Source organism: Gynurincola endophyticus, assembly GCF_003991195.1.
Lineage (GTDB): Bacteria > Bacteroidota > Bacteroidia > Chitinophagales > Chitinophagaceae > Gynurincola > Gynurincola endophyticus.
Genome location: NZ_RCWL01000009.1, coordinates 1 through 57671 on the forward strand (window position 1 = coordinate 1; position 57671 = coordinate 57671).

A 57671-nucleotide genomic window follows, 5' to 3' on the forward strand; every position below is an offset into this window, starting at 1 on the left:
AATTATGCATTCGATAATCCTATTCGCTTCATAGATCCGGACGGAATGATGCCATGGACAGACTATTATAATTTAAATGGACAAATGGTAAAGCATGTTGATGATGGTAGAGATGATAAGAAGATAGTATTAACCTTTAGTAAGAAACTTAAGCATGTTGATAAAGCTATTATTGAAGGATATGTTATAAATCATATTAGTAACGATGATCTTAATAAAATGGATGATATCTATGATTTTGCTTTAAAAGATAAAACATATACCGAGCAAGGATTCTTATTAGGGCAAAACGGAAAGAGTTCAAAAATAGTTACAGGTAAATCAGGTGGCGAAATGGACGAACACACTTGGCGTGAAGCCAGGGCTGATTTAAGATCAAAGGGAGATAAAGTTGCTTCTGATGTTCATTTGCATCCACTTTTATACAATAATAAGGGCGAAATAATTGAATCAGGATCTGCTGTACCTTCACCCACAGATCTTGATCCAAATTATAGCAGAGGTTATACTCAGCCATCTATTATATTAGGGTTTAATGAGTATCAAGAACAATTGTATCCAGGGCAAATAATAGGAGTGTCTAAGAAAAGATATGATAAAGTAATCGGTTTTTATAATACGCAAAAAACTATTCAACAGATTAATTACTTAGATTTTATAAAAGCGATCAAAAAAATTAATCAGTAATGAAAACTGTTCTAAAAATATTGTTTATAATATTTTTCTCATTAAATTTTACTTATTGTAGAATTTATTACGATCATCAAGGAAATATAGATGTTTATGATAACTTGAAGTTTAATTATAAAGTTGATTATAATGAATTTGAATATTTTGATAAGAATAGTATAGGTTTAACAGATAGGAAAATGTACAATACTTATTTTATTATCAAACTGCCTAAAAAAATAGTTAATTGGATTCGATATGGAAATAATTTTTGGTTTGAGTATGAATCTAAACAAATTATATATATATACAATGAATATAAACACATAGCAGAAAATTCTTATCATTGGAGGTTAATAGATGTAGAGGATGAGGATGAGATTGACTTGTATATGTTTTACTATTGGGTAAATAAAAGAAAATATGATCAAAAATATTTATATAAGAAAAATAACTTCAGAGTTACAAAACTATATACTAATGGCAAATATAAAATATTGTTATTTAATATAAAGAAGAAAAACTACCAATCTTTTTTAGACTATGCAAAAACTTTTGAAATTAAAGATTAAGTAAAAGGTTAGGTTTTTTTTAATAATATTTCTAAGGATCGTTGTTGTTCTTTTGGATTACTCATCCACAGTATCAGCAGCCGTGTGATGGGTAAAATAGCAAATGCATATTTATACAACGGTAAAGAATTACAACACAAAGAGTTTAGTAATGGTAGTGGATTAGAGTGGTATGATTATGGGGCAAGAATGTACGACCCGCAGATCGGTAGGTGGAATCAGGTGGATCCATTGGGAGATGATAAGAAGCAAATATATTCATCTCCTTATTCTTATGTGATAAATAATCCTGTAAAGTATACAGATCCTACAGGTAAAATATGGCAGGATCCGGAAGAAGCCAGACGGCTTATTCGATTGATTGAAAATAGAATTACTGATTTAAACAATGAGATTAGTAAAATAGATAGAAAAATAGCAGCAGGTAAATTGAGCACAAGAAGATTAGATAGATTAACCAATAGAAGAGAGGAAGCGAACGAGAAAAAAGATTTAATGAGCCTGTCTGTGAAGGATATCAATATCTTGAGTGAATCAAAAGAAACTTTTAAGTTGTTTAACTCACCCGATAGCGAAGGGTATAAAGGTGTCCGAAAAAACGAAAAAGGAGTGATTTTAATTGAAGGATCTACTGTGGCTGTTCAGTTACATGAAATCAGACATATTGGTCAGTCGATTGAAAGTGAAGGGATGATCTTTAATAAAGATAATAGACTTATACTTTCTGGAATATATAAGGAACAAGGTACGAAGAATGAAATAGAAGGATACAAAATTCAATTTGCCTATGATGGATCCTACCCAAATGGAGCCTCTACAATAAAACATATTAATCCAAATACATTATATGCTATCAGGGATCAGCATGGAAATCTGGTTTATAAGCATCTAATGCCAAAATAATCCTCCATGAAAACTATGTATTCAATAATCCTTTTCTCATTACTATTACCAGCCTGTTTGGTTAATAAAAATAATTTAGAAATAGCTGATATTTCCGGAACCTATTTTTTAAAAACGAATAATGTGTTTCAAGCCTTCAGTGAAAATAATTACAGTTATATTGACCTTAAAGAAGATGGACGTTATGAACTATATAGAGGAGAGCATAGATTATTACCAATAGAATATTGTGAATTAGCTTCTCAAGGTAAATGGAAAAGAAAAATGAATAATATTATAGAAATAGATAGTAAAGATAGTTTTTTGGAAAAAAAAGGATATCAATATGATGTAGTGCAAGTAAATAAGGAGTCTCCAGATAGTGTTTATTTTGAGATTAACTTACAAGATAATATAGATGATGTGACATTTAGACTGTATATTAATAGTAAGATGAATAGTCCAATTTTTTTTAATGGCGGTAGAGTTGTAATAGATAAACATGATATTTTAAACAAGTACTTTACTGAATTTAAACATAGAAATAATATTATTGATATTAGTATTAATGCTGACACAAGAGGGGCAAGAGTTTATAGAAGTAGAACATCTTTTTATATAACAGTCAAAGATTTGTATTTCTCGGAGTATAATTATTTTACAATTAATTTTCCACATTTTGACAGTTGCTTTTTCATGTTTGAACCATTTGAAAATGATTTTCTTCTTATAAACAAAAAAGGAGAACTGAATTGGTTAGGGGAAGTTTGGGTTAAGCAATAATCTAATTACCTGAATATTTATATACTTGATAAAAAACGGAAAGAGTTCAAAAATAGTTACAGGTAAATCAGGTGGAGAAATGGACGAACACCCCTCACTCGCGCCGGATTGTATCCGGTGTGAATAGAATAATACTTTTCAACTGAAAAAATCTGATCAGTTAATATTAACTGATCAGATTTTACCACTGATCATTTATTGGAAGCTTTAAATCTTCATCAGCGCAGATCTGCGCGATGAAGTTACTGAATTAAAGAACTTATCTGCATCTGCGTTATCTGCGTGATCAGTTGATTCGTTAATGGCTAAAAAGTGAACTCAGAATAGTTTAATACTGCTCAGACTCACTCGGAAAACTTCTCGCTTTTACATCACTCACATATTTTCCTACCGCACCTACTACCTGATCATGCAGGTCTAAATACTGACGTAAAAAACGAGGTTTAAAAGTATTGTTCAATCCTAACATGTCGTGCATTACCAATACCTGGCCGTCGCATTGATTACCCGCACCGATACCTATGGTCGGAATCAACAGGCTCTTCGATACCTCAGCAGCTAAAGTAGCCGGAATCTTTTCCAGTACCACAGCAAAACAACCGATTTCTTCTAATAGTTTAGCGTCAGACTTCAGCTTGTTCGCTTCAGCTTCTTCTTTAGCGCGTACACTGTAAGTACCGAATTTATAAATAGACTGAGGTGTTAACCCGAGGTGGCCCATTACAGGAATACCTGCATCAACAATTCTCTTAATAGATTCTGCTATTTCTGCACCACCTTCAATTTTTACGGCGTGGGCACCGGTTTCTTTCATAATCCGAATGGCACTGGCCAAGGCTTCTTTAGTATTACCCTGGTATGATCCGAACGGAAGGTCTACTACTACTAAAGCTTTTGAAACCCCTCTGATTACGGAAGCGGCGTGATAAATCATCTGGTCTAATGTAATGGGTAAAGTCGTTTCATGACCGGCCATTACGTTCGAGGCAGAATCACCTACCAGAATAGCATCAATTCCGGCCTCGTCAATTAACCGTGCAAATGAATAATCATAGGCTGTTAACATAGAGATCGGCGTACCCTCCTGCTTTAATTTTAGTAAAGTATGAGTAGTGACTCTTTTGATTTCTTTATTTACCGACATTGTAAGTAATTAAAATGAATAAACTATAGTGAAGCAAAATTAAGCTTTTGAATGTATCTGAGCATATAAATGTTGAATCAGCCCGTCTGCCAGACCGATCTTAGGTACATAAATTTCTTCTATATCAGCCCATTTCATCACTTGTGTATAAATTTGAAGAGCGGGAACAATCACGTCTGCACGGTCTTCCCTTAACTTGTACAAGCGGATCCGATCTTTCATAGATACTGCAGAAAGCTCTTTGTAGTAGTCGTTTAATAACTGACGGGGGAGTGGTTTTCCTTCTTTTCTTTTAGATAAAGAGAAGATTTTATTGATATTACCACCGGAGCCGATCGCAATCGTTCCTTTGGTTTTGTAGAATTTTGTAATCCGGTTCACATACGATTCCATCTCATTCCACAAGGAGTCTTCCACCTGATTTTTTAATAACCGGATTGTACCGATATTAAAGGAACGCTGAAACTTCAGTTCGCCCTGCGCAAAATAAGTTAACTCGGTACTACCTCCGCCTACATCAATATACAAATAACCCAACTCATTATTCATGTATTCCGCAATATGGTTTTCATAAATAAGTGTGGCTTCCGTATCACCCGAAATAATCTCAATCTGTATATTGGCTTCGCGGTGAATCGCTTCTATGATTTCTGGTGAATTTTTAGCATCGCGCATAGCCGAAGTTGCAGCTGCAGTAACATGCTCCACCTGATATGCATCGAGTAGATTTCTGTAGGCCTTCATGGTCGATAAGATCATTGACCTTCTGATCTCACTGATTTCCCCCTTTTCAAATACATCAAATCCTAAACGTAAAGGAACCCTTACCAGATTTAATTTTTGAAACTGAGGCATACCCATTTCTTCCTGAACTTCCACAATCAATAATCTGGCCGCATTACTCCCAATGTCTATTGCTGCTAAACGCATAGTTATAACGATCGAATCACTTTATCTGCTGGTAATGGAATTGTTTTCTTCTGTTGAAGGTACTGATAAATTTCGACTTGCGAACGGATCGCATTGCTTTTGTCGGCAGCTACATATTCATTACTAAGCTCATTATCCAGTATTCTCGCCTTAACATTGTCTTGCAACTGAATATTCAGGATGTTTTTGAGTACCTTTTTGATATCAGGGTCGTTGACCGGACAAGTAATTTCTACCCTATGGTCAAGGTTTCTGACCATCCAGTCGGCCGAAGAAATATAGATCTGATGTTTACCGCCATGATGGAAGTAAAATACTCTGGCATGCTCCAGGTATTCATCAACTATACTAATAGCCTGAATCGGATATTTAAATTTCGGGTTTTCAGAATACATACAGAAAATACCGCGCACAATCAACTTCAGGTGTACGCCAGCTTTTGCCGCTTCCTCCAGTTTGGTAATCAGTTGCTCGTCTGATAAAGAGTTTACCTTGATAATAATCGATGCGGCTTTACCGGCTTTTGCCGCCTTGATTTCCTGGTTAATATGTTTTACCAGTACCGTACGAAGTTTAGTAGGGCAAGGTACCAGTGTAGAACAAGACTGCAGATGTTTTAATCCTGTTTTCGGATTTTCAAGATATTTAAAAACAGCATCCACATCAGTCATTATTTTTTTATTCGCTGTTAATAAACAATGGTCGCCGTAAATATTAGAAGTTTTTTCATTGAAGTTACCGGTACTTACAAAACCATAACTCACAAACTGACGATTGTGCTTACGCTTGATGATACATAATTTGGCATGTACTTTTTGATTCGGAATAATCGGTATCACCGTGATGCCTTCTTCTTCGAGTCTTTCTTTCCATTCTAAATTTGCTTCCTCATCAAAACGTGCGCGCAACTCTAACATCACACTCACTGATTTACCATTACGGGCTGCATTGATCAGTGCATTGATCACCTTTGAGCTGGATGCTAACCGGTAGGCCGTCATTTTAATCGACGTTACATTCGGGTCAAAAGCAGCTTCGCGTAATAAATCAATCACTGAGTTGAAAGAGTTATAAGGAAAATTCAACAGAATGTCGCGTTGAAAGATCACATCGGTAACCCGCAACGAACTTTTCAGATAGGGGTGAACAAAAGGTTTTTTACGTTCCCCTTTTTTGGGAAACACATCCGGAAAATCCATAAAATGTCTGAAGTTGTGAATCCTTCCTCCCGGAATGACACTCTCGTTACGGTTGATCTTTAATTTTCTTAAAAGAAAATCAAGCAAACCGTCGTCGATGTCTTTATCATAGGCAAACCGAACAGGCTTCCCTTTACGGCGATTCTTTAATCCCTTTTCGATTTTTTGAACAATGGTCGTAGACAGGTCATTGTCCATATCAATTTCTGCATCTTTCGTTACTTTAAATACCCACGACTGATATTTATCGTATCCGAAATACGAGAAAATACTTTTTAAATTATAACGGATAATATCTTCCAGAAGAATAATGTTATGGTGGCCGGGTGTATTCGGTAATTTTACAAAACGGCCAACAATTTTCGAAGGAACTTCAATCACTGCATACTTCCTTTTTTGAGTGGCATTTCTGCTCGTCATCAATACGCCCAGGTATAAAGACTTGTCTCGGATATAAGGAAGTTCTTCAAGATCTTCAATCATCAGCGGAATAATATTCGAACGTACTTCCTCCTCAAAAAAGTTTATCACAAACTTTTGCTGATCCCTGTTGAGTTGCTTTTCAGTTAATAAGTGAATATGATTGCGGTTCAATTCGTTTTTTAATTGTTCCCAAACTTTGTTAAATTGAATTTGTTGCTGAATTGAAACCTGTTGAATCTGATCAAGAATAGATTTAGGATCATATTCAAGGTGCATGTTTTTAATCTTACTGCCCATCTCCACCATTCTGTTTAAAGTGGCCACACGCACTCTGAAAAATTCATCCAGATTGTTAGAGAAAATACCCAGAAATCGAATTCTTTCTTTTAGCGGTACAGAGGTGTCTTTTGCTTCCTGTAAAACCCTTTCATTAAACGAAAGCCAGCTCAGGTCTCTCGGAATAATCGATTTCTTCATATGTTCTTCATGTTAAGTCTTGAAATTAAGTAATTTATATATAGGTAAATAGTATTGAGTTGTTAAATTCCAATGAATTTCTGAGAAACGGAAGAAGCAGAAAAAAATTGAAAAAAAAGTTTGAATTTTAAAAAAATAAAGTAGCTTTAACCTGAAATCTATTATTAAACAGTATTTGTTTAATCGTTTAAATAAGATTGCTACGATTGATTATGAAATTGTTATGAATTGAATTAATATTGAATATATACTTTTATTGATTCAACTTTGTAACCCGAACCAAAACAATTCGCTATATGAAAAAGCTCTGCTCCTTCATCCTGATCCTGAGTTTGCTGGCCTGTTCTAAAGGTGGAGATTCTCCCGAACCTCCCGTTGTAGGCCCTCCGGAACCAACTCCGCAAACACCCAACAACAGGGTAGTTGCACATCGTGGTGCCTGGAAGGAATTCGGCTTTCCCTATAACTCAATGGCTGCGTTTAAAAAAGCTATTGAAATCGGAGTATTTGCTTCTGAATGCGACGTACAACTTACAAAAGATAAAAAAGTGATTGTTTATCACGACGAAACCATCGGTGGTAAATATTTTAAAGATGTGAACTATTCCGAGATTCAAAACCTCACCCTTGCCAATGGCGAAAAACTACCCACACTCGAATCTTTCTTAGACGAATTACTGAAACATAAAACCACTTTATTGTGGATTGACATCAAATCTCTAACCGATAATGCCGGCGGTAATAGCTGGGGAGTAGAATGCGCAAAAGCCGTAGCAGCTACTGTTGCTCAAAAAAATGCAGCATCTTTTGTACGTGCTATAGTAGGGCGTAAAGAAGTGTTGGATGCAAGTATTGCCGCTTCTAAAGGTACTTACGAGCATGGATACATGAATATCGACTGGACGCCCACTCAATTCACCAACGCAGGATATAACTGGGCAAACTTTACTTATACCAAATACTATACAAACGCAAATACACATAATGCCGCGTTGATACAGCAATATAAAAATGCAGGACTCAAATTAAGTGTGTACACGGTAGATGATGCAGTAGCAATGGATTGGTTTATTGCACAAACGGATATATTTGCGATCACTTCTAATAACCCGTTTGCACTTTTACAAAAGCTTAAATAATACAGGGTTAATCGTTTGGTAATAGTATGATCATATTGCCGTCGTAATCTTGCAACGATTTTATTATTCAGATTATTTGATTAAGTTATTTTTTACGGATATTTGTTTAAACGATTAAACAAACCTATTTTATGAGAAAGAAAACATCAATGAAAGATATTGCAGCTCAGCTCGGTGTTTCCACCGCATTGGTGTCGTACGTTCTGAACGACAAATATCCTGATCGCATTAATGCCCATACGGCGCAGAAAATTCGTGACCTGGCTGCTGAGCTGCAATACCAGCCGAACCAGATCGCGAAAAGCTTAAAAAACGCAAAAACATTTACCATCGGGTTGATTATAGCCGATATCTCGAACTTATTCTACTCAAGCATCGCACGTGTGATTGAAGATGAAGCTAAACTGCATCAATACAATGTGATTTTCGGTAGCGCTGATGAAAATCTTACCAAGTTCGAAGAGTTGCTGAAAGTTTTTGTAAGCCGGCAGGTTGATGGAATTATCCTCGCCTCCCCGGAAGGTTCTGAGTCTTGTTTTCAGTTTCTCACCGAAAGAAATATTCCTTTTGTGGTGATTGACCGTTTTTATCCGAATCATAAAGACGTGAATGCTGTTTTCATTGACAACTATAAAGCTTCCTTTGAAGCCATTGAACACCTTTCACAACAAGGATTTAAAAATACCGCACTTGTTACACTCGCTTCCAAACTCCACCACTTACAACTCCGTACAAAAGGTTTTGAAGATGGAGCGAAGCAATTTCAAAATAATATTTGTCCTACCATCCTGGAAATACCCGAAGATATTTTAAGTGAAGAAGTAGAAAAACGGATACTTCAATTGCTGAAGAACCGGAATGATATAGACTCTGTTTATTTCACCACGAACAAAATTGCCATTGAAGGATTAGCGGTTTTAGCTAAATATAAAATTGCCGTACCGCACGACGTGGGCGTGATTTGTTTCGATGAAGCGGATGCTTATAAAATCTTCAATACATCCATTACCTATATAAAACAACCCCTGAGGCAGATCGGACATGAAGTTGTTGAGCTATTGATGTCATTAATGAATGGCAATAAGTTGAACAAACATATAATGTTAGATACGACACTCGTGGAAGGCAACTCCTCCAAAATGTTTTGCTGATACGGTACGTAGCTAGCCCCAAACTTTTATTCATCAACATGAAAGCGAAAAAGTTAAAAACTCGGACGGCAGCTCCACTAAGTGGAATGTTATTAATGTTATTGCTGAATGGAGAGGCTTCAGCCAATAACGACTACCGGTACAAAATGAACCCGGCAGCCAACCTAACCACACACGGTTTTGCAAATTGGTTGCAAGACAAAAAACTATCAGGAAAAGTAAAAGATGCAGCAGGTGAACCTATATCAGGGGCTACTGTATTCTTTAAAAGCGACCCCAAAAAAGTGTATCAGACCGATACAAACGGGGTGTTCTCTGTTCCGTTTACCAAAGACGGTGATGTACTGGTCATTACCAGTGTAGGAACAAAATCACAAGAGCTCGTAATCAGCGGTGAGCAGCTTTTCATGGATATTTTCATGGAAGCTAAGGCTGCCGACCTGGATGAAGTAGTGGTGGTTGGATATGGTACGCAGCTAAAAAGAAAAGTAACCGCTGCCGTTGGAAAAGTAGAAGGAAAATCATTAGAAAGCTTGCCAATTAACTCTTTGGGCGACGGGTTAAAAGGAAAGGTAGCCGGTATGAATGTATACACTACCGATCAGCAACCCGGTGAAAACCCCAGCTTCCGTATTCGTGGTGGTTCTTCTATTAACCAGACCAATGCGCCCATTGTTGTAGTTGACGGTGTGGTGCGTGATTTAAGCGGTATCAACCCGAATGATATCGAATCAATTGAAGTATTGAAAGATGCGGCTTCTGCTGCTATTTACGGAGCCCGCGCCTCCAATGGTATCGTAATGGTGACTACAAAACGGGGCGTTTCTAAAAAACCTCAGATTTTGTTTGAATCATCTGCAGCACATCAGTCTCCTGCACAATTGTTCGACCTGATGAATGCAGAAGATTATTTAAGATATATGCGCCCGGCTATTGCTGAAGGTAAATATCCCCAACGCAACTTCCAGAACGGATTCTCTACCAGCTCTGCTAATACAGACGCTTCTATGTGGAGTACCAGATACCTTCAACCCGGTGAAACCGTACCGGCAGGATGGAAGTCTATGCCGGATCCTCTCGACCCTGCAAAAATTTTAGTATTCGAAGACAATGATTTCCAAAAACGTTTTTTTGATAACTCTACCTGGACAAACCATTATGTTGGTATCAACGGTGCCAGCGATGTGGTAAAATATAACGCTTCTGCCGGTTATACCAATGACGGCGGTATCGGTATCGGAACCAGCTATGAAAGATTCACCATGAGAGGTAATATGGATATTAAAATTACCGATCGGCTGAATTTTATGACCAGTTACGATTATGCACACACTGAATTGGAAGATTACCCGGGAAATAAAAGAAACTCTGTACAAAGAGGACTTTCAACACCTTTTACTCACCGGCTTTATAACGTGGCTACCGGCTTACCGGAAAAAGGATACAACGGATCTACTCCGACACCTGACTGGTATGAGTATTATTATGACAGAAGTCAGACGACCAAACGAAATACGATTTCAGCGAGACTGAATTATCAGCTGAATAAAAAATTGTCGTTTACCGGTATGTTGACGAATTTCAACCGCCATACCCGCGGATACAATTTCCAGAAGGCCAATGAATATGTAGGACTACGCGAAACCAATGAGTCGTTTTCAGAGTTGAATCGATTAAACCTGCAGGCATTTGCCAATTATAAAAATAAATGGGGCAACCACAATTTCGAAGCCGTGATCGGTACCGAATATATGAAAGACAGAAACAATGCTTTTGCGGCTTCTGTTACCGGTGCTGCATCTGACAAAGTACCTACCTTAACAGCCGGCGCTATCCCGGGTATGCCGACGTCAGGAAGAACCAGCGAAGTACTGATTTCTTATTTCACACGTCTGAACTATGACTACAAAGACCGTTATCTGCTCAGCTTTACCATGCGTGCAGACGGGTCTTCAAAGTTCCTGGGTGATAATGTATGGGGCTATTTCCCCGCCGCATCGGCAGGATATATCATTTCTGAAGAAGACTGGTGGAAGAATGCTGACTTCAGTAATGTTGTTAACAGCTTCAAGCTGAGAACTTCTTATGGTTTAACCGGTAATAATTCTATCGCACTTTTTGATGCCCAGGGTAATTATTCTACTTCAGGACGGTATAACGGTGCATCGGCAATTATTACCTCCACCATGCCAAATCCAACCCTGAGATGGGAAACCACCCAACAGTTAGATATTGGTTTTGACGCAGGGTTATTCAATAACAGAATCAACTTCGGGGTAGATTATTTTAATAAAATCACCAATGATTTATTATTCAATCAACCTTTACCAAATACGTCAGGGTATTCTACTGTAATGATGAATATCGGTAAAGTAAAATACTACGGGTTAGAATTCCATATTTCATCAACCAATATTGCTACTAAAAACTTTACCTGGACGACCAACTTCAATTATGGTTATGTAATGAACCAGGTATTGAAACTTCCTGAAAACGGAAGAGATAAAAACCGTATCGGTGGTGTGGCACTGGCAGATGGAACTGCTTTTGGCGGTATTGCCGAAGGAGAAAGATTATTCCGTATTTACGGTTATGTAGTGGATAGAATTTTAGAAACACCTGCACAGGCAGCAGGAGCTATGTATGATGCACAATCGAATGGATTCAGCAATACAGACGGATTGTCAATTACCGGCCGTAAAAACGTAGGTGATTACGAATGGGTGAACAGACCGGGTTCTTCTTTGAGAAACGGCGAAGACCAGATCAATGCAGAAGACCAGTTTTTGTTGGGCTATACTATGCCGCATACAACCGGGGGTATTACCAACAACTTCCAGTATAAAAACTGGACACTGAACGTAGCAATGGATTTTGCACTCGGACATACCGTGCAAAATTACCTGCAGGAACGTTACTTTATGGGAACCTTCAATTACAATTATAACCTCACCAATGAGGTAAAAAAAGCCTGGACCCAACCCGGCGATAATACACCTTATGCTAAATTCACTGCTAACGATGCTGATGACGGTAGCAGAAACTATTCAAGAGTGTCGAATGTTTTCAGTGAAAAAGGTGATTACCTGTGTTTAAGAGATGTTACACTGGCTTATCAGTTACCACAAGCGTTCTTAGCTAAATACAAGATTAAGAACGTAGTGGCTTATGTATCCGGCCAGAACCTTCATTACTTCACAAAAGTAACAGGAGTTGCTCCTGAAATGGGTACCGGTTCTACTTATGATACCGACTATAACCCATATCCTGCTTCAAGAAGAGTAGCATTAGGTTTAAAAGTGACTTTATAATTTATTAATTGAAAGTATTATGAAACTGAAATATATAATTCCGGTAATAGTTGGCTTATCACTGGTTGCTTGTCATAAAGATTTAGACATTCCGCAAAATAGCCAGCTGGTTTCAAAAGATATGTGGAAAGATGAAGCGGATGCTGTGGCTGCTGTAAGGGGGGCACATAGTTTAATGCGTACTGCTTTTAGTCAGGGGCTGGTATACTGGGGCGAATACAGAACCGGTTTATGGGGGCCTGGTAACCACGGTGGTTTAACTCAGGCAGAAAGAGATCAGGTGTATCAAAGCTCTATGAACTCAACCCACACACGTGCAGATTGGGAACAATTGTACAGAACCATCAATATGGCGAATCTTATTTTGAAGTATACGCCTGATATTAATTTTGTATCTGCCGCTACTCAAAACGAAATGATGGCAAATGCCTATTTCATCAGAGCAAATTGTTATTACTGGATTGCCCGTATCTGGGGAGATGCTCCTTTAGTTTTAGAAGGTACCGAATCACCCACTCAAAACCTGTTTCCTTCCCGTGCACCTGTGGCACAGGTACTGGCACAGGTAGAAAGTGATATTCAGGCAGGAATTGAAACCATGCCCGCCAATATTACCAGCAGAAAGCAGGCATCCCTGGCTTCTTTAAATATGCTGAAAGCCGATTATTCTCTTTGGATGTATAAAGTTCGCAACGCCGGCCAAAACTATCTGACCGCTGCTGAAACTGCCGTTACTGCGGTTAAATCATACGGCCACCTGGCTTTAAGTGCCAGTTATGCAAACGTTTTTAACGTGGCTACCGAAAGTGGTACTGAAATCATTTATGCCTGGAACTATCAGCAGGAAGAATATACCGGTGGTTATCCGGCCGATTACCAGTTCAACTCTGCTACTGTAACTGCTGCCTATCATTTCAATCCGGTAGTAGTAGGAACAGGACAACAATGGACTTTCTATACCAACGCTTATGGAAATATTCTGAAAGAGGTTCCGGCAGATACCAGACTGCTCACCAACTATCAGACCTTCCACGATCCTCAGATGAATCAAACCTTCAACTTTACCAATAAATACAAAGGTTCGTGGATCAATAACACACTGGTGCTGGATGCCGATATCATTCTCTACCGTCTAGCAGATGCTTATATGTTCGATGCTGAAATCAAATTGTATAATGATGATATCCCCGGAGCTATACAAGCCGTTAATCTGGTGGTAAAAAGAGCGTACGGAACAGATAATTATTACTCTTTGTCGCAAACTCCGGCAGACGCTAAAGCAATTATTGTAAAAGAAAGACTGAAAGAATTTCCTGCTGAAGGTAAGTTATGGTGGGACCTTATCCGCCTGGATGCTGTATTTGATTACAACACACATCTGGCTGCAAAACAAGGACAACCCAATATTCTTTTATGGCCTTTAAGTAATAATTCGATTAATGATAACCCGAACTTAGGTGGACAAACACCGGGCTGGAATTAATCTCTAAACTATAGATACAATGAAAAATATTCTATTATATACATGTACGTTTGCAGCATTGCTCACAGGTATGGTAGCTTGTGATAAAATTGCAGCAACTGATGATGTACCACATACTCAAAGCGCACGTTTAACCGTACAGGACACACTGGTAAAAGTACCGGCAACAGCAGGAGTGGCTTCGAATATCGTAGTCGTTTCAGGTGATAACAAAAACTGGAATGTTACCAGTAATGATTCATGGATCAAAGTTTCAAAAGGACAAACGAATACCAATGGTGTAACCGAATCTACAGTAGAAATTGCTGTTGAAGCAAATACTTATTATTCACGCTATGGATCTGTAACATTAACACTGGAAGGATCATCTGCATCCAGAACTTTCAGAGTATTACAGGAATCGGCATTGGGTGACCCTTATATTACTATTGGTGATAATAATCAACTCAATATCAGAGCAGCTCAATTAGACACTGCATTGACTGTTTCAACCAATCAATCAGTATATGAGGTAAACACCGAAGCTTCATGGATTACTTTTACTAAAACAGCGAATCAGTTAACTGTTCATATTGCAGAAAATGAAGGACTGGTATCAAGAGTTGATTCTTTTACAGTGGTAGCAGGTACAACACCGCATATAGCAACTACCAAAATTGTTATTCGTCAGGCTAAACCCGACTCTGAAGATGAAATTACCATCAACGGAATTGAATTTGTGCGGGTGAAAGCAGGCAGCTTCTTTATGGGGGCACAAAATACCAATGCCGGCGGAACCAACTACTACAGCGCAGCTGCAGCTAATCAGATGCCGGTACACAAAGTAAATATTACCAAAGATTTTTATATCGGAAAATATGAACTTACCCAGGCCCAATATCAGGCTGTAATCGGGTCTAACCCTTCTTCTACCAAAGGGCTCAACAATCCGGTAGAAATGGTTGACTATAACGAGGCCGTAAACTTTACCAGTCTGTTATCGCAACAGGTGGGCGTTACTTTCCGTTTACCAACAGAAGCCGAATGGGAATATGCCGCAAGAGGTGGTAGTGCATCACATCAGTTCATCTATTCAGGTTCAAATAATCCGCTGGAAGTGGCCTATCACTTTACTACAGGCGGAACAGAACGCGCTGATGAAATTACCAAACCCGTTGGTTCTTATTTACCAAACTCTTTGGGTATTTATGATATGAGCGGAAACGTTTATGAGTGGTGTTTGGATAAACAGGTTAGTTACACTGCTGCCGAAAAAACCGATCCGGTTGGAACAACCGGTAACAACATTCTTCGCGGCGGCAGTTGGTACCACAATGCAGCTTCACAGGCAGTGAGTTACCGTGGTAGCAATTCAGCCGACTTTAAAAGAGCTTATTTAGGTTTCCGCATTATTTACGTTCCCGAACAATAGTATCATGATGAAAAAAATGATTTTTATTAGCCTCGTTTTATTGAGCGGCCTCCAACTGTCTGCTCAAATGGGTTGGAATGGAGTAGTAGCCCATCGAGGAGGTATTTATAACGATCCGGCTATTCCTGAAAATTCTATTGCGGCGCTGAAAAAATCAATCGAACTGGGATGTTATGCTGCAGAAATTGATGTACACCTCACCAAAGACCTCGTGCCTGTCGTTTTTCATGACCATGAATACAATGGTATGCACGTTGAAAAAGTTACTTATAATGATTTAAAAGGAATCAGGCTCTCCAACGGAGAGCCGATTCCTACTTTAGACCAGTATCTTAAAGTCGTAATGAACGATCCGAAAATCAGGTTATGGATAGATCTCAAACGCTCACAACTCGAACCTGAACGAAACGTTCTGCTGGCTCAATATGTAGCACAGGTAATACAACAAAACTTTGCAGAAAAAAGAGCTGAAATCATTGCACCAATGTTTGACGCTATGATAAGAATAAAACAAATTGCTCCGCAGGTAAAGTTATATTACATTGGAGTAGATAAAACACCCGGAACGCTTAGGAATCTGGGGTTCGATGGTGTTAATCTCAGCTATAAACGGTTCGATAAAGAATACAGTATCACAGAAACAATCGCTGCCGGATTATACGTCGGAGCATATGTGATAGATGACCCCGTTGAAATGGAAAAACAAATTAAAAATGGGGTTCATTTTATTACTACCAATAAACCTGAAGTGCTGATTCAGGTGATTGAAAAATTAAAGAAAAAACTTTAACTCTCTTATAAATTGAAGCTGAATGAGGAATCTGTTGTTTTATGTTTGGATAAGCCTTGGTTTCTTCGCAGGATGTATTCCGCCCGGCGAAAAAAATAAATCGGCTGCAAAAGCCAATACTGAAGTAGGTTATGCTTCTGTAAAAGATCTGTCGACTGTTAAAGTCGGCTATTGTACTCCGTCATTAGATGCTTCTTTCTATGTTGCTTTGGAAAATGCAGTTAAAAATACTGTTCTGGCTTATGGAATGCAATATCTTACTACTGACGGACAAGCTGATATTGCCAAACAGGTCATAGCTGTGGAAGATCTGCTCGCAAAAGGAATTGATGTGCTCATTCTGAACCCGATTGACCCACAGGCATTGACTCCCATCGTAAAAATGGCACGCGAACAGGGTGTGGCAGTTTTTGTGGTAGATAGTTATATTGAAGAAGAGGCGCCATATATTTCTGCTGTAGTGGCAGATAATCAGATGAATGGTGAACTGTTAGGAGCCTGGATTATTAAAAATATTAAAACCGATCTGAATATCGCTGTTATCAGCGGTAATCAGGGTAACCCGGTAGGTAGAGAAAAACGATTGGGTTTTATTCGCGGACTGGCAGATACCCAGTTACACGGTTCCGGTAAAGTCAATTTCAAAATAGTAGCACAAGGTTGGGGCGGCTGGACGAATAATGGCGGCTTAAAAGCAATGGAAGATATTCTGGTAGCACATCCATACATTAATGTGCTCTTTGCAGAAAATGATGCCATGGCAATGGGGGCACTCAAAGCCATCAGAGAAATGAATTTGCAAAGTAAGATTACCATTGTAGGATTTGACGGACAAAAAGATGCTTATGAGTTACTCAACAATGGTCAGTATGGCGCTACTGCACAAAACAGTCCTGCTATATTGGGTAAAACTGTTGTTGAAACTGTTGCCAGGTATTTAAATGGCGAGGAAAATATCAAACGCATCACTTACACACCGTCGGTTTTGGTAGAACGCAGTAACGTTGCTCAGTTCTACGATCCTAATTCATTATTCTAAACCACCTGCTATGATTGAAATTAATGGTGTTGCAAAAGCATTCGGAGGTGTAAAAGCACTCAGAAATGTGAACCTGCAAATAAAAGCCGGTGAAATTCATGCACTGCTGGGTGAAAATGGTGCCGGTAAGTCTACCCTTATGAAAATCCTTTCAGGAGCGCTCGAAAGAGATAACGGAACCATCCATATTGATGGAGAACCCGTTCATTATAAAACCACACAAGGTGCCCGTGAAAAAGGTATAGGGATGATTTATCAGGAGTTTTCACTGGTTCCTGCACTTACTGTAGCAGAAAATATATTTCTGCACCAATTAAAAAAGAAAACCCTTATTAACTATAAACAGCTTCAGCAAGATGCTGCAAAGATTATTCACGACATCGGGTTTAACCTGGATGTCAGAAAACCTGTATATCAGCTAAGCGTAGCGCAACAACAGGTAGTGGAAATTGCAAAAGCATTGACTGCTGACGTAAAAGTTTTAATCCTCGACGAACCATCAGCGGTGTTAGGGCCTGCCGAAATTGTTCATCTTTTTGCCACACTTCGAAAATTAAGAGACAGAGGTGTTGCCCTCATTTATATTTCGCATCACCTGGAAGAATTATTTGAATTGTGCGACCGTGTTACTATTCTGAAAGACGGCCGCTCCGGTGAAACCTTTAATATTGCCGGTACTTCCCGCGATCAGCTGGTGGCTGCTATGTTAGGACGCAGCCTGAATACCATGTTTCCCGATAGAAACCATATTACTCATCCCGAAAATGCATTGAATTATCAATTTGATAATATCAGCCTCTTCCAAAAAACACCGGTGAACTTTAATTTAAAAGCAGGTGAGATTTTAGGTATTGGCGGATTGGTGGGCAGTGGCCGAACCGAATTGCTCCGGACTATTTTCGGAGCTGATAGTCAGTCGAAGAAAAGCGTAATCGCCGGATCTGAAAAATTAACCTTGAAGAATCCGAAGATTTCCATTCTGGAAGGTTTCGGAATGGTACCCGAAGACCGAAAAAAACACGGTGGTTTATTGTCACTGTCGATCAGAGAAAATATCAGTCTGGCAAATCTTCACCAGATTGCCAATAAATTCGGATTCATAGATGCCGGCCGCGAACGATCAGTGGTCAATGAACTGGTAAACCGGTTACAGATTAAACTCGGTTCGGTCAACGATCCGCTTTCTTCTTTAAGCGGCGGAAATCAGCAAAAAGTAATTTTGGCAAAATGGTTAAATATTAATGCCAATGTATTGCTGATTGATGAACCAACCAGAGGGGTTGATGTAGGGGCCAGAGCAGAAATTTATCAGATTATTCATGAACTGGCTTCAGAAGGTCTGGCTATCATAATGGTTTCTTCTGATTGGGAAGAATTAATGGGATTGTCTGACCGGATTCTGGTAATGCGCGAAGGGCAGATAACCATTGATCTTCCCCGCAAAGATTTTGAAGAAGAAACCCTTATCCGTTACGCTATCGGCGCTCACCAAACAAACGCTTAGAAAATGACTACTATTAAACAAAAATTTATAGAATATAATACACTGATCATTTTTATAGGAATGATCATACTTTCAGCCTGTTTGTCAAACTCTTTCTTCACTGCTAATAATCTTTCCAACCTGCTACGGCAGGTGGCTCCGGTAGGTATCATCAGCTTTGGTATGCTGCTGGTTATATTAACCGGCGGAATTGATTTATCAGTGGGATCTATTGTTGCGGCAATGGGGGTGGGGTTTGCTTTATTGTCTTATGAAATATACTTTCCCTGGGCTTTTTTACTTACACTCGTGATCAGTGCCGGCATCGGAATGCTCTCAGGTTACCTGATCGCCTATCAGAAAATTGCCCCGTTCATCGCAACACTGGCTTTGATGACAATCGTGCGCGGACTTGGTTATCTTTTTTCTAAAGGAGCACCCGTTAATATCGGTCACCATTCAGCTGCATTACTCAATCTCGGCGCAGGAGATATCTTCGGAATTCCTTATGCAGGTATAATTCTGTTAGTGATTTTCGCACTGATGTTTGTTGTACTCAAATACAATGTATTCGGCAGAATTGTAATGGCCATCGGAAGTAATGAAGAGGCAGTACGCTTATCAGGTATCAATGTCAGCAAATACAAGTTTTTTGTTTACGTGATTATCGGCTTGCTTTCAGGCCTGGCAGCTTTACTGATGGTTTCACGTACCGGCGTCGGCTCACCGAATATCGGTATCGGAATGGAACTGGATGTGATTGCTGCTGTGGTGATTGGCGGGGCCAGTTTATCAGGAGGAAAAGGTTCGATCGTAAATACGCTGTTAGGAGTATTAATTCTCGGAATGATCGGAAATGTGATGAACCTGCTCGATATCACCTCCTACCTGCAACAGGTAATTAAAGGAGTGATTATCCTGCTGGCAGTAGTTTTTCAACGATATCAAAAATAATTTATGATGACAGTGCTGAACAGAAAAGTTGCAGAACAGAAAAAAGCTTGTATCAATAATGCTACTCAAAACGGAATTGTTCATTTTGGTGTGGGAGGATTTCACCGCTCGCACCAGGCATATGCAATTCAATTATTAATAGAACAATTTCCGGAACTGACAGGTCAATGGAGTATCTGCGGTGTCGGAATTATGCCAAATGATAAAATATTAATCGATTTTATCAGAAAACAGGATCATCTGTATGCTCTGAAAATGAGCGATCACCTCGGCAACGAGCAGGTGAAAATCATCAGCTCTGTTAATGAAGTATTGTTTGGTCCTGAAAACCCACAGGCGGTGATTGAAAAAATAGCTTCCGCTACTTCAAAAATCGTCAGCTTTACCATTACGGAAGGAGGTTACAATATTAACGAAACTACAGGTGAATTCAATTTGCTGCATCCTTCTATTCAGGCCGACCTCAATAAAAACAATGCCCCGGTCACCGTATTCGGTTATGTTGCCCGCGCTATTGCTCTGCGAAAAGAACGGAATCTGCCCCCGTTTACTTTGTTGTCGTGTGATAATGTGCAGGAGAACGGCGAAGTACTGGAAAAAGCAGTGATGAGCTTTTTAAAAGCCTATGATTCAGAATTGGTATCCTATGCAAAAGAAAAAATTTCTTTTCCGAATAGTATGGTTGATAGAATTACACCGGTTACTACACCCGCAGACAGAGATCAGTTTGAAATTACGCACGGGTATCGTGATGAAGCCCTGGTGGTCAGCGAACAGTTTTTTCAATGGGTGATTGAACGCAAAGTACCCGGCGATTTTCCTCCGTTAGAGAAAGTTGGAGTAGAAGTGGTAGATGATGTTCGTCCTTACGAAAAAATGAAACTCCGTATTTTAAACGGCGGACACAGTCTAACCGGATTAATAGGAAAAGCATTGGGATATGAATATATCCACGATGCTGTGCTGGACGAAGATATTGCCGGAATTTTTCTTCAATACGATCTGCAGGAAGTAATTCCTTCATTAGAACCAATTAAAGGTACCGACTTTCGTAAATATTACGAACTGATCAGAGAAAGGTTTAGTAATCAAATGATTAACGATAGCACAAATCGTATTATCGGCCATTCTACCGCTAAAATTCCCAAGTTTGTTTTACCGGTTATTGAATATCAATTAGAACAAAAGAAAAGTTGCCGGTTCGCTGCTTTAATAATAGCTGCCTGGTGGTGGTATCTTGATCAGCACTATTCAAATAATAGTATAGATACGATCGACGACGATTACAAGCATGTTTGGAAAGAAAAATTTGATCGTGCGTCAGGAGATACCTTTACTGCATTTATTCAGAATGAAGAAGTATTCGGAAAACTCTCTTCAAATGTTGTTTTTGCAGACACATTACAACCACTGGTACGGCTCATTCAACAAGAAGGAATGCGGGCGGCCTGCTCTTTCACCTTAAAAAACTCAGCTGGATAGGATTATGAAAAATATTGAAATTGTATGTTTTGGAGAAGTACTTTGGGATAATTTAAAAGAAGGCAGACGACTCGGCGGTGCTCCGCTAAACGTTTGTTATCATCTGAATAAAAGAGGTATTCCCAGTGCCATCGTTTCTCAGGTCGGAAATGATAGTAATGGAAGCGATATATTAAATGAAATTGACCAACTGGAAATCGACCGCACTTTTTGTACGGTATCTGAAAGTAAACCGACTTCCACAGTTGAAGTACATATCATCGACGAAAAAGTGACCTATGAAATAGTAGAAGATGTGGCCTGGGATCATATTCCTTACACTGCCGAACTCGAAAATGCAGTGGGCGGCGCAGAAGTCTTATTGTTTGGAAGTCTGGTTACTAGAAACAGTGTTTCAAGAAATACTTTATTCAGATTACTACCTGCGGCAAAGTATAAAGTATTTGATGTAAATATGCGGCCTCCGTTTTATACAAAAGATCGGATTGAAGCTTTAATTAAAGTTTCTAACCTGTTAAAAATGAATGAAGAAGAATTGTTTGTTTTGTGCGATTGGTGGCAAATTGAAGTAAAAGAAGAAGAACGAAAGTTAAATACGATTTTAAATCAATTCGAATCGTTGGAGGCCATTATATTAACCAAAGGTGCTGAAGGAGCCAGCTATTGCAGCAGGGATATCTATCTTTCCGCACCCGCACAAAAGGTTCAGATTGCTGATACGGTTGGCAGTGGCGATGCGTTTCTGGCTTCTTTCCTGGCCAGTAAACTTCAGGGAATACCCGTTGAAGAGGCACTAAAAAGCGCAATCGTGTTATCAGGCTTTGTTGCTACGCAGGCCGGCGCTTGTCCGCCATACGAACTGGCTGAAATTTATTAAATAGAGAACCCTTAAATAATTGAAACAATGAAAAAGCTATTGTTGAGTGCCGTGATTGGTCTGTTAACAATGAATGGATGGGCGCAGGATTCATTACATCGCGTACAGGTGAAAAACTTTTCCCAATTAAAAGAATACTTCCGTTATGACGATTCAAAACCGGTAATAATATCCGGGCACCGAGGTGGAATGTTACCCGGTTATCCCGAAAATAGTATCGAGGCGATGGAAAAAACATTGACTCTTCTGCCGTCGTTCTTTGAAATAGACCCGCGTCTTACAAAAGATAGTGTGCTGGTATTAATGCACGATGAAACCCTCGACCGGACCACCAATTTCAAAGGAAAAATCGGCGATTATACCTGGGCTGAACTACAGAAAGCCCGCTTGAAAGACCGGAACGGCCATCTTACCAACTATAAAATTCCGACCCTGAAAGAAGCTTTAGACTGGGGGAAAGATAAAACGATCTTTAACCTGGATAATAAAAAAATTCCCTGGAGCAGATATGTAGACCTGTTGAAAACAAATGATTATCCGAATATCGTATTAAGCGTACGGTCGATGGAAGAAGCGCTCTACTATTATGAGCGACTGGATAATGTGATGTTTTGCGTAGCAATTTTCAATCAGAAGCAATTGAACGATTTTATAAAAACAGGTATTCCTTTCGACCGTTTGATCGCTTATGTCGGCCTGACGATGCAGGAAGAGCAAATGTCACTTTATAAATACCTGAGAAGCCGCGGATCGATGGTATTTGTGTCGATACATCCTACGCAAGACAAGAAAAAAACAGATCTGGAGAAGGTAAAGGGATATTCGGAAGAATTAATGAAACGCCCGGATATTATAGAAACAGACTATCCTGCGTTATTTGTTAATGGAAAATAAGAAAAAAAGCCGATATTTGCAACCCCGAAGGAGAATTAAGAATGGCTAGTGGAGAATGAAGAGGGGAAAGTGGCGAATGAAATGTGGTAAAAAATGGTAGCCACCTAAGTATTTGTATATTAAGAAAATAGATTATATAATTTTGTGTTTGGGTTCGGCGGGAAAGGTTAAAGGTCGTGCTTGAGTCTTTTTCGAACCGGAATATGTGGATAACCCGGAATACACATAACAAAAAGGAACTTATAAACCAACTGTTTGTAATTCACAGGTGTGGATAAGTTCTGAAAAAAAGTGTGAATTTCCTTTGTTATTTAATTATATTTCCCGACCTTTGCACTCCTAAATTTTTAGAAGTCATGGCAAGAGTATGTCAGGTAACAGGTAAAGCGCCGATCACAGGTCACCATGTTTCCCACTCAAATATCAAAACCAAACGTCGTTTTCTGCCTAATTTGCAGACTAAACGTTTTTACTTAGCCGAAGAGGATAAGTGGATTACTTTGAAAGTTTCTGCTGACGGTATCCGTACCATCAACAAGCGTGGGTTGTATACTGTAGTAAAAGAGTTGAGAGCTCAAGGCGAAAAAATCTAATTAACGTCAAAAGTTTATAACAATGGCAAAGAAAGGTAACAGAGTGCAGGTTATTCTTGAGTGTACCGAACACAAAAACAGCGGTATGCCAGGTACCAGCAGGTATATTACTACCAAAAACAAAAAGAACAATCCAGAGCGCTTAGAGCTTAAGAAGTTCAATCCGATTCTTAAAAAAGTGACTGTTCACAAAGAGATCAAGTAATTGAGCTATTGGGTGCGCTAAGGCAACAGAAGTAAGGAATACTGGTGAACGAGTGTATTGCCAGTGCATTCCATAATCAAATTAACATATTTCAAATTAATTGAATCATGGCAAAACAAGCGAAAACCGCGATTAAAAAAGACCAGAAAGCTGCTGCTGAAGCAAAAAACTGGACTAAAGTAATCAAAGCGGTACGTAGTACAAAATCGGGTGCCTATACTTTCAAGGAAGCTATTGTGCACAAAGACAATGTTAAAGACTTTTTAGCCAAAAAATAATTGGATAGTAAGTACTTATTATCATAAGCTGTTCCTTCCCGGAACAGCTTTTTGTATTTGGAGTCAGTTGATACCTCATTTTATCAATCGATTGATGTGCCGCCAGCCTATTCTTCCTCCACATATAACCAATATTGTTTATCTTGCAGTTACAAACAAAGCGACATTATGGGTTTCTTCGATAAGCTTTTCGGAAAAAAAGAAAAAGAATCATTAGATCAGGGACTGGAAAAGACCAAGTCAGGCTTTCTGTCAAAGCTAACCAAAGCGATTGCCGGAAAAAGTACTGTAGATGATGAAGTGTTGGATAATCTGGAAGAAGCACTCGTTACTGCCGATGTGGGTATTGATACGACCGTTAAAATCATTGAACGTATCGAAAAACGTGTAGCCAAAGATAAATATATTAATACCAGTGAGTTAAATCAGTTGTTACAAGAAGAAATTGCTGATTTACTCGTTGCTCCGCCTCCCCACCTCAATTATACCTTTGCATCTGAAATGCCTAAAAAGCCTTATGTAATTTTGGTTGTTGGAGTGAATGGAGTAGGTAAAACCACTACGATCGGAAAACTCGCTTATAATTTTAAAAGTGCCGGTAAATCTGTTTTACTCGGTGCCGCAGATACCTTCCGCGCAGCTGCAGTTGATCAGTTAACCATCTGGAGTGAAAGAGTAGGAGTGCCGATTGTGAAACAATCAATGGGATCAGATCCGGCCTCTGTGGCTTTTGATACAGTACAAAGTGGTGTGGCCCGTGGCTCTGATGTTATTCTTATTGATACCGCAGGACGCTTACACAATAAAGCTCATTTAATGGAAGAGCTTTCTAAAATAAAGCGGGTAATTCAGAAATTTATTCCCGATGCACCACATGAAGTATTATTAGTCTTAGATGGTTCTACCGGCCAGAATGCTTTGGAACAAGCCCGTCAATTCACCGCTGCTACTGATGTTACATCGCTGGCAATTACGAAACTCGACGGAACTGCAAAAGGTGGAGTAGTATTGGCTATCGCGAATCAGTTTAAAATTCCGGTGAAGTTTATCGGGGTAGGCGAAAAAATGGAAGACCTCCTGGTTTTTGAGAAGCACGAATTTGTGGATAGTCTTTTTAGCCTGAACAAATAACCACTTGTCTGATTGAAATAATTTTATAATAAAGAGATTACTCAGCGTATTGCCGGGTAGTCTCTTTTTCTATAATAGTCTCAGACAAGATGGACGCTATTGAATAAAATAAACTTTACTGATTTTATTGTTTTCGATGTGATAGATAGCAATGGCTTCAAAAAAATTACCATTCACCCGTACCCGCTCTTTGTCAATAACAATATTACCTTGCGCAATACGTCCTGTTAATTCACAATGTAAATCAGGCGTACTCTTAAACATCTGCTCATAAATGCCGCGCATTTGTTTTTTTCCTTTTGCCAACAGTTTGTCTGGATATTGATAAATCTCTACTTCCTCTGCATATGGCTCTAAAAAAGCATCAATATTTTTTAAATTATACGCGTTCAGTTGCCGCTGCGCCAGGTCTTCAGGAGTATCTTCCAGTAATTCTGCAGGCGTATGCACTTTTCCTTTTCTGATAACACGGTTTATTCTGGTAATATTTTCTATCTTCTCAACAGGATTCGCCTCTAACAAAATTAGATCGGCTTGTTTACCCACGCTAATTGTTCCGGACACTTTATCCTTACCCAACACTTTTGCACCGTTCAGAGTGGAGGCAGTCAGTATCTGCCAGTTACTCATTCCGCTTTTAGACATTGCCTGTAATTCACTGATGTAAGAAGACGTGTGCAGGGTGCCGATATTTCCAGCATCCGTACCGGTAGCTATGATGACACCTGCATCTGATAACAGTTTTAAATTAACCGCTCTGATTGAATCTGCCGAATGAAGGTATCCGGCCATTTGTTCTGAACTTCTTTTATAATTATTTACCAGTAATGTATCTGAAAGATGTTGAAGGTCTGATAAAGATCCTAACTGATAAGGGTCTGATGAAAGTAATTGCTCGTTACTAAACCGGTGTTTTTGTGCGAAAGTGGTAATATAATTGTTGTGCACAATCAGCGTAGGAGAATAGATAATGTTATTTTTTTTCAGTAGCTGAATAAAATCCTTATCTACCACTTCATCTTCTACGCTATGTACCAGAAAATCAGCTCCGCTTTCTACCGCCAGTTGAGCTGCTATGCGTTGCGTAGTGTGAATCGCCACTTTTAAATGATGCTTATGAGCTTCATCAATGGCAGCTTTTACCATTGGGAGATTTTTACGGGCACTGGCTTCTACTCCAAGTTCATCTTCGGTGGTGATAAACCATATTTTAATAAAATCTGGTTTATAGGGGAGTTGTTTGCGTACCCCTTCAACAGCGTCTTGTGCAGATTGAATGAGTGTAAAAGGACTTTCATTGCCTGTATTTTTATAAATAGCCGGTTCGTAGGTAGTGAGAAGTGGTCCGGTAATGGAAATCTCCGGTGCAAAATCTTTTCCTCTGAAGTTATTCGCCTGTTCAAGAAAAGAATAGCTGGAGCCTACATCAATTACCTGTGTAATACCCTGGCGAAGATACCTGCGTAAAACTTTTTCCATCTGCTGATGTGCATAGCTCAATTCTTTGTGGTGTGGTATATATTTTTGAAGGTCTATTACATCCGGACGTGTATAGAGCCCGCCATTTTGAAAAAAATGAATATGTGCGTCAGTTAAACCTGGCAAAAGATACTTTCCGGATCCGTCAATCACGGTAGCTCCGGCCGGAATTTTTATTTTATTCACCGGTTGAATAGCAGTGATCAATTCTTTATCGATCACTACAGTCATACCCGGTAATATTTTTTGTAGGGCAACATCAGCCACGGCAACATTGGTGATGTAGGTTTGGCTTTGCAGTTGAGAACCGGCCAATACCAGAAAGAGTAGTAGAATATATTTCATGGAGGAGGTTTTGATTTTGAGATCAATGCTGTTTATCGGTTCTGAGACATCGAAAGAAGGGGCGTTTTTATAAGGAGGCGGTACCAGAAAGTTAAGTTTTATTTTATACAAATTCTTGTAAGAGCCGGTATTTATTCTTGTAAGATTGGGGAAGGAAAAGCTTTTAGCGGTTTTGGGTATATAAGCAGTCAAGTGTCTTGTAAGAAGCTTATATTGAGTTGTTTAAGTATATACCATTAAAATGGTATGGGGGTAATGCTTTGTTTTTTCATTTTAAAAAACGAATTTCACTTCATCATTAAGCCTCGTTTTTATGAAAATTTGAAGAACAGCAGACCGTAATAAGCGTGTCAACTTATTACAGCTGCCCGGGGTACTTGATAATGTAGAATTGTAGTTCAGTGCTTATACCTGTTACGTCACAAAAGAGAGATCGAACTTTTAGTATTATAAACCTACCAGACAAAAGAATCCCCAACAACGTTGGGGATTCTTATTATTATGATTTTTCCTCAGTAAAAGAAATTCCAAATCGTTCCAGTTCTTCCAGTACCGGTTCGTAAATTTCAGGAATCGTAGGAATGTGTAAGCCTGTAACGGCGATAGAACCTTCCAATATTTTAACGGCGGCAATTGCCAATGGCATACTAACTGTTTTGGCCATAGCTGTATGCGCTTCGTCTTCACCGGCTACTACTAATGAGGCAGTCACTTTTTCGTGTTTACCCTCCAGTAAATATTCAATTTCATGTACCATAATGATCAGGTCTTTGTCGCCGGCAGATAGTTTAAGTTTTGTCTCCAGTACAAATTCCATTACATCGGTTGCAGTTCCTTTTTCGAATGGGATAAGCGTGTTTTGGTCTTCAAAACCCAGATACAACAATTGTTTTGTCAATACTTGATCGGTGTTTTGCCGAAGGCTTGTCCATTGATTCCAGTGGCCGTTTTTTTCGAGATGAGATTGAAAAAACGTACCCAGACTGGTTTGTTGGAAGGTGTATTGGTGTGTATCGTCGGTTAATCCCCATTCGATCATTTGCTGCCATCCTGAATTATAATCAGGTTTTCGTAAAGTGGTACGAACAAAGTTTTGAACGGTAGGAATTTTATAGATATCTATGTAGGAAATAGAATCGCGGTTGGCATACCAGGCGTAATCGCCCCAGCCATTAACGGGTAAAACCGGACTGTTTTTGAAAAGTTCAGCATAGGGGAGTTGTGTTTGTTTTCCGTCTTTTAAGAAAACAGCTCCAGCCTTACCGGCATTTACCACATTACGCGGATTCCAGGTTATTTTATAATGCCATGGGTTATTGTCACTATCGGGATGAATCAATCCACCACAATGCGAGTAGAAGCTTTGGATGCTTCCACCTTTTGCTTGTATATCGTGAATCAGTTTCATTGCACTCATGTGATCAATACCGGGATCAAGTCCCATTTCACATAGGAACAGCAGTCCCTTTTCCTCGATTTCGGGAATCAGGGATTTCATCTCATTGTCAACATACGATGCTGTTAACAGGTTTTTCTTATGGGCAATACATACCTCTGCCACTCGCTGGTGTAGCGCGTGCGGCATCATGGAAATTACAATCTGGCAATCGTTAACTAAGGCGCTTAATTCGGTAGTGTTGGTAACGTCTAAAGCAACGGCTTTAGAGCGGGTAGGGTTTTTGATCTTTTGTGCGGCAAGTGCGGGTTGGCCATCTGCAACAATCAGGTTCCAACCTCTTTTGGCCACTTCTTCTGAAAGGTACTCGATCAGATAGATAGATGATTTGCCGGCACCGATAACTAAAATAGTATTCATTCCAATGTTATTTACAATCGCTAATAGGTGATATGCAAATTACGAAATGGAATTCTATTATTTTAGTAATCAACAATTAATTCATGGCAGTTTTTAATTGAACCACGCCTAGTTGAGTAATTTGTCCCTGTCGAACAATCGTGTCGAATATCAGGTCTTCATAAGGCGGCTCGGCATTGATGATAATCTTCCAGTCTCCCGGATTTACAGTAAAAGAAAAGCTTCCATCATTCGGCATGAACCTCAGGGAATCCATTCCGTGAACGGCCCATACCTGGTTGGCTTTTTCAGAGGGTTGGATAGTGCCTTCTAATTTCGAATCCTGGTAAATGCGAAATGCGTGCAACCCAGCAACCGCAATAATGACTGCGATTAACGTAGCAACGGTCTTTTTCATAGTGCTAGTTTAAATTTACCTCGTAAGTTTTGAAACTCAATTATCTACGGTGAGAAAAACGAAAGATATATACTCAAGTTATATGCCAAAGGCTGATGGGAAGGGATATTTTAGTAAAAATAGTGAATTAGTAACTTAATAACAAAAATAAATGACGAAAAAAAGTAATAGGTTGAGCGAATTCACAAAAAGTTAAAAAGGATCTCCGTTGAGGATTAAACCAAATGGTGTATTAATTGTTAAAAAACAAGTAGATAAAAGTGAATAAAGTATCTGAAATTTAAGCTATTTTTCAACTTTAAAAGTTAGATTTGCAACCCTGTATTTCCAATAAAAAGATAGGGATTTTAGAAAATGAGTATGGAAGATAATCAAACACCACAGGCAACAAACGATCAAAATCGAATTGTGCCGATTAATATTGAAGCCCAGATGAAACAGGCATACATTGACTATTCAATGTCTGTTATTGTTGGTCGTGCTTTACCGGATGTTAGAGATGGGTTTAAACCGGTGCATCGCCGTATCTTATTTGCGATGAGTGAACTGGGTATCAACTCTAATAAACCGCATAAAAAGTCAGCTCGTATCGTAGGGGAGGTGCTGGGTAAGTATCACCCGCATGGTGACAGCTCAGTGTATGATGCAATGGTGCGTATGGCGCAAGAATGGAATATGCGTTATCGACTGATTGACAGCCATGGTAACTTTGGTTCTCAGGATGGTGACGGCCCGGCGGCAATGCGTTATACAGAAGCGCGTTTGCAAAAGATGGCTGAAGCAATGCTGGAGGATATAGAAAAAGATACAGTAGATTTTCAAAATAACTTCGACGATTCATTAGAAGAGCCGACTGTATTACCTTCCCGTTTACCTAACCTGTTATTAAACGGGTCAAGTGGTATCGCAGTAGGGATGGCCACCAATATAATGCCGCACAACTTAACCGAAGTAATCGACGGTTGTATCGCTTATATTGAAAACCGTGATATTACTCCTGATGAAATGATGCAGCATATCAAAGCGCCGGACTTCCCGACGGGCGGTATCATTTACGGAATGGAAGGTATCAAAAATGCCATGCATACAGGTAGAGGCAGGGTTGTACTCAGAGGTAGAGTAACAGTAGATGTAAAACCAAGCGGCAGAGAACAACTGATCATTACGGAAGTTCCTTATCAGGTAAACAGAGATGCCCTGTGTAACAGAATCGGCCAGCTGGTAACGGATAAAACCATCGAGGGTATTGCCCACATCAATAACGAGTCTAATAATAAAGAAGGTACCCGTATTGTAGTGGACTTAAAACGCGATGCCATTGCGAACGTTGTATTAAACCAGTTATTTAAATATACCGAACTTCAAACCTCTTATGGTATTAACAACGTTGCGTTGGTAAAAGGCCGTCCGAGAACTTTGAATGTAGTGGATATGGTTCGTGAGTTTGTGGAATTCCGTCACGAAGTGGTGATTCGCAGAGCTCAATACGAACTGAAAGAAGCGCAGAAAAAAGCGCATATCTTACAAGGATACCTGATTGCTTTAGATCACTTAGATGAAGTAATCAGTTTGATCCGTAACTCTCCGAACCCGGAAGCTGCAAAAGAAGGTTTAATCAATGCAGGATGGGGATTGGATGAGATTCAGGCAAAAGCCATTTTGGAATTACGTCTTCAACGTTTAACCGGTATGGAGCGTGATAAAATCAAAATGGAATTTGATGAGCTGATGAAATTAATTGCTCATTTAACAGAATTGCTGAGCAATGAAGGCATGCGTTTCGATCTGATCAGATCCGAATTAAACGAGATTAAGGAAAAATTCGGCGATGAAAGAAAAACAGAAATTACGCTGCTGGATGATGAGTTGAATATCAAAGATTTAATTAAAGAAGAGGATGTAGTAATAACCATTTCTCACTTAGGTTATATCAAACGTACTTCTGCTACTGAGTATAAATCTCAAAGAAGAGGTGGTAGAGGTGTGATCGGAGGCAGAACCCGCGAAGAAGATTATATCGAACACCTGTTTGTAGCTTCAACACACCATACGCTTTTATTCTTTACAGAGGGCGGTAGATGTTATTGGTTAAATGTGTACCAGATTCCGGAAACAGATAAAGGTGCAAAAGGAAGACCGATTCAGAACCTGATTCAGTTAAATCCTGGTGATAAGGTAAAAGCAATTATCGACATTGCTGATTTACAGGATACCGAATATGTAAAGGCAAGAAGTATCGTGTTATGTACCAAAAAAGGTATTATTAAGAAAACTGCACTGGAAGATTTCAGCCGTCCGCGCCAATCCGGTGTAAATGCCATCACCATTGTTGATGGAGATGAATTGCTGGAAGCACGCCTGACCAATGGTAACTGTGAAGTGATTATGGCTGTAAAAAGCGGTAGGGCTATCCGTTTTCCTGAGGAGAAAGTACGCGAAACAGGCCGCGGAGCGATCGGCGTATCAGGAATTGAGGTAGATGATGACCAGGATGCAGTTATTGGTATGATATGTGTAGATAGAAGTGATAAGGATCGTACTGTATTGGTTGTGAGTGAAAAAGGTTATGGAAAACGTACTCCTGTAGATGAATATCGTATCACAAACCGTGGAGGAAAAGGAGTAAAAACTATTTCGGTAACAGAAAAAACAGGTAAATTAGTAGGAATTTTGGATGTATTGGGAAGCCAGGACCTGATGATTACCTGTAAGAGTGGTATGACGATTAGAATGCCGGTAAAAGGTATCAGTGAATTAGGTAGAGCTACTCAAGGGGTAAAATTGATAAGATTAGAAGAAGGCGACAGCATTGCAGCGATCAGTAAAATTGATGAAACAGAAGACGATGAGCCAATTGCAGATGTAGAAAACGGTGAAAATCCAAACCCTACTGAGCTAAACGATAATCAGGACACAAGCGAAAATAGCGCTTCAACTAATTAAAGATTTTAAACTTAAGAACACAATGAAAAGAGTATTACTAACAGTATTGCTCGCTGGATCCACTTATGCTGGTTTACACGCACAGAAATTAGAGAAAGCGAGATCTTTATTGAAAAATGACAAGCTGAATGAAGCTGTTAACGAAATAAATAACTTCCTGGCGGTTGAAAAAAATGCCGCCAATGCAGATGCATGGTTTACTAAAAGTAAAATCTACCTTGCATTAGCTAAAACAAAAGAAGGTGCTGAGAAAAATGCAGCAATGGAAAGCGCTGAAGAATCTATTATGAAATATTTAGATCTTCAGAAAGACATTAAAGATTCTACTAAGAAAAACTTGATGTTGATTGCAGAAAACAGTGCTACATTAGCCGAGTTATATTCTAACTATTCTCAGGCCGGAGCCAGTTTCTATAACAGCGGTAATTTTAAAGATGCTTTCGTAAACTTTGATAAAGGGTTGAATATTGTGTCTGTAATGTACGATAACGGTTTAACCGATATCGCATTAGATACAACAGGCCGTTTATTCGCAGGTATTTCTGCTGAAAAAGCTAACCTGAAAGACGAAGCAGCAAAACAATACAACGAAATCGTTAAGCATAAAGCTACAGGCGACGACTTCGATCAGATTTACAAATGGGTAGTAGAATACTACGCAAGTAAAGATGATGAAGAAAACCTGTTCAAAACCATCGCTATCGGTAAAGAGGTATTCCCTGCTGACGAGTGGTGGGATCTGTTTGAGTTGGAATTCTATACAGATAGAGGAGAGTTCGACAGAGTATACGATACATATGAAAAGTTAATCGTAGCAAAACCTGAAGAGTCTTCTTACAAATTCAACTACGCGATTACTTTGTATGAAAACAACTATTTGGAGAATGTTCTTCAACGTCCTGCAGGTTGGCAGGAAAAATTAGAGAAAGCTGAAAAATTATTCAAAGAGTTTCCTGAAAGCGATAAAAACTATATCAGTGCTCAGTTGATGATCGGACAGTTGATCTACAATAAAGGGGTTGACAAAGCGAATGAAAACAGAGAAATTCGTCCTGAACAAGGAAAACGTTTAACACCTGAACAACAAAAGCAGAAAGATGAATTAAAAGTTCAGACTGCAGCTCAGTTCGACCAGGCTTTACCTTATTTCGAAAAAGTAAGCTCTTTATTAGAGCCTAAAGGTAAATTAGAGCCTCAGGAGAAAGCAATCTTAAAAAGCAGCTTAGATATCACTACATTAATTTATGAAGATAAATTAATGACGGCTGAAACTAAACAGGCAGACCTGGAAAACAAAAAACAAGCTGCTGCTGCAAAAGCAATGGATGCTGAAATCAAAAAATTAAGAGAGAAAGTAGACGCTTTAACCGTTAAATATAACAACGTAGATAAAGATCACTAATCTTATATTGATGATACCTGAAAAGGGCTGACCATTACTTTTGGTCAGCCCTTTTTGTTTGACAGTGGAAAATGGGGAATGAGGAAAGTGCTTGTATCCGACCACCAACAATCCCTTACCGGTGCAGAAAATGTCATGAATTTGCATTATTCCGGCAATTTGAATTTTTAACAAAGACCCGTATTACTGCCCGATTTCCTTCAAAGCCAGTTGCAAAAAGGTTCACTCAATCTGCAAAAATTATTATTCACATCGTGTGGGTAAAACATCAAAAAAAAGGAGCTCAGAATTTTTACATTTGTATTAGTCCTTTAGATTTATAAGATAATTAACCACTATAATATTTACACATCATGGGTATTTTCGACAAAAGAATCTCGTATAAGCCTTTTGAGTATCCTGAGGTGATGCAGTATACAGAAGCGATTAACAAAGCTTACTGGGTACACTCTGAGATCGATTTCACAGCGGATGTTCAGGACTTCCATTCGCACTTGAGCCCGGCAGAAAAAAATGCCGTAAAAAGTGCGTTGTTGGCCATTGCGCAGATTGAGGTAGCTGTTAAGTCATTTTGGGGAAACCTGTATCATCATATGCCGAAACCGGAATTCAATGGGCTCGGGGCAACGTTTGCAGAATGTGAGTTCAGACACTCAGAAGCATATTCACGTTTATTAGAAGTATTGGGCTATTCAGACGAGTTTGAAGACATCATCGAAGTTCCGGTGGTGAGCGAGCGAATTGCTTATTTAACAGAGGCGTTGAGTAAGGTAAAATCAAACGATCCGAAAGAGTACACCATGTCATTGGTGTTGTTCTCTATCTTAATTGAAAATGTGAGTTTATTCAGCCAATTTGCTATTATTCTTTCATTTACACGTTTTAAAGGGTTGATGAAAAATGTGAGCAATATTATTGCCTGGACTTCAGTAGACGAACAAATACACGCCAATGCCGGTATCTATATCTTTAATACCATTAAGAAAGAGAATCCGGGTATGATCGATGAAACTTTCAAAGCCGACATCGTTCGTATGGTAAAAAAGTCAATCGAAGTGGAAGAAGCGATCATCGACTGGATTTTCAGAGAAGGAGAGTTAGACAATATTAAAAAAGTTGAGCTGGCTAACTTCATGAAAGTACGTACCGATGACAGTTTAAAACAAATCGGTTTTGAACCTTTGTTTAACGTTGACCAGTCAAAAGGTAATGCACTGCAATGGTTCGAGGAAGAAGTTTTCGCTAACAGTATGGATGACTTCTTTGCAAAACGTCCGGTAGACTATACTAAGTTTGATAAAAGTATTTCTGCAAACGACTTATTCTAAATTAATACATTCACCATCTATATATCAAAGGTTATGAGCAATACAGTTTTGCCGTTATTTGAAGATCCGCAAGTGGAGCAATTCACCGAAAAACTTTGGTGGAAAAACGAAGAAAGTGAGGCAGTTTTAAACAGAGGCTACCTGTTGAAAGGGGAGTCTGTGGAAGGCGCAATTGAAAGAGTATGTGAAGCAGCAGCAAAGCGATTGTTCAGACCTGAGTTGAAGGAAGCTTTTCTGGAAATGATTGAACGCGGCTGGATGAGCCTTAGTTCTCCCATTTGGGCAAACATGGGTACCGAAAGAGGTTTACCTATCTCTTGCTTCAACGTGCACGTTCCTGATAATATCGAAGGAATTACTCATAAACTCGGTGAAGTGATCATGCAAACAAAAATTGGTGGAGGTACATCCGCTTATTTTGGTGACCTGAGATCACGCGGTGCTGCCGTTACCGATAATGGTAAATCAAGTGGTGCCGTAAGCTTTATGCGTTTATTCGATACTGCAATGGATACCATTTCTCAAGGTGGTGTGAGGAGAGGAGCATTCGCTGCTTATCTGGATATTGACCACGATGACATCGAAGAGTTCTTAAAAATTAAAGATATCGGTCACCCGATTCAAAACCTTTTCTTTGCTGTGTGTGTACCGGATTACTGGATGCAGGACATGGTAGAAGGGGATATGAAAAAGCGTGAAATCTGGGCCAAAGTATTACAAAGCCGCCAGGAAAAAGGCTTACCGTATATTTTCTTCTCTGACAATGTAAACAGACAAAAACCACAAGTATATAAAGATGCGAATCTGCGTATCAATGCTTCTAATCTTTGTTCTGAAATTATGTTGCCTTCAACAGAAGACGAATCGTTCATCTGTTGTTTATCATCAATGAACCTCGAGTTATATGATGAGTGGAAAGATACAGACGCGGTTAAGCTGGCTATTTATTTCCTGGATGCAGTATTGCAGGAATTTATTGCAAAAACAGAAGGTAATCACTACCTGGCATCTGCCAATAAATTTGCTAAACGTCACAGAGCATTAGGCTTGGGCGTATTAGGATGGCACTCGTATTTACAGAAGAATATGATTCCTTTTGAAGGAATGCGTGCTAAACAATTAACCAACGAAATTTTCAAAAACATTCGTGAAAAGGCTGACAAAGCATCACGAGAGTTGGCGACTATTTATGGCGAACCTGATTTGTTGAAAGGATACGGTTTACGCAACACTACTTTATTAGCCGTTGCACCGACAACTTCTTCATCAGCGATTTTAGGACAAACCTCACCGGGCATCGAGCCTTACGCATCCAACTATTACAAAGTAGGTTTATCGAAAGGTAACTTTATGCGTAAGAATAAATATTTGCGTCAGTTATTAGAAGAGAGAAAGCAGGACAATGAGGATACCTGGCGTTCAATTATGCTGAACCACGGAAGTGTGCAGCATCTGGATTTCTTAACCGAGAATGAAAAAGATGTATTTAAAACATTCAAAGAAATCTCTCAGTTAGAAATTGTACAACAAGCATCTATTCGTCAGAAATATATTGATCAGGGGCAGAGCTTAAACCTGAACATTCCGTCAAACCTTCCGGTAAGAGATGTAAACAAACTTACCATTGAAGCCTGGCAGTTAGGCATTAAAGCTTTGTATTACCAACGTAGCCAGTCGGTAGCGAAAGAAATGGTAACGAACCTGGTAAACTGTAAATCTTGCGAAGCGTAATAATATTTGAAACTATGACCAACCAACCAACAATTTAATCTGTATCGGCTTGGAAACATGTACTCGTAGTGAAAATGCTAAAAGCGGCTGATTCGAAATGAATCTGCCGCTTTTTTAATACAGCGGCTGAAATAATTATGTTAAATAGAAACGATATGGTATTGTCGTAAAAGTTTGATGGTAATACCTATTTGTCCGAGATGATACAGGTCGTGGTGGATGAGTCCTTCAATCAGGAATTTGAACTGATATCCGTCTTTATAATAATTTTCCAGAAAGGAGTCGTCTTTATCTTTGATCAGTTCAATCAGATCAGCTGCACTTTTAAAGAAGTCTGCTTTTAATTGTTCCCATCCGATTGCTTTCAATTGTTCATTGGTTCTCCAGTTATCCGGACTTTCCACTGTCAGAGTAGAAGGTTCATTTCTCAGCTTTTTAATACTTTCAGAGCGCCAGATCTGTACGTGGGCGAGTAGTTCGGCCACGCTGTGTATTTCCGGAATAGGGCGTGCAAAAGCTTGTTCGGGGCTGATCTGGTCGATTTTCTTCTGAAAGCTCTCATCGAGCCAGTTTTCCTGATCCTGAATGTCAATAAATTGTTCTATAATGTTCTGAATCAATACATTATTCTTATTCATATGGATAAAAACTTTAAGTGGAATACCTGATATAATTGAAAATTTGATAAATCGGAATATCAATGTCCGGTTAATTCAAATAAAAGCAATTTGAGTGGGTAAAGCAAATACATTCTAATAAAGAATTCAGAATACCGGATAAATAAAGGCGGCGAATAACTTGAGGTGGATTGGTTTTGTTTGGATGAAATGAAAATGAATAACTAAGTACTAAGTAGGTGATGTGCAAAGACGATGATAGTTTAAGATAGTAGCAGTGAAACGGGGTATTCAGTGATATGGAGTAGAAACTAGTTATTTCGTAAATAATCTATTTAACATAATATAAATTATAAGTAATTTATAAATAATAATTGAGTCTCTGGTTAGCCGGATTTCAAATGATTTACAGGCAGACAATGTGATTTTATAAAGACTGAGATCATCTTAATTATTGGGGATCTCGCCAGGATATTATTTATTAAACTTTTGCTGAACCGTTAATAATCAACAGTGATGCTAAAATCACATAGATATGGTTTTCCGTAAAATTTATTTCGACTATTGATATAAGTTTGATTATAGTCAAAAATTTTGTGTAGAAGTAAGTTGGGTAGCCTATTTACTAAATAATTAATATATTACACTAAGACGGCTTTCTTATTGAATTAAATTGTGACTGTAATGAATAAAAGATTCCCGGTTTAATCAAATCTATACATTTAATAAACGTTGCCTCGAAATACTGGGCATCAAGCAGTATGCATTCGCTTATGAGTTGGGTGACGACTGGAACCAGCAAAAAATATCGCTCCTGGAACAGAAAGAAACCGTTGAGCCCGCCCTACTCCAAGAGGTAGCCCGTATTTTAAAGTTCCCGGTTGAGCTCTTTAGTACTTTTAATGAAGATCAGCCGGTGAATATTGTTAGGAATACATTTACCGATAGTTTCAACGATAGCAAAAATGCTTTTGCTTCTTATAATAATTGCACATTCAATCCTCTCGATAAAATGGTTGAGCTGTATGAACGTATGCTCCGGCAGCAAAAGGAAATGATTGAGAAGCTGGAGAAGTTGATTGAAAAGAAGTAAATGAACCTTAAAATTCACCTTAATGTATTGGAGTACAGTCTTAGATCACTTTGAACGAGAACATTACTTTGTGAATGGTTTAACTATTCCCTTCATTATTGGTTCAAGAACAATTTTAGAGCCTGATGAACCGATACAATCAATTAACGAACTATTTGCAGACATCTTGAAGTCGGACTGTTATGTTCAGGTTCTAAAATGTGACTGGATCGGTGAATATGTATTTAGATTATCAAACAAAGCAACACAGGATATATATGGAGGTTTTGATAACATAGTGGTGATTGACGATTCATTTCCTAATGCTACATGCTCTGCAGACGTCATAACAACTCTTGAAAATCGATATACTAAATTCATTGAAGCAGAAAAATACTCTTGGATAGATGGTGATTGGCAAAAATTTTCTAACGAAATTGATCTGCCAAGACTTAACGAAATTAATTAACCTAACATACAAAACTAAATTTCTACGACATATGGCTGCTGATATACCTTATATGAATGCTCCCGGCTCAATCGGAAAGATTCTCGATAAAATTAAAGAAGCCAGTACACCTGAAACCTTTAGCCAAGATTTTTTAAAAACTAAATTGGGCTTTAATGGAGGAAATTATTTGACGTTTATTCCTTGGGCAAAGAAAGCTGGACTTGTCAATAGTGATGGTACACCAACAAACCTTTATAAACAATTCAGAAATCCAGCAACATCAGGGAAAAGCCTAGCTATTGCAATAAAACAAGCATATAGTGAGTTGTTCTCGCGTAATGAATATGCTAACGAATTAGACAAAAAAGCTTTCAAAGGGCTTGTGATGGAATCCACTGGGGAAGCTCATGATTCTAAGAAAGTTGAAAATATTGTTTCTACTTTCTTTAATGCCAAAGCCTTAGCAGACTTCAATCCAACTCCAGACAGTAAAGCTGAAGAAAAACCAAAGGAGAATGAACCAGAACGAAAATCTCAAGAATTATCGTCTCACTCCTCTTTCCAACCACATAAGCAAAGAAGTATTGGTTTGAACTATACCATAAATCTAGTTTTGCCGAAAACAGATGATCCTGCAATTTTCAACGCCATATTCAAATCATTAAAAGAAAATTTGCTCAATGATTAATACCGATATTGAATCTAAGATAAGGCTCTTCACGTTGGCTAATTCGCTTACAGAAAATTGTTTGGATAGAGTTGAATCTGAATTAAGAGTTGACTTAGGTCGAAAAGAAGTAGTCGAAATTAAAAGAAAAGATTATTATCTGCAATTCAATGCCGATTTCAGAAAAGAGGCAAAAGAAATGGCAGAACATTACGAGATATTCTATTGCTTAGAAAGATCTATCAGAGCGTTAGTGGTTCAATTAATGCAAGAAGAATATGGCGACAATTGGTGGGACTTAAAAGTTCCCCCCGCAATTAAAACAAATGTTGACAATAACATGAACAGAGAAGCAGAATCTGGGTTTACGCAACGTTCTGAAAAGAAAATTGACTACACAACTTTTGGAGAATTGGGGCAAATAGTTTCGGGAAATTGGACAGCATTTGATGACTTATTCAAAAACTCAAGAGCCTTTCAAAAAATTATGACAAGTCTAAATCTACTTAGAGGTCCTATCGCTCATTGCTGTCCTTTGGCTGAAGACGAGATTGTAAGATTAGAGATAACAGTGAAAGACTGGTTTAGGTTAATGGAATAAATAAAAGTTATCAAGACTCCAAGCCCACCAACCACCCCAAATTTTACTTTTCACATTAGTGATGTTTTGAGGCACATTGTGTATAATTAGGGGTGCCTTTTGATCTTTCCGTATATTATTCAAGCTATTAATGCTATTGTCACCCTAGTATGAAGATAAAAAACATTGCCTGTAACCTAATTTATAATAACGGAGATGAAGATATATATGTCGGCTTCAAAGGAAGATGCGACATTCAAAATATTATTTATAATGTAGAGTTTGATAAGGGTAGATGGTGTAGCCAGTCTCAGTGTTCGTGCAGGCAGTTCTATAATCGAGGATTTATAGGTGATATTCTGGAATTTCCGTGTAATGAGAGTGCGCTCTTTGCCAAATGGAAATGGAACCCTGGATACGAGTTTAAAACAGATAAGCCTTTTCGCATTCTTAATTCCGGTGCTGATAAAATAGCTGTTTTAACAACTCGATTTCCACACAGTCCGGAAAGTGAACGAAAGATCATTGGATTTCTCAAAATAAAGAGCATACTAAATGAACACGAAGTTGTAGCAGCGGAAGAACAAAGCTTGCGATTATCAAAAGATGAAGCTTCAGAGCTAAATTTCTGGAATTACCATAGAAATGACAAAAGTTCGACACCGATGTGGCGGCAAGGTAGATTTAGATATTTAGAAGATTTACAAGTAGCAGCCATACTTCATGACTTAAGGGATATTGTCCAAAATGAAACGACACAATCAATGATCGCAAATATCATTGAAACGGACTTTCCAGAGTTTTCCATTTCAAGACCTATGGTCAACGGAGCGCTAAATGAAAAAGTTGTAAAGAGAACTTTGTTAAGGAGAAAATATGGCAAGGGTGGAGAAAGCCTAGAACATAAAAGACTTAAAGAATATATTGCTAACCATCCTGAAGTTATCCTGATCGATAAAACTGAGGTTAAAGCTTATCTCGAGCATCCTTATCTCTCTGGAGATTTGGTTGATATTCTTTTTGAACCTCAACAAAAAGGGGTAAATAACATAGTAGTAGAAATTGAGCTTGATAATGTAGAACCTGGAATTCATCAAGTGATTAAGTATAGAGCTTTAAGATGTGCCCAGCTCGGATTTGTATTAAACGATGAAAGAGTAAAAGCTGTAGTGGTTGCATGGAAATTTAAAGAATCAGAAAAGGAACTTTGCAGAAAATATGATATAGACTTTTTTGAAATAAAAATATAGAGCTATGCGGCTTCGTCGCTCCAACACTCTTCCCATTCTACACCTTCCTTCTCACATTAAAGACATTGTAAGGCACATTGTGCATAATTAGGGCATGTCCCCTACCCGGCTGCACGGCCATTTCGGTGCGGGGTACGATAATAATTTTCCAAGCAGCCGTTCAGGAGTCGGGCTATCCGCTGCCATCCTGACGCTTGGCTTTTGGTTAGTACAAAGCACTAAAAATGATGCTATGTATCCAACATGGTAAATATGTTTTAAAGACTTACATATGTAAATTACCCGTACTTTACCGGATTTTTTGTAACTTCCAATTCATAAAAAAGAATGAATCTGCTTCAGCTTTCATGAATTTAATTTGTGGTAAATTCGAAATTTAATTACTACCAATGACTGATATTGAAGAACTTATAAGCGATTTGATACATTTTCGAAACGAGCGGGATTGGGAACAGTTTCACAATCCTAAAGACTTGGCGCTGGCCATTAATATAGAGGCTGGCGAACTGCTGGAGCTTTATCTCTGGAAGAACGCAGAAGAGGCTAACGTAGAAAAAGTAAAGGAAGAGCTGGCCGATATTTTGTCTTTTGCGTTGCTGCTGGCTGATAAATATAAGCTAGATGTAAAACAGATCGTTCAGGAAAAAATCCGTAGAAATGGAGAAAAATACCCGGTAAGCAAAGCCAAAGGAACAGCTAAGAAGTATGATGAACTATGAGTACAGTCTTCCCTGAAATATTGATAGATATATCGGAGCCTTACTCTTTTAGCAAGGAGGGGCTTGAGCAGATAAAACAAAACCGTTGGGCCAAAAACCAATGGCCGCTTGTGTATTTTATAGATAGCAAAAGGAAAAAAAAGAAATGTTACATTGGTGAATCTACCCATGCCATAACGCGCATCACCAGCCACCTTGCCAATAAAAAAAAAGCCGTTCTGGACCAGATACTACTGATTGGTAGCGACTGGTTCAATAAATCGGCTACACTTGATATAGAGTCGACTCTCATCCGCTATATGTCGGCTGAGGGCAGCTATGATCTGATGAATGGCAACTATGGACTAAAAACACATAATTATTACGAACGAAAAATATACCACGAAGTATTTAGCCGGATATGGCAACAGCTGAAAGAACGGCAGGTAGTACGCAGCTCCCTGACGGATATTGAGAACTCACAGATATTTAAATACTCTCCTTACAAATCGCTGAACGAAGATCAATACAGATCATTGCTCGAAATACTGGACGGTCTTACCACTAAACAATCAAACAGGATATTTGTAAAAGGAAGCGCAGGTACTGGTAAAACCATACTGGCTACTTACCTGATGAAACTGCTGAAATCGGATATAGGTGCTATAGAGAATGAGGAAGAGCTGGATAGCAGCAATGGTACTTTGCGGGAAATACGCTACATCAGGCAGTTTCAACAGCAATATCCCAATGCTCGGATTGGGTTGGTGATCGCGATGGATTCACTGCGTGCCACGCTAAAAGATGTATTCCGTAAGATGCCCGATTTAAACTCAAGTATGGTCATTAGTCCCTCCGATACGTTTAAGGGTTCAAAATACGACCTGCTGATTGTAGACGAAGCACACCGATTACGGCAATACAAGAATATTAGCTGGAGGGGCCCATTCAAAAAGAAAAATAAAAAACTAGGGCTTGATAATACAGGCACCGAGCTGGATTGGATATTAAGCAACAGCAAGAACCAGATATTTTTTTACGACCGTGACCAGGAGGTACGTCCTTCGGATGTAGCTGAAAGCCGTTTTCTCGATCTGCTGAAGAATAAGGCGACGCTAAAGCTAAAGCTCCATTCGCAAATGCGGGTCATGGGCGGATCTGACTATATTTCCTTTGTAGATGAACTACTACACCTGAAGCTGGAAACAGCAGCACAATTTGAAGTGGATGAGTATGAGTTGAAAGTGTTCGATTCCATTATTGATATGCGAAATATGATACAGGAAAGAGAACAGGAATATGGCTTATGCCGTATGATCGCAGGTTACTCCTGGTCTTGGTCTTCCAAGAAAGATAAAAAGGCAATGGATATAGAGATTGAGGGCATTCATTTTCAATGGAATCAGGTAAACCGCGACTGGATCAATTCGGATACTGCAGTAAACGAGATTGGTTGTATTCACACAACTATGGGTTATGATCTGAATTATGGTGCTGTCATATTCGGACCGGAGATTAGTTATAATTCTGCTAAGCAATGCATTGAAGTTGATCCCGATCAGTATCATGACAAATATGGTAAACAGGGAGTTGATGGTAAACAGCTGAAAAAATATATCATCAACATTTACAAGAATATGATGTATCGGGGTATTCGGGGTACATTCGTGTATGCCTGTGATGCGGAACTACGTGAATATTTGAAGCAGCATATACCTGTATATGGTGTTAAGCCTCCTGCATTGAAAATATTATCTAAAGAAGAGGCTCACGGGAATAATCGTGCCGTTGCCTTTATAGATATTTTGGCAGCAGCGGGCAGCTTCAGCGATAACCAGCTTCCGGCACAACAGAAATGGATAGAACTACCCAACGATATTAAGGATAGAGATAATCATTTTGTCTGTAAGGTAGTAGGCGAATCTATGAATAAGAGAATTAAAAATGGGTCTTATTGCTTGTTCCGGCGCGATACCAGCGGAAGCCGTGAAGGAAAAATTGTACTAGTTCAAAGCACAGCGATACAGGATGCAGATTTCGGGTCTGGTTACACTGTAAAAGAATATCATAGTACTAAATATATAAGCTCCGAAGAATGGCGCCATGCATCCATTACACTGAAGCCTTTGTCTGATGACCCTCGCTATCAGGATATTGAGTTGTTTGAAGATGATTTACAGTCTTTAAAAGTAATCGGTATTTTCAAAAACGTAGTGATATTTTAACTTTCAGCATTCTCGTCCGAACCTTAGATAGCAGCAGCATCTATTTTCCCGAATATTGAGATCGAAGCACGTTTGTTAATGAAAACTTACGCAATATCAGCTGTATCTTTTACTCATTACGTTCCACAAAAGGATGCCGCTATTATCTCTCACACACTCAAAATAACTAAAGCCCCCTACCCTGCAAAATCTCCGCAACCCTTACATGGAATTGTTTTAGAAATAAACATTTTCTTTTTCTCCCTCTTCAAAAAATAAATACCAAAGCTATATTAACATAATACAAATACATTATAGGCTTATTATATGATTAAAACTGATTAAATGGTTATAATGATTTTGATCTTTTATAAATAATCTTAATCATATCAATCTGTTAATCATTTGAATCATATAAATTGTATGTAAGCCGCTTAAACTTCAAACTCTTTTCACCAAAATTAATCAGCAAACCGATCTCAACTTTATAAGCCTTCAGGTATCCGAACGTCTGAGCAAAATGATAATCTTCCAAACTTGACCTGGCCTTTAGCTCAACACAAATCAAATCTTCTACGAGAAAATCAACGCGTTGGGTACCGATAAACAAGTCCCTGTAATAAACGCGCATTTCAAATTCCCGTTTAAAATGAATTCCTGCTAGCTCCATTTCGATTTGCAAAGCCCGTTGATAAATCACTTCATGGAATCCGCTACCTAGTCGTTTATGCACTTCCATTGCACAGCCAATGATGCTGCCGGTTAGTTTTGAATGTTTGTATTCGTCTTTGATCACACAGATATATACGATCTGAGTACAATTATAGATTTAATGGCTTAAGTTCCTAGATGTATTTATCCTAAAATGACGTTTTTATATTTAATAATTGTAAATTAGTATTGAACCCATATCTAAAGAATATGGAAATATTGGATAAAATACTGAGTATTAATCCCAATTATGTTATAATCGCTCTACTGGCGGTTTTCTTTACACTGGAGCAGCTCTCCGGAACGCCCTTTTCATTCAAAAAAAGAGGCCATCACCTGTTTCAGAATATGCTTTTTCAAATCACACTGGTCCTTTTAAATATCTTTTTCGTTTCTATACAGGTTTATTGCATTGAGTGGTTAAATGATCATCAAATCGGACTACTATATTTTGTAGCACTCCCCTTCTGGATAAAGTTATTATTGAGTGTGATGTTGTATGATTTTACTACCTACTGGATACACCGGGCATCTCATAAAATTCCATTATTATGGCGCTTACACCGGGTGCATCACAGTGATACGACAATGGACTCTTCTACTACTTTCCGGTTTCATCCGTTAGAGTTGATTCTGATTTACCAAACTGGAAATATCATAACTGCCGGAGTATTCGGAACAGATGTAACTTCAATGGCATTATACTATCTGATCATTTATGTTTTCTTCTTTTTTGAACACTCCAATCTGAAATATCCTAGCTGGTTAAACCATACGCTCGGACTTCTTTTTGTAATGCCCGATCATCATCGGGTGCACCATCACCAGGAACAATTTTATACCGACTCAAACTTCGCTGATATTTTTATTATCTGGGACAGAATCTTCGGTACCTATAAATTTATTCCATCTACCGAAGTAAAATACGGATTGAAAGAATTTGAATCCGAAGGAAAACAGAGTTTTTGGTATTTGATGAAAAGTCCGTTTATAAGTATTGGAAAAGGAAAATCGGATAATCTTGAGCCGGATTGAAGTTAATGTCATAAAATTAAGAATTGCTCAATGGTTCAAACTATAGTTTTAGATTATCAATATAACTAGTTGTCCTTTCTCGCATTTTACGTTGGCCCACCCCCTATTTAAACGCCAAAACTTTGCAATCGATTGTATATCAATAATATATGTTAATTTTGTTTATTTTGTCTTAAAGCGTATAGCACAATAGCTTGAATTTATGTTTTTGCTCTTAATTTTTTGGACTGTAGAATTAGCAGAATTTGCGATAAAATACAGATATCTCTTGTTTATGGAAATCCTTATAATTTTCCGTAAAAATATCACGTAATTTATGGGTATTATAAGACTATACCTGTTAGCTAATCTTCATAAAAAATTATAAATTTGGGTTATGAGATATAATAAAACTTGTTGAAAATCAAGATATAGTGTATCGTATCTAATACTTTCAATACCAAAGAAGGAAAAAGTAGTTGGTATTTTGCGAAAGAATAAACAAATAACAATAAGAGAAGATTAGAAATTGATAAAAATCAAAATATTCCTGTTGTAAAAATGACTGATGTACACTCAAAATCCGTAAGGAGTTTTAATATGAGTCAGATCAAGGGAAAAGATACGAAGCCGGAAATGATAGTACGGAAATATCTTTTTTCTCAAGGTTTACGCTTTCGTTTGCATAAAAAGGAATTACCGGGCAAACCCGATATTTGCTTACCTAAATATAAAACAGTAATTTTCATTCACGGGTGTTTCTGGCATGGCCATGTGGGGTGCAAATATTATGTTATACCCAAAACAAGAACTGATTGGTGGCTGAATAAAATTAATCGGAATATTGAAAATGATATTAAAGCAACTTCAGAGTTAAGGAAAATGAGGTGGAATGTTATAGAGATTTGGGAATGCCAGCTAAAAAAGGCAAACTTGGAAGAAACATTGGAAAATTTATTAAAAGAAATAAAAAGTTATTGAAATTCAATATGTCCAGGAAGTTTACTTATATTGATTTGTTTGCTGGCGCCGGAGGATTGTCTGAGGGGTTTGTAAGAGCAGGGTTTGAGCCTGTTGCTCACGTAGAAATGGATAAAGCAGCCTGTTTCACTTTGAAAACTCGTATTGCTTGTCATTATCTGAAATCTACAAACCAATATGAGCACTATGTGTCTTATCTTCAAGGGATGACTTCTCGTGAGGAGTTATATAATAAAATTCCCCAGGATCTTCTTAATTCCGTTATAAATCTTCCTATTGGTGGAGAAAATAACAATACTATACATAAGAAAATATTAAACCTACTGAAAGGTAGAGCTGTAGATCTGATTATAGGTGGTCCCCCCTGCCAGGCTTATTCATTGGTAGGAAGAGCGAGATCAGCTAGCGGAATGAAAGGAGATAAAAGAAATTATCTGTATGTTCAATATGCAAGATATCTTGAAACGTATCAACCTAAAATTTTTGTTTTCGAGAATGTCATTGGACTATTATCTGCGGGTAATGGAAAGTATCTTGAGAATATGAAAAAGCTTTTCGACAAAAAGGGTTATGAAATCAGATTGTTTAATGTTGAGGCTGTCAATTTTGGTGTGTTGCAAAATAGAAAGAGAATTATAATTATTGGGTGTAAAAAAGGACAGAATATTAAAATACCTGACTTGGGGGATATTCAAAAAATTGCTACATGTACTGTATCGGATGTTTTGAGAGATTTACCTAGCGTTATTGCAGGTCAGAATACACCTAGAAGTATGCGATATGAAGATAAATCAAATATTTATCTGACAAATACTTTCATTAGAAATGGAATTGATATATTAACTCAGCACTCACCGAGACCTCATACTTTGCAGGATAAAGAAATATATAGAATTGCTGTTCAAAAGTGGAATACTAAACGGGAAAGATTAAATTATAATGATTTACCTGAAAGGTTGAAAACCCATAAAAATCGTTCATCATTTTTTGATAGGTTTAAAGTCGTAGCTTCAGATGAACCATGTTCGCAAACAGTAGTTGCGCATATAGCAAAGGATGGTCATTATTACATTCACCCGGATATTGAGCAGAACCGTTCGCTTACTGTGAGAGAAGCTGCACGTCTTCAATCTTTTCCTGATGATTATTTTTTCGAAGGAGTAAAAGACGGCTTAGCAAGAACACCTGCATTTAAACAAATAGGCAATGCTGTACCTCCTTTGATGGCGTATGAGATCGCAAAAAAAATTCGGAAATTGCTTTCGTAATACTAGTCACTATAAGGTAAAACTTTAGGTTAATATAAAACGAACTTTTAGTTTTTAAATTTTCGTATGATATAAATCGAAAGATTTGAAGAAATTACTTATGGAAAAATATAGCTGTTTTAAGTGTCCCGCCGCCAATGATTATTCGCTAAAAGCATTGACTGACGCATGTCCTGTTTGTAGTTTGCCCTACGGATTTCCACTGGAATATTATCCTTTGGAAATAGGAGGAATTGAAATTATAAAACCCTTGGCCAGAGGATTTTATGGAGCAACTTTTATAGGGGAACAATCTTTTTTTGGCAGTAAAGTCAAAAAAGTAATCAAGATAATTCCCGTTGAATTATACAAAATTCAGAAAAAAGACTTTAGGGAAGAATGCAAAAGCCATTTTGATCTTTCACAAAATTCAGATCATATTGTAAAACTTGATCCTAATATATACCATGATAATATTCCTATAAAGTTTAGCAATCGGGAAATCATAAATTGTCATGTTGTAGGCCTTGAATATCTTGAGGGTGTGACTTTAAAGGAATACATTCAGCAGGACACACATGTTCCACCGAGAACAATAGCTCAGATTGCCATAGATCTTATTACACTTTTACAGGAATTAAGAATTAATGAAACATATCATAACGACTTACATCCTGGTAACATAATTATAGAATCTCTTTCTGACTCAAGGAAAAGATTTAATGAGATTGATGAGAACATAAAGGTTGTTGCTATTGATTTGGGTTCGCTAAACCAAAAAACCAAAAGTAATGACGATAGTGATCGTACAGGCGACTTGCACTGGATAGGGCAATGTTTAAATTTATTAAGCAGAAAAATAACGGATAAGCTTGATAAATATACTCCAAAAGACTGGAGGTTGGCATTTCTGCTGGAAGAAAAGGCTGATTTTTTGAAACCAGAAATACTTCATCAAAGGCCCATTACTTATAAAGATCTTATAAATCAGATAAGGGATACATACCATCAACACACTAATCCCTGGCAACAAGAGTTAGTATTAAAAAGTTTTGATGACGCTGTAAATGCTCAATCTCTCAGCCCCTGGCACGTTTCATCTTTATTTGTTGATAAAGACAATGCATGGGCGAAAAAGATAAGTGTTAAAGGGCCTCAGGTAATTACGGGCATGCGGGGATGTGGAAAAACTATGTTATTGAGAGCGTTAGAATTTCACGCCAGACTAATGCCGCAAAATGGTGATGAAAAAGATTCTCCCAATAACGTAATCGAACGTCTTATGAGCTCGTCAGAAAGGTATATCGGCTTATATATTTCGTGTGTAAAACTACTTGATTTCAACGCTTTAAAAGGGAGTGAGTATAAAGAGATATTTGAGCCTTACTCCAAACTTCTGATTGGTTTTGCTATACAGGCAATACACTCTATTAGACATCTGAAAGATTTAAAACCTGACGTAGTAAGAAATGACTATCATCTGTCTATTGCCAGTACATTGGCATATTTAATTAATCAGGGAGAAGAACTTACACAAATCACTAGTGACTATGATTTGGAAAACAAACTCAAAAAATACTTAAACTCACTAAGCGACGGTCAGGATATTCATAAAATTAATATTCACCCTAAGATTGCATTTCCACAGTTAGCGGAGTCAATAAAAAAGTCATCAGAAGTCTTCGCCCAATCTCATATATACTTTCTTTTGGATGACGTATCCACAAGGTATCTTAATGATAACAATATTATTAAGCTAATCTCTGAGTTACTGTTCCAAGATGAAACATGCGCTTTTAAATTTACAACTGAGGCACAGACTCTTGAAATGGTTATTATGGCACCAGGAAGCACTTCTCAAGCTAAAATTGGACGAGATTATTCAATTTTTGACTTGGGAGAAGAAGTAAACCGGATCATTCATGAAGACCATCATGAAGGCCAAAAGTTCGTCGAGGATATCCTGCTGAAACGCGCAAAATACTTTCCTTTACATCCTCAGAATCTTACCCCTTCCCAAATATTAGGAGATGAAACATTGATATCTATAGCTGAGAATATTGTAAAGGAAGAAAAAGCGTCGCAGAAAAAAGAGCTATATCATGGGATTTCAGCACTAACTGCAGTATGTGTCGGGGATTTGGGAGATGTAATAACATTGTATGAATTGATTCTTAAAAGATCATCATCTCCCGCTTTTAGAGGATATCCTATTGATCCCAAAATACAGAACTCATGCTATCTTCAATTATGTAATTCAAGGTTATATGATCTCAACCGGAGAGACACCCGGTATCTTGATTTTGTAGAATCTTTTGCTGATGCCTCGCATCACCTGCTTATACAATCTGCTATAAGACGATCGAAGAACAAAAGCGACCGGCTCAGGCAATACACATCAATATTTATTAATATTACGCATGGAGATAAAGATGAACAATATAAGCAGGTAAGGAAACTCATTGATGCCGGAATTTTCAATTTACAGGGAGGACCAGAAGCGTCAAGAACAAATCGCCAAGGGCTGAAACCACAGCAACAATTTAAACTTGTTTTCCGGAAGTTATATGGAGTAAGTAAACATATAGGACTTTCCAGCTCAGACAGATTTGAGTTATCAGGTAAACCACTTGAAGAGTGGCTTAACAATCCTAAAAACGGAAAGAATATTCTTATTAAAAATCTGAATCCAATTCCTGAAGACCAGCTTTCAAAGCTTCTTGAACAAACTGAATTAAAAGAAGCAGTTTCATCCGGTAAACATGAATCTCGTAAGCAGCAATTACTTCCTTTCCATGAAGAAGAACAATCTCACATAGTGGATGAAAATATTGATGACTTCAATTTCATCCACGAAAAATTACCTTCTATTGCCAAAATTCAAAGAAATGACTTCAATAATCTTCAGATAGACATTGCAATTATAGGATTAGGGTTTGAAGATGCAACATTAAACTCTGCAAAAGAAATATGTAAACTTAATCCTAAGAAAGTCATATTCATTAGGTTTGAAGAAGTTGGTCATTCAGAAGAGATACTAAAAGAATTCGATGCATTAGAAAGCCAGCAGAAAACTATTTTGCCTCCGGAAGATTTCCTGAGCGTTATTTCAGAACTAGAAAACAAAATTGTACTATGTGATGTAACCGGACTTCCCAAGGGTGTAATGTTTAATTCTATACGTACAGCATGTCTTAAAAATAAATCCTTTTTTATTTCACTTACTGCTCCAGAATTTGAATATCCTCTTGATGAAGATGTCGATAAGTTTCTAAAAGCTAGTTCTGACAGTGATTCATCTCTGTTACTTCAGCAAATGTCCTCCATTCAGAAAGGAGAAACGGGGCCTTATTCTCTCATAAATCTATTGCCAAACTATACAAATATTTCTGAGCCCAGGGTGTTGCTTGCTTTTGCTTCTGCTAAGCATGAAAGACTTTACACACTTCTTGACGAGCGTGATTATGAACAAATAAGTGTTTTGGTAACGAATGGAGAATCACCTAGAGAGAAATTAGCACGGACCTCTGCAGAATTTTCCTTACGGAAGTTTAATTCAGCAGTTATCCATTATCTTGATGAGAATAATTTATCTGACATTTTGGAGCAAATGTCAAAAGACTATTATACTTATTTTATAAAAAATAACTTTCCCTTTGAACTGGGTCTTACAGGGAATAAAGTTGAAACTGTTGCTGCAGCAATATTTTCTTCTGTTTTTAAAGTCTCCCAATGCTGGTATGTGAAACCAGAAAAGTGGGATACCGAGAAATTTTCTAAAGGTTCCAGCGATTTTAGTATTATCCAAATCAGAATTAAATAATAGGTCCGTTACCCATCACCAAATTAATCACTGGATTTTGAAACTATTTTTATGAACAATACCTTAACTCTTAAATTCGACCCTAATACAATAGAACACTTAGGTATATCACTATATTCAAAGCTACCTAGTGTCCTATCCGAGCTCGTTTCAAATTCCTGGGATGCCGATGCAGATAAAATAAGCATACATTTCTATGACCGGGATGGTAAGAAAGAGATTGTGTATAAGGATGATGGTGTGGGCATGAGCTTTGACGAATTAAACGATAAGTTTCTATTAATTGGTCGTAACAGAAGAAAAGATCCCCAAGAGAGAATAACACAGAAAAGTCGACCTGTTATAGGTAAAAAAGGGTTAGGAAAGCTATCAGTATTTGGAATATGCGATGTTATTGAAATCGAATCAGTTCAAAATGGGAAAAGAAATTACTTCCAGATGAAACTGATGGATATCAAATCAAGCAATGGTTCATACAATCCAACCTTATTATGCCCTAAGGATTCTCAGACTGATAAAGCAAATGGAACTACATTACACTTAAAATCAATAAGGAGAAAATCAGGGTTTGACTTGACAGATCTGGCAATAAGTTTGTCAAAGAAGTTCTTAATTTTTGATATCTTAAAACTTGAAATGAGCTTAAATGATGGCGAATTAACTATAGTAACTAACGAGTTAAAGTTTGCCTCTTTTGAGGAGCAATTCAGATGGCCTTTTCCTAATGAATTAGATGCAGAGTATGAGAACCATCTTAACGTAAAAGGCTTTGTAATTACAACTTTGACACCAATTAAAGACACTGAGATGTCTGGTATTTATTTGGTATCGCGGGGGAAAATTGTTAATACAGCAAGCTTTTACGGATTGAGAGATAATGATCAGTTCCATTCATATGTAACTGGATATTTAGAAGTCGACTTTATTGATGATTTTGATGAAGATGTAATATCTACTGACAGGCATTCTCTGAATTGGGAGAATGATAAGACCAAAGAATTGCAAGTATACCTTCAAAATGTAATACGCAAAATTGGAAATGAGTGGAAGAAAAAAAGAGCAGAAGTAAAAAAGGTTGATATAAAAACCGAAACAAATTTAGATATAGACGAATGGCAGATGAAACTCCCTACATATGAGCGGGATTTAAGTGAAAGAATCATTCGTCCTATTCTTACCAATCCAAGATTAGAAACGGATAAATCCAGTGAGATAATCAAAAATGTTATTGATAAATTTGATAATAGTACATTCAAAGAATATGCTGATAAAATATCTGGCATATCGAGTGAAGATCAATTACCGGAATTGTTACATTTAATTGAAGATTGGAAAGCCATAGAGTCTAAACAGTTTAGAGATATTTCCGTCTCAAGAGTTGAGGTTATAAAACAGTTTGAAGAATACCTTGATAATGACACGAAAGAAGTTCCTACATTACATAATTTCCTGAAAAAGTTTTCTTGGTTATTAGATCCCAGAATTTTAGAGTTTAAAGATGAGGTTAGATATTCGCAGTTACTAAAAGAAACTTATCCTGATGAGCTTCTTGAAGAAAAAGATAGAAGAATAGATTTTCTCTGTAGTAATGCCTTGGGCGAAATACTATATGTTATAGAGATAAAACGGAGCAGTTACGAGGTGGACCTAAAGGCGATAGACCAAGCTTTTGCCTACAAATCATTTTTGGTGGAGAAATACGCATCACAAACTGGGTTTTCAAAAGTTGTTTGCTTCGTGGTAGGAGGCTCTAAATCTGGAGAAACTGTATTTAAAAATAGAGAAATTAACTATTATAATGCAGGTGATGTATTTGTGAAAACATACGTTGAACTATTAGAACAATCTAAGGAATATCATAAAGAATTTATTGATGCTTATGATTCTCATACTTTAAGTGGCAAGAAAAAGTAGTTGTATCTGAGGAAAAAGTGGCTTCAACATAAAATCTATTGGATTTATTTTTAACTTGGGGATAAAGAGACGAATCATATCTTTTCAAATAGAAATAATGTTTGAGAATAATGGAAAAAAATTTATTATACATACAAATTAATGAAAATACTCTAAATAAAGGTATTATTAAAGAAATTAAAAAATATTCAAGTGAAAATCCAAGGGATCAAATATACGTTATCAATGCTCCTTTAGGGGATAAAAAATATTCCTATTCATATCAAGAAAGCACAATTGTTATTTTATCTCCTAATCATAAATTATTATTTGTTGATTTAGAGGGAGATGACGAAAGATTTAATGAGTTTTGTGATGATTTTTTGGAAGACCTAAGTTCAATATCTGATAAATATGATTATAAGAGGCATATTGGTAGACCCAGAGCATGGAAAGAAAATAATACTATTCAAATTTATAATTATGAATATGAATCTATTGAGCTCTTATTTGAGAATAATCGATTAAATTCTCCAGATCTAAAAAGAATTAGTGAATTAATAATATCTCTTTTAATTGGCAGTATAAATGATATCGCTAGAGTAGGTGCAGTCGTCCCTGAGACTTTGTTGGAAAAAGTCAAAAAGAATATAATTCTTTTTGATGGTGAGCAAACTCGGTTTATTTACAAAGAATTTAATAAAAAGTCTGTTTCTATTCAAGGATTATCTGGAACAGGTAAGACTGAGTTGCTTTTGCATAAACTTAAAGAGATTTATACTTTAGATGATAAAAGTAAAATATTTTTCACCTGTCATAACATAACACTTTCAAACAATTTAAGAGAACGCGTTCCTCATTTTTTTAACTTCATGAGAGTAGAAAAACAAATCGAATGGAATAAAAGATTGTGGGTTTCCCATGCGTGGGGATCTAAAAACCAACCAGATTCAGGACTTTATAGTTATTTATGTAATTTTTATAATGTTCCTTTTCTTAGATATAATAATAGTATTCAGAATAATTACGAAACGATATTTACTCAGATATTAGAAGTGGTAAACTCAATTAAATCAACAGATTTTAAATTTGCATTTGATTATATTTTGATTGATGAAAGACAGGATTTTCCGAAGATTTTTTTTGAACTTTGTGAAAAAGTTGCAAGAAAGAAAGTGTATATAGCAGGAGATATATTTCAGGACATTTTTGAAAACACCGACGAAACTGAATTAGAAGTTGATATTGTTTTAAATAGATGTTACCGGACAGATCCAAGGACATTGATGTTTGCGCATGGAGTAGGACTGGGATTATTTGAAAAAAGAAAACTTAATTGGTTTTCGGATAATTATTGGAACGCAATTGGATATGAGGTTGAGAGAAGACGTGATAGATTAATACGATTACATAGAGAACCAATCAGGAGATTTGAAAACTTGAGTACAGAAGATTTTGAAAGTGTTATTATACGTGGGTCGAATTATATAGATGATGTTATTAATATTATATCTGATCTTATAAAAGTTCATAAAGATTTAAAACCTGATGATATTGCAATTATTATATTGGAGGAAAATAGGAAAAATATCTATGATTATATTGATAAATTAATTATTACTGTTGAGAAGAAATTAGGTTGGAGTGCGAATAGAGTCTATGAGAATAAGAGTAAAGTCCCTGGGACGCTTTTCATATCGAACCATAATAATGTAAAGGGACTTGAGTTTCCATTTGTAATTTGTTTAACGGCTGCGATTAAAGACACATACAAATATCGAAATATTCTTTATACGATGCTAACAAGGTCTTTTATACAATCGTATTTGTTAGTTGATGATAAAAAAGGAGTTGATCAAAATAGAGAAGGGCTTGATATAATAAATAAACATTGCTACATTCAAACTATTGAACCTTCTTCGATGGAGAAAAAAGAAATTGTAAACAAATTAAAAAAGTTTATTCAAAATAGTGAAAATATTTCTTATGATGATTTTATTAAAAAAATATTTGATGAATTAAATGTGCCTAAATCTTATAGAACAAAGCTTATTAATGCTTTATTAAATACTGATTTTGATAAATTTGACAAGGATAAAACTGTAAAGTTTATCAAGGCAAACATTGAATTTTATAGCTCATGAAGACTTTATTTCAAATAGAGATAAATTTAGCTTCGAAAAAAGTTTTTTTTCCAGAAGAACGTATTAAAAATAAATATAAGATTTTGGAAATACTTTTGGAAGCATGCAGATATATTATTTACAGTGAGAAAGAAAAAAAAGTGCGAGGAAGTTGTAAAATGATATTGAACACTGATAAAATGAAAAGAATATTCTTTATAAGTGAATATAAGATGTATTCAATCGTTTTTCCATTTAATATTCATTATGATGGTAGAGAGACGATTATCAGTTATAAAAATATTATCGATATTGATTCACGAGTAATTACCACTTTATTAAGTATTATAAAATCTCCAGTTGCTTATAGTGAAAATTGCCTAGATTTTATCGATCCGGTTTTAGAATCAGAGGAAGATGGTAAAATAAATTACTGGCCAATATTAAGAGATTTAATTTTTATAGAAGAAGGTTACTTGAGATATGATAGGGATCTAAAAGGATATCAAGAGGCACTTGAAAATGAGCAGCAACATAGACATCCTTTGAATCATATTGATATTTTTTATACTAATCAAGCAACATTTAAACTTGGACTTGAACAGGAATGTTTGGAGGTTGATTTTATTGATACGTTAGATTCTAATACAAACTGCAAATATTTAAAATCGGTCAGTTCGGCTAAGAAATCCCCCAAAAAATGAATAATAGTGTTTTTTAAGAGTTAGTGGGTTAAGAAAATATAAAGTATAATAAATGTTATAATATGTTGAATGAAATTTTAATATCATAATTTTCATGTACATTTTCTCTGATATTATCTCATTCCCCCCCTTCCCACTATTAAATATATTTCGTAATTTTGCGTTCTAAGAATAACTAATAATCCCTTCTAGAACAAAAGGTTAATTTATGACCAGATACAATGATTATCTTAAGCAGATTGTAGATAGAGAAGCACAGGGACTACACGCCCTACCCATCGATGACGCAGAACTGATGTACGAAGTAATAGAACAGATCAAAGATGAAACCCATGAACACCGTAACGATTCACTTAATTTCTTCATTTATAACGTTTTACCGGGAACTACGAGCGCTGCCCGCGTAAAAGCTAAGTTCCTGAAAGATATTATTCTCGGCGATGCCAACGTACCTGAAATCTCTACAGACTTCGCCTTCGAACAACTTTCACACATGAAAGGCGGCCCGTCCATCGAAGTACTGCTGGATATCGCCCTGGGTGAAGATGCTCTCCTCGCTAAAAAAGCGGCAGAAGTACTCAAAACACAGGTTTTCCTCTACGACGCAGATACCGATCGTCTGGCAGAAGCCTTTAAAAATGGTAGCGCCATCGCGAAAGAAATTCTCGAAAGCTACGCCAACGCTGAATTCTATACCAAATTACCCGATATTCCTGAAGTAATTGAACTGGTAACTTTTGTTGCCGGTATCGGTGATATATCCACAGACTTACTGTCTCCCGGTAGTGACGCACACTCCCGCTCTGACCGTGAACTGCACGGACAATGTATGTTCGAGCACAACAAAGAACAACAAAAACAATTACGTGCGCTGAAAGAACAAAATCCCGACAAA

The 57671-nt window shown here is 37.6% G+C and carries 47 protein-coding genes (1 of these 47 running past the window's edge); 39 read left to right on the forward strand and 8 right to left on the reverse strand.

Annotated elements, in window-relative coordinates; genetic code table 11:
• From D9O48_RS18790 to D9O48_RS15210, 4 genes are all read left to right on the forward strand, one after another.
• A partial coding sequence (locus D9O48_RS18790) for a hypothetical protein (protein WP_233589254.1) occupies positions 1–687 on the forward strand: 687 nt, incomplete at its 5' end.
• Positions 687–1241: a hypothetical protein gene (locus D9O48_RS15200; RefSeq protein WP_126973840.1), complete on the forward strand. Its 555-nt coding sequence runs from the start codon at positions 687–689 to the stop codon at positions 1239–1241. The genes D9O48_RS18790 and D9O48_RS15200, both read left to right, overlap by 1 nt.
• 87 nt (positions 1242–1328) lie before the next feature.
• The gene (locus D9O48_RS15205) at positions 1329–2144 is read left to right on the forward strand and encodes an RHS repeat domain-containing protein (protein ID WP_126973841.1); all 816 of its coding nucleotides are present in this window, start codon (positions 1329–1331) and stop codon (positions 2142–2144) included.
• A 6-nt stretch (positions 2145–2150) separates the two neighbouring features.
• Positions 2151–2906 carry a hypothetical protein gene (locus tag D9O48_RS15210; protein ID WP_126973842.1) on the forward strand — a complete coding sequence of 252 codons (756 nt, stop codon included), beginning with the start codon at positions 2151–2153 and terminating at the stop codon, positions 2904–2906.
• Between the two features lie 328 nt (positions 2907–3234).
• Here D9O48_RS15210 and panB read toward each other — a convergent pair whose 3' ends face one another.
• Genes panB through ppk1 form a run of 3 tightly spaced genes read right to left on the reverse strand, consistent with a single transcriptional unit; the run spans position 3235 to position 7079 of the window.
• Positions 3235–4050 (reverse strand): 3-methyl-2-oxobutanoate hydroxymethyltransferase, encoded by an 816-nt coding sequence (panB, locus tag D9O48_RS15215; protein ID WP_126973843.1) that lies wholly within the window; start codon positions 4048–4050, stop codon positions 3235–3237.
• A gap of 39 nt (positions 4051–4089) precedes the next feature.
• Entirely contained in the window at positions 4090–4980 is an 891-nt protein-coding gene (locus D9O48_RS15220; RefSeq protein WP_126973844.1) for a Ppx/GppA phosphatase family protein, read from the reverse strand.
• Positions 4981–4982: 2 nt separating this feature from the next.
• On the reverse strand, positions 4983–7079 hold the full coding sequence (gene ppk1, locus D9O48_RS15225) for a polyphosphate kinase 1 (protein WP_126973845.1): 2097 nt from the start codon (positions 7077–7079) through the stop codon (positions 4983–4985).
• Between the two features lie 296 nt (positions 7080–7375).
• On the opposite strand from ppk1, the gene D9O48_RS15230 reads away from it, so the two are divergent.
• The 16 genes from D9O48_RS15230 to ftsY all read left to right on the forward strand — a co-directional run bounded on the left by D9O48_RS15230 (position 7376) and on the right by ftsY (position 25300).
• Positions 7376–8218 (forward strand): glycerophosphodiester phosphodiesterase, encoded by an 843-nt coding sequence (locus D9O48_RS15230; protein WP_126973846.1) that lies wholly within the window; start codon positions 7376–7378, stop codon positions 8216–8218.
• A gap of 131 nt (positions 8219–8349) precedes the next feature.
• Positions 8350–9369 carry a LacI family DNA-binding transcriptional regulator gene (locus tag D9O48_RS15235; RefSeq protein WP_126973847.1) on the forward strand — a complete coding sequence of 340 codons (1020 nt, stop codon included), beginning with the start codon at positions 8350–8352 and terminating at the stop codon, positions 9367–9369.
• A gap of 38 nt (positions 9370–9407) precedes the next feature.
• The gene (locus tag D9O48_RS15240; RefSeq protein WP_199750596.1) at positions 9408–12680 is read left to right on the forward strand and encodes a SusC/RagA family TonB-linked outer membrane protein; all 3273 of its coding nucleotides are present in this window, start codon (positions 9408–9410) and stop codon (positions 12678–12680) included.
• A gap of 19 nt (positions 12681–12699) precedes the next feature.
• Positions 12700–14163: a RagB/SusD family nutrient uptake outer membrane protein gene (locus D9O48_RS15245; protein WP_126973848.1), complete on the forward strand. Its 1464-nt coding sequence runs from the start codon at positions 12700–12702 to the stop codon at positions 14161–14163.
• Between the two features lie 19 nt (positions 14164–14182).
• Positions 14183–15574, forward strand: a complete 1392-nt coding sequence (locus tag D9O48_RS15250; protein WP_126973849.1) for an SUMF1/EgtB/PvdO family nonheme iron enzyme — start codon at positions 14183–14185, stop codon at positions 15572–15574.
• 4 nt (positions 15575–15578) lie between these two features.
• Entirely contained in the window at positions 15579–16364 is a 786-nt protein-coding gene (locus tag D9O48_RS15255; RefSeq protein WP_126973850.1) for a glycerophosphodiester phosphodiesterase, read from the forward strand.
• Between the two features lie 22 nt (positions 16365–16386).
• Positions 16387–17403, forward strand: a complete 1017-nt coding sequence (locus tag D9O48_RS15260; RefSeq protein ID WP_126973851.1) for a substrate-binding domain-containing protein — start codon at positions 16387–16389, stop codon at positions 17401–17403.
• Between the two features lie 10 nt (positions 17404–17413).
• The gene (locus D9O48_RS15265; RefSeq protein WP_126973852.1) at positions 17414–18907 is read left to right on the forward strand and encodes a sugar ABC transporter ATP-binding protein; all 1494 of its coding nucleotides are present in this window, start codon (positions 17414–17416) and stop codon (positions 18905–18907) included.
• A 3-nt stretch (positions 18908–18910) separates the two neighbouring features.
• Positions 18911–19840, forward strand: a complete 930-nt coding sequence (locus tag D9O48_RS15270; RefSeq protein WP_126973853.1) for an ABC transporter permease — start codon at positions 18911–18913, stop codon at positions 19838–19840.
• A 3-nt stretch (positions 19841–19843) separates the two neighbouring features.
• On the forward strand, positions 19844–21322 hold the full coding sequence (locus D9O48_RS15275; RefSeq protein WP_126973854.1) for a mannitol dehydrogenase family protein: 1479 nt from the start codon (positions 19844–19846) through the stop codon (positions 21320–21322).
• A gap of 4 nt (positions 21323–21326) precedes the next feature.
• Positions 21327–22199, forward strand: a complete 873-nt coding sequence (locus tag D9O48_RS15280) for a carbohydrate kinase family protein (RefSeq protein ID WP_126973855.1) — start codon at positions 21327–21329, stop codon at positions 22197–22199.
• A 27-nt stretch (positions 22200–22226) separates the two neighbouring features.
• The gene (locus tag D9O48_RS15285) at positions 22227–23093 is read left to right on the forward strand and encodes a glycerophosphodiester phosphodiesterase family protein (RefSeq protein WP_126973856.1); all 867 of its coding nucleotides are present in this window, start codon (positions 22227–22229) and stop codon (positions 23091–23093) included.
• 356 nt (positions 23094–23449) lie between these two features.
• Positions 23450–23686, forward strand: a complete 237-nt coding sequence (rpmB, locus tag D9O48_RS15290; RefSeq protein WP_126973857.1) for a 50S ribosomal protein L28 — start codon at positions 23450–23452, stop codon at positions 23684–23686.
• A gap of 22 nt (positions 23687–23708) precedes the next feature.
• Positions 23709–23891 carry a 50S ribosomal protein L33 gene (rpmG, locus tag D9O48_RS15295; RefSeq protein ID WP_126973858.1) on the forward strand — a complete coding sequence of 61 codons (183 nt, stop codon included), beginning with the start codon at positions 23709–23711 and terminating at the stop codon, positions 23889–23891.
• A 107-nt stretch (positions 23892–23998) separates the two neighbouring features.
• The gene (locus tag D9O48_RS15300) at positions 23999–24169 is read left to right on the forward strand and encodes a DUF4295 family protein (protein WP_126973859.1); all 171 of its coding nucleotides are present in this window, start codon (positions 23999–24001) and stop codon (positions 24167–24169) included.
• A gap of 168 nt (positions 24170–24337) precedes the next feature.
• Positions 24338–25300 carry a signal recognition particle-docking protein FtsY gene (gene ftsY, locus D9O48_RS15305; RefSeq protein ID WP_126973860.1) on the forward strand — a complete coding sequence of 321 codons (963 nt, stop codon included), beginning with the start codon at positions 24338–24340 and terminating at the stop codon, positions 25298–25300.
• 96 nt (positions 25301–25396) lie between these two features.
• Here ftsY and D9O48_RS15310 read toward each other — a convergent pair whose 3' ends face one another.
• From D9O48_RS15310 to D9O48_RS15320, 3 genes are all read right to left on the reverse strand, one after another.
• On the reverse strand, positions 25397–27124 hold the full coding sequence (locus tag D9O48_RS15310) for an amidohydrolase family protein (RefSeq protein ID WP_126973861.1): 1728 nt from the start codon (positions 27122–27124) through the stop codon (positions 25397–25399).
• Positions 27125–27623: 499 nt separating this feature from the next.
• A complete protein-coding gene (locus tag D9O48_RS15315) occupies positions 27624–28940 on the reverse strand; it encodes a saccharopine dehydrogenase C-terminal domain-containing protein (protein WP_126973862.1) in 1317 nt (438 codons plus the stop codon).
• A gap of 76 nt (positions 28941–29016) precedes the next feature.
• The gene (locus tag D9O48_RS15320) at positions 29017–29337 is read right to left on the reverse strand and encodes a hypothetical protein (RefSeq protein ID WP_126973863.1); all 321 of its coding nucleotides are present in this window, start codon (positions 29335–29337) and stop codon (positions 29017–29019) included.
• A 360-nt stretch (positions 29338–29697) separates the two neighbouring features.
• On the opposite strand from D9O48_RS15320, the gene gyrA reads away from it, so the two are divergent.
• The 4 genes from gyrA to D9O48_RS15340 all read left to right on the forward strand — a co-directional run bounded on the left by gyrA (position 29698) and on the right by D9O48_RS15340 (position 36741).
• Complete coding sequence (gyrA, locus tag D9O48_RS15325; protein ID WP_126973864.1) at positions 29698–32280, forward strand: DNA gyrase subunit A; 2583 nt, start codon at positions 29698–29700, stop codon at positions 32278–32280.
• A 22-nt stretch (positions 32281–32302) separates the two neighbouring features.
• Complete coding sequence (locus D9O48_RS15330) at positions 32303–33682, forward strand: hypothetical protein (RefSeq protein ID WP_126973865.1); 1380 nt, start codon at positions 32303–32305, stop codon at positions 33680–33682.
• Positions 33683–34035: 353 nt separating this feature from the next.
• Positions 34036–35010 carry a ribonucleotide-diphosphate reductase subunit beta gene (locus D9O48_RS15335; RefSeq protein ID WP_126973866.1) on the forward strand — a complete coding sequence of 325 codons (975 nt, stop codon included), beginning with the start codon at positions 34036–34038 and terminating at the stop codon, positions 35008–35010.
• A gap of 33 nt (positions 35011–35043) precedes the next feature.
• The gene (locus D9O48_RS15340) at positions 35044–36741 is read left to right on the forward strand and encodes a ribonucleoside-diphosphate reductase subunit alpha (protein ID WP_126973867.1); all 1698 of its coding nucleotides are present in this window, start codon (positions 35044–35046) and stop codon (positions 36739–36741) included.
• Positions 36742–36881: 140 nt separating this feature from the next.
• Here the strand turns inward: D9O48_RS15340 and D9O48_RS15345 are convergent, their stop codons facing one another.
• A complete protein-coding gene (locus D9O48_RS15345; protein WP_126973868.1) occupies positions 36882–37379 on the reverse strand; it encodes a DinB family protein in 498 nt (165 codons plus the stop codon).
• 757 nt (positions 37380–38136) lie between these two features.
• Between D9O48_RS15345 and D9O48_RS15350 the strand changes: the two genes are divergently transcribed.
• The 7 genes from D9O48_RS15350 (at position 38137) to D9O48_RS15380 (ending at position 44301) form a co-directional block, all read left to right on the forward strand.
• On the forward strand, positions 38137–38451 hold the full coding sequence (locus D9O48_RS15350; protein ID WP_233589255.1) for a DUF677 domain-containing protein: 315 nt from the start codon (positions 38137–38139) through the stop codon (positions 38449–38451).
• A gap of 22 nt (positions 38452–38473) precedes the next feature.
• Positions 38474–38899, forward strand: a complete 426-nt coding sequence (locus D9O48_RS15355) for a hypothetical protein (RefSeq protein WP_126973870.1) — start codon at positions 38474–38476, stop codon at positions 38897–38899.
• Positions 38900–38930: 31 nt separating this feature from the next.
• Positions 38931–39569, forward strand: coding sequence for a DUF5343 domain-containing protein (locus D9O48_RS15360; RefSeq protein WP_126973871.1), 639 nt, complete (start codon positions 38931–38933; stop codon positions 39567–39569).
• Positions 39562–40149, forward strand: coding sequence for a Swt1 family HEPN domain-containing protein (locus tag D9O48_RS15365; RefSeq protein ID WP_126973872.1), 588 nt, complete (start codon positions 39562–39564; stop codon positions 40147–40149). Before D9O48_RS15360 ends, D9O48_RS15365 begins: the two co-directional genes overlap by 8 nt.
• 149 nt (positions 40150–40298) lie before the next feature.
• On the forward strand, positions 40299–41378 hold the full coding sequence (locus D9O48_RS15370; RefSeq protein ID WP_126973873.1) for a hypothetical protein: 1080 nt from the start codon (positions 40299–40301) through the stop codon (positions 41376–41378).
• 389 nt (positions 41379–41767) lie between these two features.
• Positions 41768–42097: a nucleotide pyrophosphohydrolase gene (locus tag D9O48_RS15375; RefSeq protein ID WP_126973874.1), complete on the forward strand. Its 330-nt coding sequence runs from the start codon at positions 41768–41770 to the stop codon at positions 42095–42097.
• A complete protein-coding gene (locus D9O48_RS15380; RefSeq protein WP_126973875.1) occupies positions 42094–44301 on the forward strand; it encodes a DNA/RNA helicase domain-containing protein in 2208 nt (735 codons plus the stop codon). Before D9O48_RS15375 ends, D9O48_RS15380 begins: the two co-directional genes overlap by 4 nt.
• Before the next feature lie 376 nt (positions 44302–44677).
• On the opposite strand, the gene D9O48_RS15385 is transcribed toward D9O48_RS15380, so the two are convergent.
• Entirely contained in the window at positions 44678–45076 is a 399-nt protein-coding gene (locus D9O48_RS15385; RefSeq protein WP_126973876.1) for a GxxExxY protein, read from the reverse strand.
• Positions 45077–45201: 125 nt separating this feature from the next.
• Between D9O48_RS15385 and D9O48_RS15390 the strand changes: the two genes are divergently transcribed.
• The 8 genes from D9O48_RS15390 to D9O48_RS15425 all read left to right on the forward strand — a co-directional run.
• Complete coding sequence (locus D9O48_RS15390; RefSeq protein WP_126973877.1) at positions 45202–46026, forward strand: sterol desaturase family protein; 825 nt, start codon at positions 45202–45204, stop codon at positions 46024–46026.
• A 540-nt stretch (positions 46027–46566) separates the two neighbouring features.
• Complete coding sequence (locus tag D9O48_RS15395) at positions 46567–46986, forward strand: very short patch repair endonuclease (RefSeq protein WP_126973878.1); 420 nt, start codon at positions 46567–46569, stop codon at positions 46984–46986.
• Positions 46917–48254, forward strand: coding sequence for a DNA cytosine methyltransferase (locus D9O48_RS15400; protein WP_233589257.1), 1338 nt, complete (start codon positions 46917–46919; stop codon positions 48252–48254). Before D9O48_RS15395 ends, D9O48_RS15400 begins: the two co-directional genes overlap by 70 nt.
• Positions 48255–48339: 85 nt before the next feature.
• Positions 48340–52056 (forward strand): ORC-CDC6 family AAA ATPase, encoded by a 3717-nt coding sequence (locus tag D9O48_RS15405; RefSeq protein ID WP_126973879.1) that lies wholly within the window; start codon positions 48340–48342, stop codon positions 52054–52056.
• A gap of 51 nt (positions 52057–52107) precedes the next feature.
• A complete protein-coding gene (locus D9O48_RS15410; RefSeq protein ID WP_126973880.1) occupies positions 52108–53970 on the forward strand; it encodes an ATP-binding protein in 1863 nt (620 codons plus the stop codon).
• Between the two features lie 110 nt (positions 53971–54080).
• The gene (locus D9O48_RS15415; protein WP_126973881.1) at positions 54081–56093 is read left to right on the forward strand and encodes a DEAD/DEAH box helicase; all 2013 of its coding nucleotides are present in this window, start codon (positions 54081–54083) and stop codon (positions 56091–56093) included.
• A complete protein-coding gene (locus tag D9O48_RS15420) occupies positions 56090–56776 on the forward strand; it encodes a hypothetical protein (protein ID WP_126973882.1) in 687 nt (228 codons plus the stop codon). Before D9O48_RS15415 ends, D9O48_RS15420 begins: the two co-directional genes overlap by 4 nt.
• Before the next feature lie 208 nt (positions 56777–56984).
• On the forward strand, positions 56985–57671 hold the 5' portion of the coding sequence (locus D9O48_RS15425) for a bifunctional aconitate hydratase 2/2-methylisocitrate dehydratase (protein ID WP_126973883.1). Its footprint extends 2112 nt past the window's final position; the window shows 687 of its 2799 coding nt (coding positions 1–687); it begins with the start codon at positions 56985–56987; the stop codon falls past the right edge of the window.

Excerpts from the sequence above, each read along its gene's own strand:
- D9O48_RS15200 (WP_126973840.1), top strand. The coding sequence starts at position 687 with ATGAAAACTGTTCTAAAAATATTGTTTATAATATTTTTCTCATTAAAT.
- D9O48_RS15205 (WP_126973841.1), top strand. The coding sequence starts at position 1,329 with ATGGGTAAAATAGCAAATGCATATTTATACAACGGTAAAGAATTACAA.
- D9O48_RS15210 (WP_126973842.1), top strand. The coding sequence starts at position 2,151 with ATGAAAACTATGTATTCAATAATCCTTTTCTCATTACTATTACCAGCC.
- panB (WP_126973843.1), bottom strand. The coding sequence starts at position 4,050 with ATGTCGGTAAATAAAGAAATCAAAAGAGTCACTACTCATACTTTACTA.
- D9O48_RS15220 (WP_126973844.1), bottom strand. The coding sequence starts at position 4,980 with ATGCGTTTAGCAGCAATAGACATTGGGAGTAATGCGGCCAGATTATTG.
- ppk1 (WP_126973845.1), bottom strand. The coding sequence starts at position 7,079 with ATGAAGAAATCGATTATTCCGAGAGACCTGAGCTGGCTTTCGTTTAAT.
- D9O48_RS15230 (WP_126973846.1), top strand. The coding sequence starts at position 7,376 with ATGAAAAAGCTCTGCTCCTTCATCCTGATCCTGAGTTTGCTGGCCTGT.
- D9O48_RS15235 (WP_126973847.1), top strand. The coding sequence starts at position 8,350 with ATGAGAAAGAAAACATCAATGAAAGATATTGCAGCTCAGCTCGGTGTT.
- D9O48_RS15240 (WP_199750596.1), top strand. The coding sequence starts at position 9,408 with ATGAAAGCGAAAAAGTTAAAAACTCGGACGGCAGCTCCACTAAGTGGA.
- D9O48_RS15245 (WP_126973848.1), top strand. The coding sequence starts at position 12,700 with ATGAAACTGAAATATATAATTCCGGTAATAGTTGGCTTATCACTGGTT.
- D9O48_RS15250 (WP_126973849.1), top strand. The coding sequence starts at position 14,183 with ATGAAAAATATTCTATTATATACATGTACGTTTGCAGCATTGCTCACA.
- D9O48_RS15255 (WP_126973850.1), top strand. The coding sequence starts at position 15,579 with ATGATGAAAAAAATGATTTTTATTAGCCTCGTTTTATTGAGCGGCCTC.
- D9O48_RS15260 (WP_126973851.1), top strand. The coding sequence starts at position 16,387 with ATGAGGAATCTGTTGTTTTATGTTTGGATAAGCCTTGGTTTCTTCGCA.
- D9O48_RS15265 (WP_126973852.1), top strand. The coding sequence starts at position 17,414 with ATGATTGAAATTAATGGTGTTGCAAAAGCATTCGGAGGTGTAAAAGCA.
- D9O48_RS15270 (WP_126973853.1), top strand. The coding sequence starts at position 18,911 with ATGACTACTATTAAACAAAAATTTATAGAATATAATACACTGATCATT.
- D9O48_RS15275 (WP_126973854.1), top strand. The coding sequence starts at position 19,844 with ATGATGACAGTGCTGAACAGAAAAGTTGCAGAACAGAAAAAAGCTTGT.
- D9O48_RS15280 (WP_126973855.1), top strand. The coding sequence starts at position 21,327 with ATGAAAAATATTGAAATTGTATGTTTTGGAGAAGTACTTTGGGATAAT.
- D9O48_RS15285 (WP_126973856.1), top strand. The coding sequence starts at position 22,227 with ATGAAAAAGCTATTGTTGAGTGCCGTGATTGGTCTGTTAACAATGAAT.
- rpmB (WP_126973857.1), top strand. The coding sequence starts at position 23,450 with ATGGCAAGAGTATGTCAGGTAACAGGTAAAGCGCCGATCACAGGTCAC.
- rpmG (WP_126973858.1), top strand. The coding sequence starts at position 23,709 with ATGGCAAAGAAAGGTAACAGAGTGCAGGTTATTCTTGAGTGTACCGAA.
- D9O48_RS15300 (WP_126973859.1), top strand. The coding sequence starts at position 23,999 with ATGGCAAAACAAGCGAAAACCGCGATTAAAAAAGACCAGAAAGCTGCT.
- ftsY (WP_126973860.1), top strand. The coding sequence starts at position 24,338 with ATGGGTTTCTTCGATAAGCTTTTCGGAAAAAAAGAAAAAGAATCATTA.
- D9O48_RS15310 (WP_126973861.1), bottom strand. The coding sequence starts at position 27,124 with ATGAAATATATTCTACTACTCTTTCTGGTATTGGCCGGTTCTCAACTG.
- D9O48_RS15315 (WP_126973862.1), bottom strand. The coding sequence starts at position 28,940 with ATGAATACTATTTTAGTTATCGGTGCCGGCAAATCATCTATCTATCTG.
- D9O48_RS15320 (WP_126973863.1), bottom strand. The coding sequence starts at position 29,337 with ATGAAAAAGACCGTTGCTACGTTAATCGCAGTCATTATTGCGGTTGCT.
- gyrA (WP_126973864.1), top strand. The coding sequence starts at position 29,698 with ATGGAAGATAATCAAACACCACAGGCAACAAACGATCAAAATCGAATT.
- D9O48_RS15330 (WP_126973865.1), top strand. The coding sequence starts at position 32,303 with ATGAAAAGAGTATTACTAACAGTATTGCTCGCTGGATCCACTTATGCT.
- D9O48_RS15335 (WP_126973866.1), top strand. The coding sequence starts at position 34,036 with ATGGGTATTTTCGACAAAAGAATCTCGTATAAGCCTTTTGAGTATCCT.
- D9O48_RS15340 (WP_126973867.1), top strand. The coding sequence starts at position 35,044 with ATGAGCAATACAGTTTTGCCGTTATTTGAAGATCCGCAAGTGGAGCAA.
- D9O48_RS15345 (WP_126973868.1), bottom strand. The coding sequence starts at position 37,379 with ATGAATAAGAATAATGTATTGATTCAGAACATTATAGAACAATTTATT.
- D9O48_RS15355 (WP_126973870.1), top strand. The coding sequence starts at position 38,474 with ATGTATTGGAGTACAGTCTTAGATCACTTTGAACGAGAACATTACTTT.
- D9O48_RS15360 (WP_126973871.1), top strand. The coding sequence starts at position 38,931 with ATGGCTGCTGATATACCTTATATGAATGCTCCCGGCTCAATCGGAAAG.
- D9O48_RS15365 (WP_126973872.1), top strand. The coding sequence starts at position 39,562 with ATGATTAATACCGATATTGAATCTAAGATAAGGCTCTTCACGTTGGCT.
- D9O48_RS15370 (WP_126973873.1), top strand. The coding sequence starts at position 40,299 with ATGAAGATAAAAAACATTGCCTGTAACCTAATTTATAATAACGGAGAT.
- D9O48_RS15375 (WP_126973874.1), top strand. The coding sequence starts at position 41,768 with ATGACTGATATTGAAGAACTTATAAGCGATTTGATACATTTTCGAAAC.
- D9O48_RS15380 (WP_126973875.1), top strand. The coding sequence starts at position 42,094 with ATGAGTACAGTCTTCCCTGAAATATTGATAGATATATCGGAGCCTTAC.
- D9O48_RS15390 (WP_126973877.1), top strand. The coding sequence starts at position 45,202 with ATGGAAATATTGGATAAAATACTGAGTATTAATCCCAATTATGTTATA.
- D9O48_RS15395 (WP_126973878.1), top strand. The coding sequence starts at position 46,567 with ATGACTGATGTACACTCAAAATCCGTAAGGAGTTTTAATATGAGTCAG.
- D9O48_RS15400 (WP_233589257.1), top strand. The coding sequence starts at position 46,917 with ATGCCAGCTAAAAAAGGCAAACTTGGAAGAAACATTGGAAAATTTATT.
- D9O48_RS15410 (WP_126973880.1), top strand. The coding sequence starts at position 52,108 with ATGAACAATACCTTAACTCTTAAATTCGACCCTAATACAATAGAACAC.
- D9O48_RS15415 (WP_126973881.1), top strand. The coding sequence starts at position 54,081 with ATGGAAAAAAATTTATTATACATACAAATTAATGAAAATACTCTAAAT.
- D9O48_RS15420 (WP_126973882.1), top strand. The coding sequence starts at position 56,090 with ATGAAGACTTTATTTCAAATAGAGATAAATTTAGCTTCGAAAAAAGTT.